This is a genomic window from Verrucomicrobiota bacterium (assembly GCA_037139415.1).
GTDB lineage: Bacteria > Verrucomicrobiota > Verrucomicrobiia > Limisphaerales > Fontisphaeraceae > JBAXGN01.
Window position 1 is genome coordinate 1 of record JBAXGN010000029.1, and the last position, 50,289, is coordinate 50,289.

General features: G+C 55.5%; 41 protein-coding genes. 22 read left to right on the forward strand and 19 right to left on the reverse strand.

Annotation, left to right across the window (positions count from 1 at the left end; translation table 11 throughout):
* Positions 1-119 precede the first annotated feature (119 nt).
* The 5 genes from WCO56_07095 to WCO56_07115 all read left to right on the forward strand — a co-directional run bounded on the left by WCO56_07095 (position 120) and on the right by WCO56_07115 (position 3,856).
* Positions 120-389, forward strand: a complete 270-nt coding sequence (locus WCO56_07095; GenBank protein ID MEI7729320.1) for a YgdI/YgdR family lipoprotein — start codon at positions 120-122, stop codon at positions 387-389.
* 155 nt (positions 390-544) lie between these two features.
* Entirely contained in the window at positions 545-742 is a 198-nt protein-coding gene (gene rpsU / locus WCO56_07100; GenBank protein ID MEI7729321.1) for a 30S ribosomal protein S21, read from the forward strand.
* A 102-nt stretch (positions 743-844) separates the two neighbouring features.
* Positions 845-1,759, forward strand: coding sequence for a sugar phosphate isomerase/epimerase (locus tag WCO56_07105; protein ID MEI7729322.1), 915 nt, complete (start codon positions 845-847; stop codon positions 1,757-1,759).
* Entirely contained in the window at positions 1,756-2,853 is a 1,098-nt protein-coding gene (locus WCO56_07110) for a lysylphosphatidylglycerol synthase transmembrane domain-containing protein (GenBank protein ID MEI7729323.1), read from the forward strand. The genes WCO56_07105 and WCO56_07110 overlap by 4 nt, the downstream gene beginning before the upstream one ends.
* A 208-nt stretch (positions 2,854-3,061) precedes the next feature.
* On the forward strand, positions 3,062-3,856 hold the full coding sequence (locus WCO56_07115) for a tetratricopeptide repeat protein (protein ID MEI7729324.1): 795 nt from the start codon (positions 3,062-3,064) through the stop codon (positions 3,854-3,856).
* A gap of 92 nt (positions 3,857-3,948) precedes the next feature.
* Here the strand turns inward: WCO56_07115 and WCO56_07120 are convergent, their stop codons facing one another.
* Positions 3,949-5,538, reverse strand: coding sequence for an NAD(P)/FAD-dependent oxidoreductase (locus WCO56_07120; GenBank protein MEI7729325.1), 1,590 nt, complete (start codon positions 5,536-5,538; stop codon positions 3,949-3,951).
* 170 nt (positions 5,539-5,708) lie between these two features.
* On the opposite strand from WCO56_07120, the gene WCO56_07125 reads away from it, so the two are divergent.
* A complete protein-coding gene (locus WCO56_07125; GenBank protein MEI7729326.1) occupies positions 5,709-6,260 on the forward strand; it encodes a MarR family transcriptional regulator in 552 nt (183 codons plus the stop codon).
* 604 nt (positions 6,261-6,864) lie between these two features.
* Here the strand turns inward: WCO56_07125 and WCO56_07130 are convergent.
* The 3 genes from WCO56_07130 to WCO56_07140 all read right to left on the reverse strand — a co-directional run bounded on the left by WCO56_07130 (position 6,865) and on the right by WCO56_07140 (position 12,301).
* Positions 6,865-9,573 (reverse strand): glycosyl hydrolase, encoded by a 2,709-nt coding sequence (locus WCO56_07130; GenBank protein MEI7729327.1) that lies wholly within the window; start codon positions 9,571-9,573, stop codon positions 6,865-6,867.
* Between the two features lie 209 nt (positions 9,574-9,782).
* Entirely contained in the window at positions 9,783-11,390 is a 1,608-nt protein-coding gene (gene selD, locus WCO56_07135; protein MEI7729328.1) for a selenide, water dikinase SelD, read from the reverse strand.
* A 347-nt stretch (positions 11,391-11,737) separates the two neighbouring features.
* Positions 11,738-12,301, reverse strand: a complete 564-nt coding sequence (locus tag WCO56_07140) for a hypothetical protein (protein ID MEI7729329.1) — start codon at positions 12,299-12,301, stop codon at positions 11,738-11,740.
* A gap of 405 nt (positions 12,302-12,706) precedes the next feature.
* Here WCO56_07140 and WCO56_07145 point away from each other — a divergent pair, with 405 nt between their 5' ends.
* Genes WCO56_07145 through WCO56_07155 form a run of 3 tightly spaced genes read left to right on the forward strand, consistent with a single transcriptional unit; the run spans position 12,707 to position 15,113 of the window.
* The gene (locus WCO56_07145) at positions 12,707-13,471 is read left to right on the forward strand and encodes an ABC transporter ATP-binding protein (GenBank protein ID MEI7729330.1); all 765 of its coding nucleotides are present in this window, start codon (positions 12,707-12,709) and stop codon (positions 13,469-13,471) included.
* Positions 13,472-13,475: 4 nt separating this feature from the next.
* On the forward strand, positions 13,476-14,252 hold the full coding sequence (locus WCO56_07150; GenBank protein MEI7729331.1) for an ABC transporter permease: 777 nt from the start codon (positions 13,476-13,478) through the stop codon (positions 14,250-14,252).
* Between the two features lie 3 nt (positions 14,253-14,255).
* The gene (locus tag WCO56_07155; GenBank protein MEI7729332.1) at positions 14,256-15,113 is read left to right on the forward strand and encodes a hypothetical protein; all 858 of its coding nucleotides are present in this window, start codon (positions 14,256-14,258) and stop codon (positions 15,111-15,113) included.
* A 225-nt stretch (positions 15,114-15,338) separates the two neighbouring features.
* On the opposite strand, the gene groL is transcribed toward WCO56_07155, so the two are convergent.
* The 4 genes from groL to WCO56_07175 form a co-directional block, all read right to left on the reverse strand.
* Positions 15,339-16,976 (reverse strand): chaperonin GroEL, encoded by a 1,638-nt coding sequence (gene groL, locus WCO56_07160; GenBank protein ID MEI7729333.1) that lies wholly within the window; start codon positions 16,974-16,976, stop codon positions 15,339-15,341.
* Positions 16,977-17,015: 39 nt separating this feature from the next.
* Complete coding sequence (gene groES / locus WCO56_07165) at positions 17,016-17,309, reverse strand: co-chaperone GroES (protein ID MEI7729334.1); 294 nt, start codon at positions 17,307-17,309, stop codon at positions 17,016-17,018.
* Positions 17,310-17,387: 78 nt separating this feature from the next.
* Positions 17,388-19,331, reverse strand: coding sequence for a molecular chaperone DnaK (dnaK, locus tag WCO56_07170; protein MEI7729335.1), 1,944 nt, complete (start codon positions 19,329-19,331; stop codon positions 17,388-17,390).
* A gap of 241 nt (positions 19,332-19,572) precedes the next feature.
* Positions 19,573-20,460, reverse strand: a complete 888-nt coding sequence (locus WCO56_07175; GenBank protein ID MEI7729336.1) for a prepilin-type N-terminal cleavage/methylation domain-containing protein — start codon at positions 20,458-20,460, stop codon at positions 19,573-19,575.
* 180 nt (positions 20,461-20,640) lie between these two features.
* On the opposite strand from WCO56_07175, the gene lpxI reads away from it, so the two are divergent.
* Complete coding sequence (gene lpxI / locus WCO56_07180) at positions 20,641-21,480, forward strand: UDP-2,3-diacylglucosamine diphosphatase LpxI (protein MEI7729337.1); 840 nt, start codon at positions 20,641-20,643, stop codon at positions 21,478-21,480.
* Between the two features lie 107 nt (positions 21,481-21,587).
* On the opposite strand, the gene rmuC is transcribed toward lpxI, so the two are convergent.
* Positions 21,588-23,066 (reverse strand): DNA recombination protein RmuC, encoded by a 1,479-nt coding sequence (gene rmuC, locus WCO56_07185; protein ID MEI7729338.1) that lies wholly within the window; start codon positions 23,064-23,066, stop codon positions 21,588-21,590.
* A 203-nt stretch (positions 23,067-23,269) separates the two neighbouring features.
* On the opposite strand from rmuC, the gene WCO56_07190 reads away from it, so the two are divergent.
* The 5 genes from WCO56_07190 (at position 23,270) to WCO56_07210 (ending at position 29,369) form a co-directional block, all read left to right on the forward strand.
* Positions 23,270-24,373 carry a DegT/DnrJ/EryC1/StrS family aminotransferase gene (locus tag WCO56_07190; protein ID MEI7729339.1) on the forward strand — a complete coding sequence of 368 codons (1,104 nt, stop codon included), beginning with the start codon at positions 23,270-23,272 and terminating at the stop codon, positions 24,371-24,373.
* Between the two features lie 194 nt (positions 24,374-24,567).
* Positions 24,568-25,449, forward strand: coding sequence for an SUMF1/EgtB/PvdO family nonheme iron enzyme (locus tag WCO56_07195; GenBank protein MEI7729340.1), 882 nt, complete (start codon positions 24,568-24,570; stop codon positions 25,447-25,449).
* A 1,836-nt stretch (positions 25,450-27,285) separates the two neighbouring features.
* Entirely contained in the window at positions 27,286-28,113 is an 828-nt protein-coding gene (locus WCO56_07200) for a hypothetical protein (GenBank protein ID MEI7729341.1), read from the forward strand.
* Positions 28,114-28,460: 347 nt separating this feature from the next.
* On the forward strand, positions 28,461-28,688 hold the full coding sequence (locus tag WCO56_07205; protein MEI7729342.1) for a hypothetical protein: 228 nt from the start codon (positions 28,461-28,463) through the stop codon (positions 28,686-28,688).
* 333 nt (positions 28,689-29,021) lie between these two features.
* Positions 29,022-29,369: a hypothetical protein gene (locus tag WCO56_07210; protein ID MEI7729343.1), complete on the forward strand. Its 348-nt coding sequence runs from the start codon at positions 29,022-29,024 to the stop codon at positions 29,367-29,369.
* A gap of 419 nt (positions 29,370-29,788) precedes the next feature.
* Here the strand turns inward: WCO56_07210 and glmS are convergent, their stop codons facing one another.
* Together glmS and WCO56_07220 are read right to left on the reverse strand one after the other, a co-directional pair.
* Positions 29,789-31,645: a glutamine--fructose-6-phosphate transaminase (isomerizing) gene (gene glmS, locus WCO56_07215; protein MEI7729344.1), complete on the reverse strand. Its 1,857-nt coding sequence runs from the start codon at positions 31,643-31,645 to the stop codon at positions 29,789-29,791.
* A gap of 181 nt (positions 31,646-31,826) precedes the next feature.
* Positions 31,827-32,813, reverse strand: a complete 987-nt coding sequence (locus WCO56_07220; protein ID MEI7729345.1) for a PmoA family protein — start codon at positions 32,811-32,813, stop codon at positions 31,827-31,829.
* Positions 32,814-32,937: 124 nt separating this feature from the next.
* Here WCO56_07220 and WCO56_07225 point away from each other — a divergent pair, with 124 nt between their 5' ends.
* From WCO56_07225 to WCO56_07240, 4 genes are all read left to right on the forward strand, one after another.
* Positions 32,938-34,104 (forward strand): prenyltransferase/squalene oxidase repeat-containing protein, encoded by a 1,167-nt coding sequence (locus WCO56_07225; protein ID MEI7729346.1) that lies wholly within the window; start codon positions 32,938-32,940, stop codon positions 34,102-34,104.
* Positions 34,105-34,161: 57 nt separating this feature from the next.
* Entirely contained in the window at positions 34,162-35,088 is a 927-nt protein-coding gene (locus WCO56_07230; protein MEI7729347.1) for a putative 2-dehydropantoate 2-reductase, read from the forward strand.
* Positions 35,089-35,129: 41 nt separating this feature from the next.
* Positions 35,130-36,473: an acetylxylan esterase gene (locus WCO56_07235; GenBank protein MEI7729348.1), complete on the forward strand. Its 1,344-nt coding sequence runs from the start codon at positions 35,130-35,132 to the stop codon at positions 36,471-36,473.
* 113 nt (positions 36,474-36,586) lie between these two features.
* On the forward strand, positions 36,587-37,390 hold the full coding sequence (locus tag WCO56_07240) for a hypothetical protein (GenBank protein MEI7729349.1): 804 nt from the start codon (positions 36,587-36,589) through the stop codon (positions 37,388-37,390).
* A gap of 17 nt (positions 37,391-37,407) precedes the next feature.
* Here WCO56_07240 and WCO56_07245 read toward each other — a convergent pair whose 3' ends face one another.
* Positions 37,408-38,337: an MBL fold metallo-hydrolase gene (locus WCO56_07245; GenBank protein MEI7729350.1), complete on the reverse strand. Its 930-nt coding sequence runs from the start codon at positions 38,335-38,337 to the stop codon at positions 37,408-37,410.
* Between the two features lie 101 nt (positions 38,338-38,438).
* Here WCO56_07245 and WCO56_07250 point away from each other — a divergent pair, with 101 nt between their 5' ends.
* The gene (locus WCO56_07250) at positions 38,439-41,186 is read left to right on the forward strand and encodes a PAS domain-containing protein (GenBank protein MEI7729351.1); all 2,748 of its coding nucleotides are present in this window, start codon (positions 38,439-38,441) and stop codon (positions 41,184-41,186) included.
* 695 nt (positions 41,187-41,881) lie between these two features.
* On the opposite strand, the gene WCO56_07255 is transcribed toward WCO56_07250, so the two are convergent.
* The 5 genes from WCO56_07255 to WCO56_07275 form a co-directional block, all read right to left on the reverse strand.
* Positions 41,882-42,127: a hypothetical protein gene (locus WCO56_07255; GenBank protein MEI7729352.1), complete on the reverse strand. Its 246-nt coding sequence runs from the start codon at positions 42,125-42,127 to the stop codon at positions 41,882-41,884.
* 588 nt (positions 42,128-42,715) lie between these two features.
* Complete coding sequence (locus WCO56_07260; GenBank protein MEI7729353.1) at positions 42,716-45,172, reverse strand: AAA family ATPase; 2,457 nt, start codon at positions 45,170-45,172, stop codon at positions 42,716-42,718.
* 12 nt (positions 45,173-45,184) lie between these two features.
* Entirely contained in the window at positions 45,185-45,364 is a 180-nt protein-coding gene (locus tag WCO56_07265; protein MEI7729354.1) for a hypothetical protein, read from the reverse strand.
* Positions 45,365-45,433: 69 nt separating this feature from the next.
* Positions 45,434-45,943 (reverse strand): hypothetical protein, encoded by a 510-nt coding sequence (locus tag WCO56_07270; protein ID MEI7729355.1) that lies wholly within the window; start codon positions 45,941-45,943, stop codon positions 45,434-45,436.
* Positions 45,944-45,945: 2 nt separating this feature from the next.
* Positions 45,946-46,281 (reverse strand): hypothetical protein, encoded by a 336-nt coding sequence (locus WCO56_07275; GenBank protein MEI7729356.1) that lies wholly within the window; start codon positions 46,279-46,281, stop codon positions 45,946-45,948.
* Positions 46,282-46,477: 196 nt separating this feature from the next.
* Here WCO56_07275 and WCO56_07280 point away from each other — a divergent pair, with 196 nt between their 5' ends.
* Together WCO56_07280 and WCO56_07285 are read left to right on the forward strand one after the other, a co-directional pair.
* Complete coding sequence (locus WCO56_07280; protein MEI7729357.1) at positions 46,478-46,708, forward strand: hypothetical protein; 231 nt, start codon at positions 46,478-46,480, stop codon at positions 46,706-46,708.
* Positions 46,709-46,795: 87 nt separating this feature from the next.
* The gene (locus WCO56_07285; GenBank protein MEI7729358.1) at positions 46,796-48,637 is read left to right on the forward strand and encodes a recombinase family protein; all 1,842 of its coding nucleotides are present in this window, start codon (positions 46,796-46,798) and stop codon (positions 48,635-48,637) included.
* A 223-nt stretch (positions 48,638-48,860) separates the two neighbouring features.
* On the opposite strand, the gene WCO56_07290 is transcribed toward WCO56_07285, so the two are convergent.
* Both WCO56_07290 and WCO56_07295 read right to left on the reverse strand, forming a co-directional pair.
* Positions 48,861-49,325 carry a hypothetical protein gene (locus WCO56_07290; protein ID MEI7729359.1) on the reverse strand — a complete coding sequence of 155 codons (465 nt, stop codon included), beginning with the start codon at positions 49,323-49,325 and terminating at the stop codon, positions 48,861-48,863.
* Positions 49,325-50,289, reverse strand: a 965-nt coding sequence (locus WCO56_07295) for an RHS repeat-associated core domain-containing protein (GenBank protein MEI7729360.1), incomplete at its 5' end; no start/stop codon positions are given. The genes WCO56_07290 and WCO56_07295, both read right to left, overlap by 1 nt.

Genomic DNA, 50,289 nt, shown 5'->3' on the forward strand with positions numbered 1-50,289 from the left:
AGCCGGTTGCACCGACTGAGCTACCTCCTACCCAAATCCAGATGAGTCAGCCCTGGCAAGGGATCACGGTTTATTGAATGAGTGCTGGCTTGGTCAGGCGGTGGGTGATATGTTCAGGCATGATGAAATGCTATATGATTCTGTTTCTGGCGGGTTGTTTGCTGCTGGCTGGTTGCATGACGCGGTACAATGTGACCCTCAGCAATGGCACGGTCATCACCGCCAAAGGCAAACCGAAATTGGACGAACAATCGGGGCGTTATGTATTTACGGACGCCACGGGAAAGCAAGTGGCCGTGTCGGCCATGCGGGTGAAGGAAATTGCTCCGGTTGGCTGGGGCTCGGATTCCAGCGATGGCCCCCATTTCAAATCCAGGTCCTATCGCTGATCCTGGTGCGCCGATGTGGGGGTGAGCAGTTGCTGTTTTTCCCGGTTGACAGGGAGCCGGTGGCCCCCTATTTTTTCCGCTCCTTTTGGCTTGAGGCTGGTTCGGTCCGGGAAGGTCCGGCCGGCCCATGAATACCGGGAAGGATGTGAATTAGATTGACTGAAATTCGATTAAAAAAAGGCGAGCCGGTTGACAAAGCGTTACGGCGGCTGAAAAAGCGGATTGACCGTGAAGGCACTTTGAAAGAAGTGCGCAATCATCGTCATTACGAAAAGCCGAGTGAACGACGGCGGCGCAAAGAAAAGGTCGCGCGGTTTAGCGCGATGTTGAGTGCTCGTTACGCGGATATGTAATCTGCGGCTGATTTCAGCGCCGGGCAGGACTGATTGTTTCCTGCCCGGCTTTTTTGTTTTTACTCTTTGAACCGGTTGAGATAAACTTGGTCTCATATACGTATGTATTCGTTATCCACTTGTTGGAATTCGCACCGCCACACGGATGGCCGTGCCATGTTGCGGGAAATCCGGGAGCTGGGTTTTGAGTATGCCGAGTTAAGTCATGGCATACGCATCAGCCTGTTGCCGGGTATTTTCGAGGCGGTGGAGGCGGGGGAAATCAAAATATCCACCCTGCACAATTTTTGCCCGTTGCCGTTGGGGGTGGAGCGGGCGGCGCCCAATATTTTTAAATTCACCTCGTTGGATCAACGCGAACGCGAGAACGCCCAGCGCCACACGTTCAAGACCATCGAAATGGCGGCGCGGCTCCAGGCGAAGGTGGTGGTGCTGCACTTAGGGGCCATTGAAATGAAGGAATACACCGAACGGTTGCTGGACATGGTGGGCGAGCATGAGCGGGAAACGCCCAAATACGAGAAACTTTGCGCCGAATTGATGGCGCTGCGCGAGGAGAAAAAAGATAAGCATCTCGAAGTGGCGTATGAATTGTTGCATCGGTTGGCGGCCGAGGCCGAAAAGCACGGCGTGCGCTTGGGGATTGAGAACCGGGAAGCGCTGGAAGAGGTGCCGCTGGAGAGTGATTATCCGTTTTTTTTCCGTGAATTTCCCAATCCCACGGTCGCCTATTGGCATGACACCGGGCACGCCCAAATCAAAGAGAATTTGGGTTTCATCTATCACACCATGCATCTCGAGGGTTTGGCTGACCGCCTGGCTGGTTTCCATATTCATGATGTAAAATTTCCTGGCCGCGACCATCAGGCGCCTGGCTCCGGCATGATTGATTTTGCCGCCCTCAAGCCCATGGTGAAGCCGGAACACATCAAGGTGTTTGAGTACAGTCCGCGCATGACTGCGGAAGACGCCTTGGCGGGCGTCAAGCATATCAAGGCGATCTGGGGCGAAGAGTGAGTGCGCCGCGCAAAATCTGGAACGTCTCGTGGCGGTTGGTGGTCTGCGGACTGCTGATGCTCTGGATTTTTCACGCGATCTTCACCAATGAGGCCAAAACCTGGGTGCAAGCCCAGGGAAAAGTCTGGGAGCAGATGCCCGCCCGGGACCAGTGGCACCTTGCTTGGGGTCATGGTCCCGCCGAACTTTGGAAAACCATCCATCAGATCAGCTTGGCTAACTTTGCCCTGGCCACGCTCGTCATGGGGACCACCATCGTGTTTGGTTTCTTGCGCTGGCGGATGGTGCTGCAAGTGCAGGGCTTGAACCTTTCCGTGGGGCGGGCCGCTGAAATTTCCCTGGTGGCGCATTTTTTTAACTCGTTTTTACTTGGGTCCACCGGTGGTGATCTGATCAAGGCCTATTACGCCGCACGGGAAACCCATCACCGAAAGACCGAAGCGGTGGTTACGGTTTTTGCCGACCGCCTGATCGGCTTGTGGGCCATGCTGCTCTTTGCCGGCATGATGATGATCCCCAACTGGTCCCTGCTGCGGGAACATGAAAAACTGCTGGCCACCGTTGGGCTGGTGATGGCTATGCTATGCGCCTGTACTGTGCTGGTCACCCTCTCCTTCTGGGGCGGAGTTACCAAACGCTGGCCGGGAGCGCGGGAACGGCTTCGCCGTCTGCCCAAGGGCGAATGGCTGGAGCGTTCGATTGATTCGTGCCGTGAATTTGGCAAAGCGCCTGGCTTTCTCCTGCGCACACTCGCTGTTTCCATGCTATTGAATGTTGCCTGTGTGATCCAATTCATTATTCTGGCAAACGGCCTTGGCTTGACCATTTCCTGGATGGCCTTGTGCCTGATCGTTCCCTCTATCATTTGCATCTCCGCCTTGCCCATCACTCCCAGCGGCCTTGGGGTGCGCGAAAATTTATTTGTCTTGATGCTGGCGGTGCCGGAGTTGCGGGTGCCGGCAACCGCCGCCTTGTCGCTCTCGCTGCTGGCCTACGCCGGCAGTCTGTTCTGGAGCCTTGTCGGCGGCGTGGTGTATGTCAGTCTCCGGGAACGTCACCATCTCAAAGAAGTAACGGAAGCGCCGGTGGAGTGAGCATCGCAGGGCCATCGCGTTGCGCGGCTAAAGTGGCCGGCACCGGCCAGTGCCCGTCCGCCCGGTGAAGTGTGCCCGTCAAGGTGTTGGGCCGCACTTTGCGCATCAAATCGCGCACGTGGCAGGGGGCGTTGGAAAATGCTTGAAAAGGGTCCAGGAGGCCCTAGTCTGGCCATGCTATGAATGGCGGTGGACCAAAATCCTGATTATGATGAAACTCAATGGATGGCTGCTCGGTTATGGCATGATCCTGGTGATGCTCGGGCTAACGTCGTGCTCCAATCAAGAGTCGGCAGACCGCCAGTTGTTGGCGGAAATCCGGGCCAAGGCGGAAAAGGGCGATGCCCATGCGCAAAATCAACTGGGCGAAGTGTTTTATAGTGGCAAAGGCGGCGTGGCGAAGGATTACCAGCAGGCCGTAAACTGGTACCGCAAAGCCGCCGGGCAGAATGATGCCCCGGCACAATTTAATCTTGGTGTCTGCTACGAACATGGTCAGGGCGTCGCCAAGGATGAGGGCGAGGCGGCCAAGTGGTTTCGCAAAGCCGCCGAACAAAATCACGCCAAGGCACAAATTAATCTGGGTTTCTACTATTTCAAAGGCCGTGGGATGGCTAAGGATGAGGCGGAGGGGATCAAATGGTGGCGTAAGGCCGCCGAGCAAAACAGCGCTGACGCGCAAAACAATCTGGGCGTCCTTTACTTCCTCGGCCAAGGGGTGGCGAAGGATGAAGCGGAGGCAGCGAAGTGGTTTCGCAAGGCGGCGGAGCAGAATCTAGCCGGGGCGCAGTCCAAACTGGGCAACTGCTACGCGAATGGTCAGGGGGTGGCAAAGGATGAAGTGGAGGCCTACAAGTGGTGGCTGCTGGCGGCGACACAGGGTGATGAACTGGCCAGAAACAACCTGGCGATCTTGGAAAGCGCGCTGACCCAGGTTCAAATTGCGGAGGGAAAAAAACGGGAGCGGGAGTTCAAGCCGAAGAAGTTGACCCCGGTGCCGTGAATTGCTGTCAGCTATGATTCGCCCGAACCACCTCTGGGTGTGCGCTCGGGGCAATTCCATGCGGCGTCAATAAATGCAGGACGTCGTTTGCTTTACACTTCCGTGGTGGTGAAGGGGCGGCCGTGGCTGGCGCAGATCATCTGGGCAGCGTAACGGGCGGAGAGCGCGGCGTAGGGCAGGCCACCGCCTGGTTCGACCCAGTGGCCCGCCATGTAAAACTCTTTTAGTCCAGGCAGCGTGCGGGGGGGCAGCCAGCCCACGACGCGCGGCGTCGGCATCCAACCCTGGCAACTGCCCAACCAGTTGCCGGTGTGGCGCACAAAGGTGGCGGGGGTGGCGACATCGGAAACTTCCACCTGCTGGGCCAGGCCGGGGAAACGAATATCGAGTGCGGCGACGATCTGTTGTAGCAGCGATTGCTTTTCCCGCTGATAGGCGGCGAAGTTGTCTTTTCGCAGGGCGGTCCAGAATTCGCACCGGCAGCGCAGGCCAATGGTTATCACCGTGCAGCCTTCCGGGCACAGTCCGGCGTCGGCAGTGAACACGGAAATTGGGAGCCGGGCATGGTGCGTTTGATCGTCCACTCGCAGCGGTTGGAACAGGGGAAGGCTGAGCGTATGGGGCGCGTCTGGAAAGGTTTGCTGAATCCCCAGGGAGACCTGAATATGGCCCGGAAACACATCCCCCGCTGCGTAGGCATCACTGGTCTTGCGATCCACAAACCGGCCCTCAAGCATCTGGTAAATCGTCGTGCGCCCGTCCGCGCAGGAAATCACCGTGGCGGCGGGAATGACCGTTCCATCCGCGCAACGTACGCCCGTGGCCCGGCCATGCTCGACCGTCACTGAAACCACGCGGGTGTTGCACCGGATGTGCCCGCCGAGTCGGACATAGCGGTCGGCAATTGCCTGGATGAAAGCCCGCGACCCGCCGGTGACATAGCCGGCGTTTTTCCTGGAACGCCACGCCAACAACATCACCAGCACCATGGCCGAGGTGCGTCCGTCGCCGGCAATGGCCATCAGGGCTTGGCGCAGGAACTCGTTTTGATACGTTGCCAGGTAGGCGTCCACCGTCCGGTTCTTCCAGGCCAGGACCACTGGTACTGTCGGCAGGTAGCGGAGTCCCAGCTTGATTTTTTCAAACGGGGTCATTAACTCCAACGGTTTTTCCATGGGCGGTTCGAGGCTCGCACATCGTCGCGCCGCCCTTAGGAGCGTATCAATGCGCTTGGTGTCTTCGGGGGCGATGCGTTTGAACTCGCGTGCCAGTTCGTCCAGGCTGGCAGGCACGGAAACGGCTTTGCCGTTCTGCCCCTCGATGCGCATGAAGCTGTCGTGATTGATCACGGTGCGTCCGGCAATGGCGCCCAATTCCCGCCAAATCCGGTGAAAGGCTGAATCGGGATCAGTGCCGACCAACCAGCGCAGGCAACCATCAAACGTGTACGCACCGCGATCCCAGGCGGCGCACAGGCCGCCCGGCACAAGGTCAGCCTCGATAATCTCGCTCTGGAACCCGTTCATTTGCAGGTAACAGCCGCAGGCCAGCCCCGCTAGTCCTCCGCCAATGATGAGTTTACGGTCGGAGCCCTGGCCCGTGACCTCCGGTTTCCCGGCGGCGTTCAGACCCTGGTCGCTGTGGTTGCTTCCGCGACCCTCTGCAAAATTATTGTTGGACACAGTCAATGGCCGGTGAATTTGCGTTCTTTCTGGTGTGATGTCAACTGGCGGGCGCTTGAATTCGCACTTTTGCGCTTAGGCACCAGGTTTTTGAATCTCGCCGGACCAATAAATACTTGCCGGACGCTCAGTTATACGGCAATTTCTGTACTGACAGAAATTACAGAACTATGCAGACATTAAATTCGGTGCAACAAAAGTTCATCCTTCACTGGGGGGAAATGGGCACCCGGTGGGGCATCAACCGCACGGTGGCCCAGATTCACGCCCTGCTCTTTATCTCGCCCCAGCCGCTGCCGGCGGAAGTGATCGCCGATACCCTGGCCGTGGCCCGCTCCAATGTCAGCACCAGCCTCAAGGAATTGCAGGCTTGGGGCGTTATCCGCCTGGTGCATGTCATGGGTGACAAACGCGATCACTTTGAATCCATGAAGGATGTCTGGGAGATGTTTCGCGCGGTGTTGGACGAGCGTAAAAAGCGCGAATTGGACCCGACCCTCACGTTGTTGCGTGATTGCCTGATTGACGCCGAACAAAACAAGGTCGCCGACCCATATACCGAGGAACGGCTGCGGGAGTTGACCGAGTTTTTTGAAACCACCAATGCTTGGTATGCCCAAGTGCGGCTCTGGCCGCGCGGTTCGCTTGGCAAATTGGTGAAACTGGGGGATAAGGCGCTGAGGATCTTGGGGATTGGCGGAAAAGAACGGACCATGAAGTGAAAATAACGTTGTCCCGCATGATGAGTTGCTGAAATCCGAAGTGCGAACGCCGAAAACCAGAATGCCATACCCGGCCAGCTTTGAAGCTCCCATCTTGAATTATTGAACCATGAATTCTCAGATTCCACCTGCGTGCCAATCACCAAACCATGCTCCCCCCTGCGCTTCCCCGCCGACCCAGACTGCCACCGGGCTATGGCAGAAATTGAAATCCGCTTTCGCTGGCGAACCGCCGGTTGCCCGTTCGTTCTCCCCGACCGCCGTTCGGCATAAACATCACCGGTGCATTCCGTTTTTTGATATTCCGTAACGCTCAGCAACTTAAACGGTGAAGGTTACAAGCCGTTTGCCGGAGCTGCCGGATGGCAGCACGCGAGCGGCACTGAATGATTTGTTGATACGCATCAGTCTGGCTCAGGGTGGCGGTGCTTGGTATAAATAACTAGATTAATTCGCCAAACCAACTTGCTCCCGGTTTCTATTGGTTGGTCATTTTTTGCCCGAAAATATTTCCGGTGCAGCCTTCGATCTTTGACCGGCCAGCGTGTGGAAGTCCCGCCTCGGTAATTGATGGTGGAACCGAGTAGTAACCCACCGTACGGAGTTATGGGGTGGCGATGGGTTTTGGTCCGGCTGGGGTGAGGGTTACGGGGCCTAGCAACCCGGAGTCGGTCAATGGCCAGTTGGAGGCGTCAAAGGGTTTATAATCGAGGTTGACGAAATTGATGTCATGAAAGTTCTGCCATTTGACCTTGCGCCGATCCAGATCGCGAATGCGATTGGCGGAGACGTTGACCACTTCAATTTCCAATTGGTTGCCCGTCGGTTTCAATGGTCCGACTGAGACTTGGAACGGCGGGATGAACAAGGTGCCCAGGTCGCGTCCATTCAGGTACACGCGCGCGCTCTGGCAAACCCGGCCAAGATCCAGAATCCACTGTGAGCTGCTGGACGGCGGGGCATCGAAAGAGAGCGTGTACCGCGCAGTGCCCGCGAACCGTTGCGCGTTGGTACCGCCCAGTTCCGTCCAGGATGCCAGGTGATCGGTCTGGAAGGGCGCGGGTAATTCCGGCCCCCCTTGCAAGAAGGTGACCTGCCAGGAACCCGTCAGCGTGGTTTGGGGCGCGAGCGTTTTTTGATAGGGCCAAGGTTCGCCCGTCACCCCGGTATTGAAGGTGCGCAGCACCATGGAGGCGCCTGGCGTCAGGTCGAGGTAAACTGCAATTCCGCCACGCGCCTGCTTGTGCAATGCCCCCAGCCCGGTCTGGCCGTTCATGGGGTCCATCAGCACAACTGAGACGGCGGAGTCGTTCAACGGTACCCAACCCGTTACCGGTTGTTCCGAACGATTCGCGATGAAGTAGTGGCGTCCGCCTTCATGCGTGCGCCGGATGAAATACAGGCCCGCATGATCTACCAGAGATTCGCGCCCAACTTGGGCAGCAGCCAACGCGGCTTCCAAGTCGCCGCACACCACCCGGCCCTTGCCCACGATGGTTTGCGACACGCCGTCGCCGGACTTGCCCGGTTGCAGCCGGGCCAGCGTTTTATGCAGCGCCGCGCGCCGCGTCTCCAAGTTTCCCCAGCCAGGCACATCGGTCGGCAGTTGGCCTTCAAAGATAACCGTCGCCCCCGCTTCCGCCAGGGCCACCAATTGTTCAAACGTTGGCAGGTGCATGACCTGGCAGCGCGGCACCACCACCACGCGATACGCGGCACCGGCGGTCTTGAGGCGGCCCTCGGCCACCGTGGTTCCGGCCAACTGGCGGTCCGAGATATAATCAAAGGCGTACCCGCGATTCCAGAGATGCTCGGCCGCTTTGCCGAGGGGTTGCGCCTCGAACCAGTCACGCGCATGAACCGTCATGTTGAGCACCCGCCCGCCGGGAGTCTGCCAGTAGTCATAAATGGGCCAGTAGAGTAAAACATCATTGTCCGGGCGTCCGGCCTGCAAGATGGATTGGCAGCGGGCGGCATACGCATTCAACGCGGAAACATGTTGCCAGACGGAATTGCGCGGATTCATCTCGAACGCGGCATAGAATACCCAGCCGGGCCACTCCGCCTCATCCGGCGAGTAGCAGGTGCCGTGATAAAAAATATGGTTAATGCCGCTGACGAACAGATCGTCCAACAGATATTTCATATCCCCGAGCGTCTCGGTGAAATGTTCCTGGAGCCAGGTGCCGGTTTCATTGGCTACCAACGCTCGCCCCGCCACATGGGCGGAGGAGGAGGCAAACTTGGAAATCAGCTTATTGCGATCCTTAAAAAACATCTCGGATTCCGGGATGTCCGCCAGGGCGTACAGATCGAGCAGGTTGCCTGGGGAACCATGCGCCTCGTTGCGCGTGAGGAAACCGTTCTTTTTCGCCCACGCCGTCCAAAGCGGCATGGTTTCCTCCGCCATGAGATCGGAAATGGTCTCGCGATAATCACATTTTATCCGGGCGGTGTGCTCGTTCGTGGCCTTGCCAAACAGCGCGGGCAACTCTTGCTCCAGCCGGTACCCGCGACGCTGCGCGAACTTGGTAAACAAATCCGGCGCCCAATCGGACCGGTATTCATACGAATCATGGTACACGGCGCGCGGTTTGGGGCCTTGGTAACCGGCAAATGCCTCATCAAACCAGCGCAGATAGTTTTTCATTCCGTCGGCGTAAAACAGATTCAGCATGTGGCCTTCGCCGCCGGGCGCGGCCCGTTTGACCTTCTGGCCGGAAGGCTTTTGAGACACCGCATAAACCGTCCATGGCCCGCCCTCCGCCACCCAGGCGACCATGCCATCGACACCGATTTTCCCGGTGAGTTCAAGCGCCTTGCCATCCGGGGAAAACGCCATTAAAGCCTGAATGGACTTCCGGTCAAATTTTTCAAGCAGCCGCGCCCCCGGCTTGACCTCGGTGACATTCACAACGACGGCGGCGTTGGCTTCCTGAGCCGTGACTCGTGGCCCGCCAAAGCACCAGCCGGTGCCCGTGGTCATATCCACATTCAAGTCCAGCCGCTGCCCCTCGGTTACGGTATGGCGCAGCATGGCCATCCATTGGGGGCTGAGATAGGGAATGTACTTCTCTTCCCAACCTTTGGCACCATAGATGGGGATAATATGGACCGCGCCCATGCCGGCGTCGTGATACCGTTGCATCTCGCGGCTGAGGTTATTGGTATCCACGGCACTGGCCATCCACCACCAGTAACCGCCTGGGCGGCATTCACGGGTGATTGGTGGCCAGGCGAAGGAATCGGCGCTGGCCGCAAATGTTCCCAGCCAGGCCATGGCCATTCCGAGATGACACAAACGCAATTTCATGCGGTGATTGTTCCCCAAATTCCCCATTTGTCACTTAAAAAGAGGCTATTGTAGCGATTTGGCACACCTTGGTGCTGGTTTGGGACGCTACGGGGCAAAATGGAACTTCCGCTGATGATGGATCGCTTGCCAATCCGGCAGAAGGATGCACCGTCGAGCCTCCGCCTGACACCGCATCATCGCCTACCGTCACATGCCCCGCTACACCATCAGGCTTTTGTTTTGGCCAGCGATTCTTGGTAGAACATGCGCACCGGAGCGCCCCCCAAGGCAATGGCGCACCAGGCGGCTTCATCCAATTGGGCCTGGGTAAGCCCCAACTTGAGGGCTTTCTCATAATGCGCGTCAAAGCAGGGATGGCACCGGCTGTAAATCACCAGGCTGAAGAGGATGAGTTCCTTGGTCTTTTCATCCAGCACGCCGGGGCCTTGCACGGAGCGGATGAGCGCGGCAAACGCCTTTTGGGATTCCCCCACGGAACTAGGCGCGTGGGGAGCGTTGAACACGTCCGCACAACAGCCGGGCGGGTGGGCGTCGGGAGCAGGTGATGGTGTATTCATGGTGTCGAGGGTGGTTTGAGAATTAACGGGTAATGCTGACAAATCAGGTGGCAGGTCGGCGGTCACCTCAATCCGCCCGTCCGACGGGCCGGTGATTTGGCCAATAACGCAGCCATCGCAGCCACGCTCCGCCAGGGAACGTTGCAACGCTGCCAGGCGATCCGGCGGAATGGCAATCAGCAGGCCGCCGGAAGTTTGTGCGTCAAAGCCGAGGTGTACACGCGCCTCCACCACGTCGGCGGCAATCTGCAACGCCTCACCGACAAATTCCCGGTTCCGTTCCACCGCGCCCGGGATGATGCCTTGCTGGAAGGCGTCCAACACGCCATCAAACGACGGCAGGGCATTGGCGGCAATCCGGGCAGTGAGTTTGCCCTGGCGCAGCATCCGAAAGAGATGGCCGAACAGACCAAAGCCGGTGATATCGGTGCAGGCGGAAGCGCCGGATTGCCGCATCGCTTCGGCAGCGGCTCGGTTGAGGGTTGCCATGGATTTTTCCGCCGCCGCCAGGCCTGCAGGAAATTCCCTTCCAATCTGCCGCGCGAAAATCAAGACCCCGGTGCCCAGCGGCTTGGTGAGGACCAGCAAGTCGCCGACCTTGGGAGTTTCCAAAGCGCGGGCCACGGCTGGGTCAATGGTTCCGGTGATGGCGAATCCAAGCTTGATCTCTGGATCCTTGAGGCTGTGTCCTCCGATCAGCGCCACGCCTGCCTGGCCGAGCACCTCCATGGCACCCGCGAGCATTTGATACATGACTTCGCCCGGCAAGGTTTCCGATGGAAACGCGAGAATGTTCAGCGCTGTGCGGGGTTCTCCCCCCATGGCGTAAATATCGGAAAGGCAGTTGGCCGCGCAAATACGGCCAAAGAGATGGGGATCGTCCACGCAAGGGGTGAACACATCCACGGTTTGCACCAGGCAAAGGGTATCGGAGATGCGATAAATGGCGGCGTCATCCGCCGCCGCCAAACCTGAGATGACCGCTGGATCGTTCACGGCCGGCAATCGTGCGAGGGCGGCCTCCAGATCGGCGGGGGCGATCTTGGAAGCGCAGCCGGCGTTATGCACCAGTTGCGTGAGTTTGACTTGGGAAAGCTCCACCTGCTCGGGCCGTTCTCCCGCGCACGGGCAAATTCCCTGGTCGCGGAACACGTCGCAAGGGCAGGGGCGTCGGGGATCACAGATACAGTGGCCCAGCCGTTGCGACAACTCCATCACCCGTCTGCGTTTGGCAAAATCAATTTTCATCGGGATCATGCCAACGCAAAATACCCGCAAGGCGGGCGGGTCACCTGCTTCTCTGAATCATGTTGGTACAGCACTGGCATCGGCGGCTTTTATAACCGAGGTTTACTCGGGAAAGCAACCCAGCAGTGCGGTGGCGAAATAAAATTCGCCTGCCCTCCTTTGACGTTGAGAAGCGATGCGCTTGGCCATGACGCCAATTTGCCGAAGACAACGTCGACGTTGCGTGGCTGAACCAGTTGGCAACCTATTTTGTTGCCTTGAACGGATAGATTGAAAAAGAGGGCACGATAACAGGGGCAACCTGTTGTGAATCATTAGCAGCCCATGGTTACGGGTGCCCCCTTCGTGTGGTTCAATCAGTTGGTACTGGGTTTTGTGGTTGCGGCGGTGGTTACCCGGGCCAGAGTTTGGAAGGCCTTCAACCACTGGTTGTGGGCTGCCGTACGGAAACTGATCGCTTTATCGGTCAAAACAACCCTTCTGCCTGTGCTGCCGCATTTGGCCGCCAAGCGACTGTACTTCTGGGATAGTTTGGCTTTCGAAGCGGCCAGTCGCGCCATGACCAGGGTGCGTCCGGCGAGGCGTTTGAGGCCTGATATGACAACGCACATGCTGTCCGGTGTGCCGTGGTGTCCGCTGAGACTTCCAACTTGGAGGCCTTCGGTAGTACGCACGATGCAGGGGCCGCAGAGCACGTCGGTCTCCGCGATGGACGGGTTCTTTTGGAAGAGCACCAGGGCCATTTCGGCATTGTTTCTGGTTCCGACGCTTGCTGGGGCAACGCGGGTGGTTCCCTCCATTTTAGCGGGGGAGAACTGCTCTTGAAGGTGAATTTCGGTTTCGCCCTGATGGACGCCGCTGCCGATGGTAACCGGTTTGAGCGTGAACGGGAATTCCTGCAATGTTTTTATGTTATTCATGGTTTTTTATCGGTAAATGAAGCGAGGCCATCCTAAACCGATTGCACCAAGGTCCAAAAACCGCACTTATAGTACTCTGCAATTATGAGAAAGCGAACTATATCGCTTTTATTATTTTGGTCCGTTTACACCAGGTTATTTTGGCAGGATGCCGGCGTTAAAATACGCTTATGCCCGTGGCTGGTCGTGTTCCCCGATGCATTACTTCTGCCAGACGCCAAGCCATCGGGATGCTGAGATTCGACCAATGGACGCTTCATCCAGCCATAACGCCCATCCGTTGGATGGTTCAATCAAGCTCGTGAGGCGGCTCCGGTTGGTAAAAGTAAAAAATTCGATTGCGGTTGTTGCTTGATTTCCGTGAACGTCCGGGCCAAAATCCGGTCGTATATTTAGGTGTGATTTATGGCGATAGCAACGATACTTCAAATCGAAAACCTCAAGGTTGAGTATCGCGACCGTGAGGGTGGTGGCGTCAAGTTGGCAGTCAACAACTTGAGCCTGCGGGTGCTTGCCGGTGAGGTGTTTGGGTTTCTCGGGCCAAATGGCGCCGGGAAAACTTCCACCATGAAGGTGCTGCTCGGTTTTCTCAAACCCGCGAGCGGGTCCGCCAGCATCTTCGGGGTGGATGCCAGCCAGCCGATTGCCCGTCAACGCATTGGGTATCTTCCGGAATTGACCTATTATTACAAGTTCCTGACCGCTGAGGAGTTGCTGCGGTTTTACGCCAAGTTGTTTCAATTGCCTTCCGTAGAGGCCAACCGCCGCATTGATGCGGTTCTGAAACTGGTGGAATTGGAGGCGGTGCGGCAGCGGCAGATCAAAACGTATTCCAAAGGCATGATGCAGCGAGTCGGGTTGGCCCAGGCGCTGATTAATAACCCGGATCTCTTAATTTTGGATGAGCCCACCAGTGGTCTTGATCCGGTGGGGCGCATGCAGGTCAGGGATATTATCCAGCGGTTGAAAAGTGAAGGGAAAACGGTATTTTTTTCATCGCATGAATTGGGCGAGGTGGAGACGGTTTGTGATCGGGTGGGTATCTTGTGCCGGGGAGAGTTGAAAGTGGAAGGCCGGGTGGCTGATCTCACGCGGCAATATCAGGGTAATCTCGAACAAATTTTTCTGAAAGCCATCGGGTACGTGAACGCCCCGGCGGCGACTGCTTAAGCGTATGCAAAACATCCTAGCCATCGCTGGAGTGGTGCTCCGAGAGATGATCCGGCGCAAGGATTTTTATGTCTTGTTCGTGCTCACGGCCTTGATTGTCCTGATTATGGGCTCGGTGAATTTTTTTGGCGATGACAAGATTGTCCGATATCTGAAGGAAATTTGCCTACTGCTGATCTGGGTCTCTTCGCTGGTGATGGCGATTACCACAGCGGCGCGCCAACTTCCCTCCGAGCGGGAGAATCGCACCATTTTTCCTCTGCTGGCCAAACCGGTCACGCGTGATCAAGTGGTGCTGGGTAAATTTTTTGGCTGCTGGTTCGCCATGGGAATGGCGCTGCTATTGTTCTACCTGTTTTTCGCGGTAATCAGCGGTTCTCGCGAACATTATCTGCCGGTGGGAAGCTACCTTCAGGCACTTGGGGCGCATTGGCTGGCCTTGGGGGTCATTGTCGCCATGGCGTTGCTGGGTTCCCTGGTATTCGCGGCTCCTTCCAGTAATGGTACGATCTGTTTGGTGGTGGTGATTGGCATTCTGACCGTGGGACGGCATTTGAACAAGGTGGCCTTGGGGATGCCCGAACCGCAGCAGACCTTGGTGTACACCCTATATTATCTTTTGCCGCATCTCGAGCTGTTTGACCTCCGGGACCTGGTGATTCATAACTGGCCGGTGGCCCCTTGGTGCCCCTGGCTGATGCTGCACTTATACGCGGCCGTATATGCCGCCCTGTTTCTGTTAGCCGCCTGCCTGAAGTTTCGGCGCACAACCTTGGACTGACCCATGGCTGGACCTGTGTACCTGTTTGCCTTGTTGTTAACGCTGGCCTTTTCCATGGCGGCGGGATTGGTACCGTGGCATCAGCAGTGGTCGGGTGCGCGCGGGCGCAATGACAGTCTGCTCGCCACGGTTTTTGGCGACAGTCGGCGCTTATTTTCCAATCATTTCTTTGTCAAGGCGGATGTGTATTACCACATGGGCTTTTATCCGGGCATTTTTGATCTGCAATCGAATGAACGCGGGCAGATCCACATGGCCGAGGATGCCGGGTTGCAGGCGGAACACGACGAAGGCGCGTTCTTTCGCGGCACCAAGCCATTGGATTGGCTGGATTCCTTTGAGCGGAATTTTCACCCCTCCACGCATGTTCATGCCGACGATAAAACTCAGGGGAGCGAACGGGAAATTTTGCCTTGGCTGAAAGTGGCCGCCGAATTGGACCCGCAGCGGATTGAAACGTACACGGTGGCGGCTTTCTGGTTGCGCAAGAGCATGAAACGTCCGGAAGTTGCCGAACAGTTTTTGCGCGAGGGACTACGCAATAATCCCGGCAATGCGCAAATTCTATTCGAGCTTGGACGGATTTTTTTGGATGAACATCATGACCTGATGCGCTCTCGCAATGTCCAGGAATTGGCGTTGCGCAAGTGGCGGGAAAACGAGGCAGCCAAACCGGAGTCGGACCCGTTCCTGCTGGAACAAATTTTAGGACAGTTGGTCTTTTTAGAACGTCAGGTTTCCAACTGGTCGCGAGTGCTTGATTATTTGCGTGAGTTGCGATCCCTTACACCCAATCCAGACGCCATTGACAAGCAAATCCAGGAAGTTCGTGAACTCATGGCTAAACCCGGCGGCAAATAGCCGTAATGGACTTTTTACCGACGCCGGGGCCTTATGCGGCGTTTCTCGTCGGCGGTGATTGGAACTGGCTCAAGAACCCCGCTCCCCAATGGCAGGCGTGCTTCCGGTGGGAATTCCCATCAAGTGAGTCTGGACAGCGGATTCGTAGAAAAAAAGCGGGACTGGTGATGCCAGTCCCGCTTGAATGTGCATTATCCGGTTTCCCGGTTGCGCAGAGCAAATGGATTAATAGTCCATTCCGCCGCCCATGCCTTCATGGCCGGCCGGAGCGGGTTTCTTTTCCTTCTCCGGAATCTCGGTGACGAGGCATTCGGTGGTGAGGAGCAGTCCGGCGATGGACGCCGCGTTCTGCAGGGCGGTGCGGGTGACCTTTTTCGGATCCACCACGCCGGCCTTCACGAGGTCTTCATAGACGCCCGTGGCGACGTTGTAACCATCGTTGCCCTTGCGGCGCTTGACTTCCTCGACAATGACGGAGCCTTCGACACCGGCATTGCGGGAGAGTGCCTTCAAAGGATACTCGACCGCGCGCTTGACGATGTCCACGCCAATGCGTTCATCTTCATTGGCGCCTTTGACGGCGTCAATGGCGGGCAGACAGCGGATGAGGGCCACGCCGCCACCGGCGACAATGCCTTCTTCGACTGCGGCGCGGGTGGCGTGCAGGGCGTCTTCCACGCGGGCCTTCTTCTCCTTCATTTCGGATTCCGTCGCGGCGCCAACGCGGATGACCGCGACGCCACCGGCCAGCTTGGCCAGACGTTCCTGGAGTTTTTCGCGATCGTAATCCGAGGTGGTTTCCTCGATCTGACGGCGGATCTGGTTGACGCGGCCCTGGATTTCAGAGCTTTTGCCATTGCCTTCGACGAGGGTGGTGTTTTCCTTGTCCACCACCACGCTCTTGGCGCGGCCGAGGTCAGAGAGTTCCACGGTCTCGAGCTTGACGCCGAGGTCTTCAGTGATGAACTTGCCACCGGTGAGGATGGCGATGTCTTCGCACATGGCCTTGCGGCGGTCACCAAAGCCGGGGGCTTTGACGGCGACGCACTTCAGGATGCCGCGAATGTTGTTCACCACGAGGGTGGCCAAGGCTTCGCCTTCTACTTCTTCGGAAAGAATTACCAGCGGTTTGCCCGCTTTGGCAACCTTCTCGAGCAGCGGGAGCAGGTCCTTGAGGCTGCTGATTTTCTTTTCGAACAGCAGGATGTAGGGGTCTTCGAATTTGCATTCCATCGTCTCCGCGTTGGTGACGAAGTAGGGAGAGAGATAGCCCTTGTCGAACTGCATGCCTTCGACCACTTCGAGGGTGGTTTCGATGGACTTGGCTTCTTCAACCGTAATGGTGCCGTCTTTGCCCACTTTGTCCATGGCATCGGCGATAATTTTGCCGATGTCACTGTCCCAGTTGGCGGAAACGGTGGCGACCTGCTTGATTTCTTCCTTGTCCTTGACCTTCTTGGTGATCTTGTCGAGCTGGCTCACGGCGGCGTCAACGGCCTTTTGGATGCCGCGTTGGAGCCCGATCGGGTTCGCGCCGGCGGTGACAAACTTCAGGCCTTCGCGATAAATCGCTTCGGCCAGCACGGTGGCGGTGGTGGTGCCGTCGCCCGCGGCGTCGCTGGTGCGGCTGGCCACTTCACGAACCATCTGCGCGCCCATGTTTTCATAGGGGCATTCGAGTTCGATTTCCTTGGCCACGGTCACGCCGTCTTTGGTGACGGTCGGCGAGCCGAATTTTTTGTCGAGCACCACGTTGCGGCCTTTGGGCCCCAGGGTGGCCGTGACGGCGCGGCTGAGTTTGCTGACACCGCGCAGGATGGCCTGCCGGGCGGCTTCGTCAAAAATCAATTGTTTTGCTGCCATAGTATTTAGTTAGGTTTAAATTAGGGTTGTGGTTGCAAGTTATTCGAGTACGGCCAGAATATCTTCAGAATTCAGGATCTTGTATTCCTTGCCGTCAATTTTGATCTCGGTGCCGCCATATTTGCTGGTCAGCACGCGGTCGCCCACCTTGACTTCAAAAGCAATCTTCTTGCCATTGTCGTCGAGTTTGCCCGTCCCGAGCGCCACGACGGACGATTCGATGGGTTTTTCTTTCGCGGTATCAGGAATGATAATGCCGCCTTTTTTTGCTTCTTTCTCTTCGACTGCTTCCACGAGGACGCGGTCGCCGAGCGGTTTCACTTTAAGTGCCATATTCGGTTTGTTGTTGTTTTGTTGTTGTTGTTGGTTGGTACAGTTAATCCCGCCGCACTCGCGGCGGGAAATTATCCGTTAATTCTTGCCTTTTTTCTCGTCCACTACCTCAGCGTCAATGATCGGGCCCTGATCTTTCTTACCCGCCTCCTTGGCGTCGCTGGAGGCGCCTTCCGTAACGGGCGCGGCCTTGCCAGCTTTGGCTTTTTCCGCCGCTTCGCGGTATAACTCCGCTGATGCCGCCTGCCAGGCTTCGTTGAGCTTGTCGGCAGCGCTGCGCAACGCGGCGGCGTCACTTCCCTTGAGCGCTTCCTTTACCACCTTCACCGCCTCCTCAATTTTGCTCCGGTCAGTGGCCGGGATTTTATCCTGGTTCTCCTTGAGCATTTTTTCGGAGCGATACACGGCATTATCAGCCTCGTTTCGGACTTCCACTTCTTCGCGCTGGCGCTTGTCATCTTCCGCATGGGATTCGGCTTCCTTGCGCAAGCGTTCTACATCGTCCTTGGCGAGACCGCTGCCGGCGGTGATGGTGATTTTCTGTTCCTTGCCGGTGCCGAGATCTTTGGCGCTGACGTGCAGGATGCCGTTGGCATCAATATCAAAGGTCACTTCGATCTGCGGTACGCCGCGCGGGGCAGGGGGAATATCCACCAAGTCAAACTGGCCCAGCACCTTGTTGTCGGGGAACATTGCGCGCTCGCCTTGGGCGATGCGGATGGTCACCGCTGGCTGGCTGTCCGAGGCGGTCGAGAAAATTTCCGATTTCCGGGTCGGGATCGTAGTGTTGCGCTCAATCAATTTGGTGAACACCCGGCCCAACGTTTCGATGCCGAGCGATAGCGGGGTCACGTCAAGCAGCAGCACGTCTTTCACTTCACCCTTCAGCACACCGCCTTGGATGGCTGCGCCCACGGCGACCACTTCATCCGGGTTCACGCCTTGATGCGGCTGTTTGTTGACCAGTGTGCGGGCTACTTCTACTACGCGGGGCATGCGTGTCATGCCGCCCACCAGAACCAACTCATCAATTTTGACGGCTTCCACCTTGGCATCCCGCAAACAGTTCTTCACGGGAGCAATGGTGCGCTCAAAAAGAGAATCGCAAAGCTGTTCCATTTTGGAACGGGTCAGCTTGGTGCTAATGTGTTTCGGCCCAGAGGCGTCTGCCGTGATGAACGGCAGGTTGATGTCGTATTGCTGGGCGCTGGAGAGTGCAATCTTGGCTTTTTCGGCCTCTTCTTTGATGCGCTGTAGTGAATCCGGCTGTTTGCGCAAATCAATGCCGTGTTCGCGCTTGAATTCATCAATAATCCAGTCCATGAGCTGGTTGTCCCAGTCATCGCCGCCTAAGTGGGTATCCCCGTTGGTGGCGCAAACCTCAAACACGCCATCGCCGATTTCGAGCACGGAAATATCGAAGGTGCCGCCGCCCAAGTCATAGACCGCTATCTTTTCATCCTTCTTTTTGTCGAGCCCGTACGCCAGTGAGGCAGCGGTCGGTTCGTTGATGATGCGCAGCACTTCAAGACCGGCAATGCGTCCGGCGTCCTTGGTGGCTTGGCGTTGGGAATCATTGAAGTAGGCGGGCACGGTAATTACCGCTTGGGTGATCTTTTCGCCCAGTCGCATTTCCGCATCCGTTTTCAGCTTGGCCAAAATCATCGCGGAGACTTCCGGCGGACTGAAGGCTTTGCGCTGACCGTCCACGTCCACTTCCACATGGGCGTCGCCGTTGGCGGCCCGCACCACCTTGTAAGGCACGCGTTTGACTTCTTCCTGCACTTCTTCAAACTTGCGTCCCATGAAGCGCTTGATGGAATAAACCGTATTACGGGAATTGGTCACGGCCTGACGCTTGGCGGCTTCCCCGACCAGACGTTCGCCGTTCTTCGTGAAGGCCACCACCGAGGGAGTGGTGCGTTTGCCTTCCGAATTCTCCAAAACCATTGGCTCCCCGCCTTCCATGATGGCCATGCAGGAGTTCGTGGTTCCCAAATCAATGCCTAAAATCTTTGCCATAAAATTCTTATGTTTTAGCTTCGAGTAACAAACCCGTTAGCAAGACCTACCTAGCAAGATGAGTGCCGATAAAATAACTGTTTACATAAGAATTTGTATAACAACTAGTTATGAAATAAACATCAATCTTCTTTAGGACGACTATAGGGCGCTGGATAACTTGAGTTGTGCCAACTTGGCATAACACAGAACAAGAATGGCACACTTCTTCGATTTCTTGGGGGGGAGAGTTAGCGACGTGCTAGTCGGCTTTCATCACGGCTTGCAGACGCCGTAAATCCTTGAGATCCTGCGAATTGGCAAATCGCTGCGGAACGGATTCCACAATCTTTGGGAAAGCCCAACGCCAATGTTCCACATGACCATCGGCAAAGGAAATATTGGCACCCATATTATGGCGATCAGAAGGTTGATCAAACCAGTAGTCGCCACAACGCGAGTTGGCGGGATACAATCCAAACTGGGCGTCCCAGCAGACATTTTCGTTTTCGTCAATCAACACAAACAGACGCTCTGGAGAGGGGTTCAAGATGTCAGTGAAGCGTTTAAAGAAGGGGATTCCGTTCGGCGGCATGCCAAGGAGTGCGGGATCACTGTTGGCCGAGGCGCTCATATTATAGCTACGGGTGCGGGGTTTTGGCATCAGGTTCCCGTTCGCGTCTTCCACCGAGGAACGATCCGAAGGACACCGGTAAATAAGTGCAGAACGATTGTAGGGGTATAATTTGCCATTTTCAATATTCGCCGTGGTCAAATCCACCCGTGGGTTCCCCGGACACCAGGAAACATTATTAGGACTCGAAGCGGAAGAGGTTCTGACATTAAGACCGGGGTTGAAGTTGAAGTAGTTCGGCGGCAACTCCTCTTCGTTATCGTCCGCATACATATTCCAGCATAACTGAAGCTGCTTCAGGTTGTTCAGGCAATGGATGCTGCGACCTTGCTCCATGGAACGATTTAACGCCGGCAGCATGATTGCAGCCAGCACTGCGATGATGGCGATGACGATGAGTAGCTCTACCACCGTGAACCCCGCCCGTTCAAACCTCTGTGCCGAGGCACACTGATGGCGTCCTCTTATTCGCCCGCAAAGGCAAATGCTGCTAACCTGTTTGTATTCTGTACGCATCAGGCATCTAGGCTGAGAGTCACTATAGCACGCTTGTCAGTTAAGTGCCAAGTTGTTTTTTCAAAAAAATCACGGTCGTAACTCCAATACATGCATGTCCTCAGTTCAATCGGTCTGGGCAAAAGGAATCTTAATTTTGCAGGCTTGCGACCTGTCAAAGCTTTGCTCATACTGCCGTCCGTGAAGCATTCAGCACAGCATGAAGCATCCGCCTTGGGCATTCTGGCCGGCAACCGGTCATTGCCGTTGTTATTGGCTCGCGAGGCGCGTCAACAAGGGGTCAAGCGTCTCGTCGCCGTTGCCTTCGAGAACGAAACCCAGCCGGAGTTGGCCTCGCTGGTGGATGAAATCGTCTGGTTGCGCGTCGGGCAACTGGGGAAACTCATTGAAGCCTTCACTTCGCGTGGTATCCAGCGTTGTGTTATGGTGGGGCAGATCGCCCCCAAAAACTTGTTCGATTTGCGGCCCGACCTGCGCGCCATGTCTCTTCTGCTGCGCTTGAAGGAAAAGAACGCCCACACGATTTTCGGTGCAATTGCCGACGAACTGCATAAGGAGGGGGTGGAATTAGTGGAAGCCACTCCCTGGCTGCGCCCTTGGATGCCGGGTGCCGGATTCCAACTTGGACCCAAACCCGCGAAGAACCAAATCGAGGATATCCCGTTCGGATTTCGCATCGCCAAGGAAGTTTCCCGGCTCGATATCGGCCAGATGGTGGTGGTGAAAAACGGGACGGTGTTGGCGGTGGAAGGGTTTGAAGGCACGGACAAATGCCTGGCACGCGGTGGTGAACTGGCCGGCAAGGAGGGCGGCGCGGTGGCGGTCAAAGTCGCCAAAGAAAAGCACGACATGCGGTTTGATATTCCCTGCGTGGGGCCGAAGACCATCGAGGTTTGCGGTACGACGGGCGTCGCCGTGCTCGCGGTGGAAGCGGAGCGGACGTTGTTGCTGGAAATGGAAGAGCTAAAACAGATGATCGAGAAATACCGGGTGACGTTGATCAGTCACCACCCTGGGTAGGCGAAACTCCCGAATCTGGACACCCCGCGCCGCATTCCCGACGGGTTCTCCTGCGGAGCGCATGGCCACGTAGGTTTGATCCGTGCAAAGAAACTTTATGAGCCACTTCACTGGCCAACCGGCGGCAGGCGCAAGGTGGCGTCCAAGGGCGGCAACTCCGCCAGGTTTTTCCCCGGAACACCCGCGCCCAGTTTGATGACGCGTTCGCCACTGGGGCGCACGGAGCGTTCATAACTGCCCACGGCGTCGTTGAAGGCCTCATTGGCGCGGGCCAGGCCACTCCGGATTTTCTCCAAGTGATCCGTGAACTTGGCCACGCGCGCGAACAGCTCCTGCGCCGCCTCGGCGATCTGCCGGGCATTGTCCGTTTGCGCCGATTGCTGCCAACTCATACTAACCGAGCGCAAGAGGGCAATCAGGGAGGCGGGCGTGGCCAGCATGATGCGGTTTTCGGCCGCCCACACAATCAGGTCGCGGTCCCCCTCCAGCGCGGCGCTAAACAGGGATTCCGCCGGCAAAAAGAGCACCACGTAATCCAGCGCATTGGGGAACTGACCGGGATAATCCTTTTTGTCCAGGGCGCGGATGGTGTCTTTGAGCCGGGCGGCGTGCGCGGCCAGCTTCTCGTTGCGCTTGGCGGGATCGGCCTCATCCAATGCGACCAGGAAATCGAGGTCCGGCACCTTGGCATCAATGATGATGACCCGGTTTCCGGGCAGATGCACAATCATGTCGGGCTTCTTGTCATCGGACTGCGCCTGCTCGACGAAATCGCAGTGATGACTCATGCCGGCAGCCTCCACGACGCGCCGCAGGGTTTCCTCACCCCAACGGCCGCGGGCAGGCGCGGATTTGAGCACCATGCGGAACTGCTGCGTTTCCGTGGCCAGGGTTTCGCTCTGCTTGGTCAGCGTCTCAAGCTGTTTGCGGACCTCGCCCAGAGTGGTGGACTGGGCGGTCTCGCTCTGTTGCAGACGCTGTTGATAGGTTTTGAGCTGTTCTTCGAGCGGCTTGAGCAGCGTGGCAATGGATTCCTGCCGGGTGGCCAGGTCACCCTTGGCGACTTCCTGAAACTTGCCGAAGGTTTCGTTGGCGAGCCGCAAAAATTCGGGGGCCGACTGTTTGAGGGCGTCGGCGCTCAACGCCTTGAAGGTCTCCCGCAAATCCGCGAGCGCCTTCGCTTGGGCCTCGCGGGCCGTGTTCATCTGTTGCTCCTGGTTCAGGCGCTGGGCCTCGGCCAGCTTGTGGGCGGCGGCGAGGTTGGCCTGGGTGGCGGCCAGTTCGGCAACCCGCTTGGCGAGCTGTTCGCGCAACTCCCCGGCGGTGGTATTGGCGGTTTGCAATTGATCCTGCGCCTGCTCCAGTTGGGCCAGGGCGTTATCGCGCGCGGTTCTCGCGGCGGCCTCCAGGGCACCGATGTCCGCCGCCGCTTTCCGCGAAGCCGCCAGTTCCTGCTCGCGGTTGGCGAGGAGCGCGCGCAATTCCGCTTCCACGGGGCTGTTCGTCTGGGTGGTTCGGCGGGAACCGATCAGCCAGCCGATGACCACGCCCAGCACCACACCGATGATTAAAAATAGAATTTCCATGACGTTCTTAATATTGGCACAGCGACCGCACTATGACGGCAATGCGGCACCCACAGGAAGCATACGGGATGGCGGCGGATCATGTCGAGGAACGAAAGGACCGTGAAAGGGCGTTTTCGACTGCGGCCCTCAATTGCGGGCTTGACCCGTGGCCGGGCTTCCACTCCAATGGATGAAAGCATGAACTTGAAAATGACAACCCTATGAAGGGCGTACCGTTTCTTGATCTTCAGCAGCCGTATCGTGAACTCCAAGCGGAAATGGATGCCGCGTGCGCGCGCGTGCTGGCGGGTGGAAGGTATCTGCTGGGCGCTGAAATCCAGGAGTTCGAGCGCGAATATGCGGCCTACACCGGGGCCCGGCATTGCGTGGGGGGCGCCAACGGGTTGGATGCGCTGCACCTGATTCTGCGCGCCTTGGGCGTTGGGCCGGGCGATGAGGTGATTGTTCCCTCCAACACGTATATCGCCACCTGGCTGGCGGTCACCCACACCGGTGCCACCCTGGTGCCGGTGGAACCGGATTGGCGGACGTTTAATCTGGATCCTGCGCGCATCGAGGCAGTGATTACGCCGCGCACCAAAGTCATTCTGCCGGTGCATCTCTACGGGCAGGCCGCCGACCTGGATGCCATCGTGCGGATTGCGGAAAAGCACGGGCTGTTGGTCGTGGATGATGCCGCCCAGGCCCACGGTGCCACCTGTCGCAAGCGTCGCGTGGGCGGTCTGGGCACCGCCACGGGCTGGAGCTTTTACCCCACCAAAAACCTGGGCGCGCTGGGGGATGGCGGCGCGGTGACGACCAATGATGAGGCCTTGGCCGATAAAGTGCGCTGTCTGCGCAATTACGGTTCCACAGTTAAATACCATAATCGTTGTCAGGGTTTTAACAGCCGGCTGGATGAAATTCAGGCCGCGATGTTGCGTGTCAAACTCCCTTGCCTTGACATCTGGAATGAACGGCGTGCCCGGATTGCCGGGCTGTACCGGTCGGCCTTGGCGGGGCTGCCCGGCTTGACGCTGCCGGAGGTGCCGGACTGGTCCGGGCCGGTGTGGCATCTGTTTGTGGTGCGCCATCCGGAGCGGGACCGCCTGCAACAGCATCTCCTTTCCGCCGGGGTGGAAACCTTGATTCATTATCCCATCCCGCCGCATTTGCAGGAGGCGTATCGCCGGCTGCCGTTCGGCCCCGGCAGTTTTCCGATCAGCGAAACCATGCATCGCGAAGTGCTCAGCCTGCCCATGGGGCCGCACCTGAGCCTGGAGCAGGCCCAGCAAGTGATCGCCGCCATCCAAAGCTTTCGCTAGCTGGCGGGGGACTTGATTGCGGATTGCGGATTGCGGAATTGCAGCCAATATGGCGGTTAATTTTCCGCTGCAAATTCAGTTCCTATTCCTTGCCGGATACTATTTTCGCCCGGCCCGCCCCCGCCTGCGTTTATCCTTAATCCTTGATACTTTATACTTCCCTCCGCCCGCCCGTTTCCGTTACTCTCCCGGCCATGCTAAACCGTACCAGTAACGCGCAATGGGTCCCCGGCCAACCAGTCGGCGCGGGGCGTTTTGTATTGGGGCAACTGCTGACGCTGCCTCTCCTGTTGATACTCATCAGCGGCTGCGTCGTTGGCAAGCAGGGGCCGAACCAGCTCGCCGGAAAGCAAACGGGGACCAATAAAGCCGTGCCGCAACTGGGCGAGCGCTGGACGAATAGTCTGGGGATGTCCTTTGCACCGGTGCCGGGGACGAAGGTGTTGTTTGGCATCTGGGACGTGCGGGTGAAGGATTATGCTGTTTATGCCGCCGCCGTTCCAGGAGTGAATGAGCGATGGAAGAGTCCCGGCTTTGCCCAGGATGGCACCCATCCAGTAACGATGGTGAGTTGGGAGGATGCCAAGGCGTTCTGCGCCTGGCTGACTAAGAAGGAACAAGGCGAGGGGAAATTGGGTGCCGGGCAAGAGTATCGGTTGCCGACGGATGCGGAATGGAGCTATGCGGTGGGGATTGGGAATAAGGAGGGGAATGGCACACCGAGCGCCAAGGACATGAAACTTGAAGATGTCTATCCCTGGGGCAATCAATGGCCGCCGCCGAAGGGGGCGGGAAACTACAGCGCATCGTTGAAGGTGGATGATTTTGAGTACACCTCTCCGGTGGGGAGCTTTAAAGCCAATCAATATGGGCTTTATGACATGGGCGGGAATGTGTGGCAGTGGTGCGAGGATTGGTACGATACCGACCAGAAACGCCGGGTGTTGCGCGGGGCGTCGTGGTACGATGGCAATCCCGACCTTCTGCTATCCTCGAGCCGTGACGACTACACGCCTGATCTTCGGCGCAGCTTTATCGGTTTTCGGGTAGTGGCGGTGGTGGGGTCTGAGCGTTAGGTGACGTTTTTTATCCTTTGTTCTTTGATTCTTTTACTCTTTGTTTTTATTTTTGTACCGCCCCGCTTGCGGGGCGGCCGAAAATTTTTAGATAATGAATTTCAGCCGGGCCACCCGTTGGGGTGGCAATGCTGAAGGCGGCTTGGCTGGCTGACCTCCGGGTGTTGCGCGGGGCCAATAAATTCGGATTGCGGAATTCGGATTGCGGAATTCGGATTGCGGAATGCGGATTGCGGAATGCGGAATGCGGAATGGTTTGGCGTCGCGGCAGTTTCATCCTGAAGCAGGGCAGGGGCGATCTGGCACCCCAGCCGGGGTGCGGCCCCATTTTCCCGCGTTTCCGGTGGTCGCGCCCCGTGCCCCTCGCGACCGACCGTACAAGCTGTCAATCCTTTCGGATTGAGGGAATCCCATCCAGCGGTGGGTTGGAGTCTGGTGACGCAATCCTGTTCAGGATTGGCGAGCTGACCAGGGTTTATCCCGTAGGGATAACGTCATGGGAGGCCAGGGTTGGTTGCGGGGGCAGGGGGCGCAACCTACCCTTAAACGCTCCGAATTTGCGCGCCAACCCGGAAAGGGTTGCGTCCGGCCTTGGATGCGTCGGCCCGCCAATTTCCCGCCGTCCCCAATTGCCGCAACCGCCTACGGGGTTGTTTGGTCACGGTGGACGGGGTTCCCATGGTAGGCGCAGCCCCGTTTGCCTTGCCGCGCCAACCATGGGCTCCGGTGACGCAATCCTTTCAGGATTCGCGGGTGCGTCGTCCATGCTGCGGTTTTCCGGTGGTCGCGCCCTGTGCCCCTCGCGCCCGACCGTACACGCTGTCAATCCTTTCGGATTGAGGGAATCCAATCCAGCGGTGGGTTGGGCGGCGGCACCTATATATATATAGGTAGCCGCTGGTCGCGCCGCTACGGATTCGGTAGCCGCAGACGTGAGTCCGCGCTGATCTGCTCGGGAAGCGACATTGCGAGGGAGACCGCCGGTTGAGCCAAAGGCTGAAATTTGCGCCGACGGACGTCGTTGGCTACGCGGTGTAAAATTTTCACGCATCTTGCGTGAAAATCACACGCCGTCAAATCCTCCACGATCCCGTTTCCACCTACGCTGGCTGCCGTCATGCGTAGTATCCAGCCGCCCGCGACCCGCTGGGAATTGGCACGGAGTTTGCTTCATTCTAATTTATATACACCCTGAAAACCATCATGGACAATTGCACCCATCGTGTCTGCAATGCTGAATAAGAAAACCAGATGAAAAGACTTGGTGACCATTAGAACAGGATAAAACGCCAGACTGGAATAGAACTAACAATCTATATCTTTATGAAACTAAACAACACACCTGCTGCCGTCTTTGCCGCCCCCCGGAAACCCCGGAACGCCGCTCTTCCGGGAAATCCGGCGCTCCGTGCGCCGGATCGCGCCGCCTCCGGGCCGGTTTTACGCGCCCCTCGGCCATTTGGGGGCAGCCCTGCGCCGTTTCCGCGCGCCCCTAAATGGTTTGGGGGCAGCCCTGCGCCATTTGGGGGAGCCCCTAAATGGTTTAGGGGGTCCCCCGCGCGGTTTTGCCCCGCCCCCAAATGGTTTGGGGAATCCCCCAAGCGGTTTGGGCGCGCCCCCAGATGGTTTAGGGGAGCCCCCAAACGTCTTGGGGGAGCCCCCACGCGGTTTTACCCCGCCCCCAAATGGTTTGGGGGAGCCCCCACGGGGTGGAGGGCGCGCCCAATTTGAACGAGCACCACTGCCAACCATGAAACCAACATTAACGATTACGGCAACGCGAGCCCCGGAAGGTTTCCCGGTGCGCGGCGCGTTGGGAACGGAGCCAAACCGGTTATGAGTAACGTCTGGATGCCACACTACGATGATGGGGTCATCCGCTACGGGGCGGGTTGGCGGTATCCGCGTGCCGGAGAGATGTCGGTTAAACAAACAAATAAACAGAAAGTGAATCGTATGCCCAAACAGTCCTATTATCCCAGCCGCAAGAATGATCAAGCGGTCTGGCTCGAAAACTTCATCCAAAAAGCGCCCGGTATCACGACCCCGCTGGGGTTGTTGCCGGCCAAGGTGGATGCCGCGGTGGCCTCCGCCAAATGGGTGCATTACGTCATCAACCAGTGGATTGTCGCCGTGCGCGTCTTCAGCCAGGCGGCCACCGGGGCGGAAAATGCCAGCACGGATGGCAAGGGCAGCAGCGTGGTTGTGCTGCCGACGTTCACCGCCCCCACGCCGCCCACTGGCACGGTGCCCGTGCTGCCCGGCGCGCTGCCGCGGATTTTTGATCTGGTCCGCGAGATCAAGGAGAGCGATGGCTACACGGAGGCCATCGGGCAGGATTTGCAGATCATTGCGCATGAGGATGCCACGGCGCACCCGGTCCCCGGCATCAAGCTGAAGCTGCTGGATGGCGAAAGTGGGTCCGGCCAGTATGTGAAACTGCACGTCGTCAAGTTCGGCCATGACGGTGTGGTGCTGGAATGCCGCCGGAATGGTGGCGCCTGGGAAAGCCTGGGGATTGTCATGCGCTCCCCGTTCTTGGATAAGCGCGCCCTGCTGGTCGCGGGCGAGGCGGAGATGCGGGAATACCGCGCGCGTTTTTACGACAAGGGCGCGGTGAACGGGGATTGGTCGCCGCTCATCAAAATCGCCGTCGGCGTGTAACGCACCATGAATGAAAACCAACCGGCTGCGGGTGGGCGTTCTGGAGGCCTCGGCCTTTCCGCCCGCCCGCTATTTCCCGGCGTTCTCGAATTTCCAACCGTTCGCAGGTTGAGAAACCTGCGACACAGCAGACTTGGAAGTCTGCGGTACGAAACGCGGGCGCCCGCCTCCCCCGTAGCGCAGGTTTCCAAACCTGCTGTGTCGCCGACTTCCGAGTCGGCGTACCGTAAACAATTCCCGTCACTGGCGTTATTCCAAGGTCTGCGGATTGGAAATCTGCGCTGCTACCGAAATCCTTGGCGCCGCTGCCGGGCTTACTTAGACTGAAACCTTAATCCTTAAACCTTATGTCCTTTGATCCAAATAAACCAGTGGACGGCTCGCTGCTCTCCGCTGAAGAACTCCGCCAACAATTTAACGGGCTGAAATCCGAGATTGACGCCGTCCCCGCCGGTCCGCCAGGGCCGCAAGGTGCCCCCGGCAATGATGGTCAGCCCGGCCCGCAAGGGCGCGGTGAACGGGGATTGGTCGCCGCTCATCAAAATCGCCGTCGGCGTGTAACGCACCATGAATGAAAACCAACCGGCTGCGGGTGGGCGTTCTGGAGGCCTCGGCCTTTCCGCCCGCCCGCTATTTCCCGGCGTTCTCGAATTTCCAACCGTTCGCAGGTTGAGAAACCTGCGACACAGCAGACTTGGAAGTCTGCGGTACGAAACGCGGGCGCCCGCCTCCCCCGTAGCGCAGGTTTCCAAACCTGCTGTGTCGCCGACTTCCGAGTCGGCGTACCGTAAACAATTCCCGTCACTGGCGTTATTCCAAGGTCTGCGGATTGGAAATCTGCGCTGCTACCGAAATCCTTGGCGCCGCTGCCGGGCTTACTTAGACTGAAACCTTAATCCTTAAACCTTATGTCCTTTGATCCAAATAAACCAGTGGACGGCTCGCTGCTCTCCGCTGAAGAACTCCGCCAACAATTTAACGGGCTGAAATCCGAGATTGACGCCGTCCCCGCCGGTCCGCCAGGGCCGCAAGGTCCCCCCGGCAATGATGGCCAGCCCGGCCAGCAAGGGCCGATGGGCGAGATCAGCGCGCAGAATTTGGCGGACGCCATCAACAACGTCCTCAACAACAGCAGCGCGAACAGCAACGGGGTGGCGACGCTGGATTTCGTGGTGAGCGATCCGCCGACGCAATGGGAGGTGGGCACGATCCAGAACACGCTGAACGCGCTGATCTTGGCGCTGCGCCGGCAGTAGGGGAAGGGGAATTGCGGAACCATCGAATTCGGATTGCGGATTGCGGAATACTCAAATTCGGAATGCGGAATGCGGAATGCGGAATGGTTTGGCGTCGCAGCAGTTTTATCCAGAAGCAGGGCAGGGACGCTCTGGCACCCCATTCGGGGTGCGGCCCCATTTTCCCGCGTTTCCGGTGGTCGCGCCCCGTGCCCCTCGCGACCGACCGGCTGCAGGCTTTCAATCCTTCAGATTGAGGGAAACCCATCCAGCGGTCGGCTACACTCTGTCAATCCTTTCGGATTGAGGGGTGCCCATTCACCGCTGGGTTGATCGCCGGTGACGCAATCCGGTTCAGGATTGCCAGGCTGACCAGGGTTGTATCCTGAAAGCCGGTCAACATCAGGCCCGCCTGCCGTTCCGATTCTCCCGGCGGTGGCCTATTCCACCGTCACACTCTTGGCAAGGTTGCGGGGTTTGTCCACGTCGCAACTGCGCGCGACGGCGATGTGGTAGGCCAAGAGCTGCAGGGGCACGGTGGCGAGCAGGGGGAAGATGCATTCCAAGGTGGGCGGCAGGTAGATGACCTCGTCGGCTTTCTCGCGGATGCCTTCGTTCCCGGCGGTGGTGACGGCGATGATCGGGCCTTTGCGCGCGCGGATTTCTTCCAGGTTGCTGAAGTTCTTTTCGTAAAGGGTATCCTGCGGAATCAAGACCACGGTGGGCGTGCGCTCGTCAATCATGGCGATGGGGCCGTGTTTCATTTCCGCCGCCGGGTAGCCCTCGGCGTGGATGTACGAGATTTCTTTGAGCTTCAGGGCGCCTTCGAGCGCAACGGCGAAGTTGTACTGCCGGCCCAGGAAGAAGAAGTCTTCCGATTGGGCGTATTTTAGCGCGATGCGTTTGATTTCCTCGGTCTGTTCCAGAATTTGCTGCAATTGGGCGGGGACATTTTCCAGCGCGCGGATGATCCGCATGCCGTCCGCGACGGAGAACATGCGCATGCGGCCCATGAGCAGCGCAAAGAGGGTGAGCGCGGTCACTTGCGAGGAGAACGCCTTGGTGGAGGCGACGCCGATTTCCGGCCCGGCGTGCAGGTAGATGCCGCCATCGGCCTCGCGGGCGATGGTGCTGCCGACGACGTTGCAAAGTGAGAGCACCTTGTGCCCGCGGCGGCGGGCCTCGCGCAGCGCGGCGAGGGTATCGGCGGTTTCGCCGGATTGGGTGATGACCAGCACCAGCGTATTCTTCTCAATCGGCGCGTTGCGGTAGCGGAATTCGCTGGCGTATTCCACCTCCACGGGGATATGCGCGAATTCTTCCAGCAAATGCTCACCGATCAGCGCGGCGTGCCAGCTTGTGCCGCAGGCGGCGATGACGATCTGGTCCACCGCCCGCAGTTCCGCGGGGGACATGTTCAGCCCGCCGAATTTGGCGGTGGCTTCCTCATTATCCACGCGCCCGCGCATGGCATTGGCCACGGTGCGGGGTTGCTCGTGGATTTCCTTGAGCATGAAATGGGGGAAGGTGCCGCGCTCCGCCGCCTCGGCGTCGAATTCAAGCTGGCTGATCTGCACCTTGGCGGTATCGCTGCCGAGGTTGAAGACGCGGAACTGCTCCGTCGTCAACGTCACCACATCGTAATCATTCAGATACACCACCTGCCGCGTGTGGACGGCGAGGGCGGAGGCGTCGCTGGCCAGGAAATTCTCTCCGACCCCGACCCCGACGATCAGCGGGGAACCGCGCCGCGCGCCGACGATCACCTCCGGATGCTCCGAGCACACCACCGCGATGCCATACGTGCCGATGACTTCCTTGAGGGCGCTGGCCACCGCTGCTGCGAGCGGATGCTCCTCGGTTGCCTGGCCGCGCAGCTTCGCATAATGCTCGCCGATTAAGTGCGCCAGCACCTCGGTATCCGTGGCGGATTGGAACTGGTGCCCGGCGTTGCGCATCCGGGTCTTGAGCGAGTCAAAATTCTCGATCACGCCGTTATGGACCACGGCGATCTTGCCGCTCTGATCCAGGTGCGGGTGGGAATTGACGTCCGAGGGCGCGCCGTGGGTGGCCCAGCGGGTGTGCCCGATGCCCACCGTGCCGCGCGGTGACTCAGTGGCGAGCAAGCGGGCCAGGCCCTCGTCAATTTTGCCCAGCTTCTTGCGGATTTGCAGCCGGCCCGCGTCGAGCACCGCCAGACCGGCGCTGTCGTATCCGCGATACTCCAACCGGCGCAAACCCTCGAGGAGGATGGGCGCCGCCGTTTTCCTGCCAATATAACCAATGATGCCGCACATAAAATGAATCGCTCGTAATTATTTTCCAAGCCGCCGTGGCTCTCAATCGCGGGCACGTTAGCAAATTCAACGGCGCGTGTCATGAGCAAAGTCACCGCTGGACCCAGGAAAATTATCCGGCGGCATTCTCCCCCATGTCTTTGGAAATCCGCCGCGTGAGCTCGGTGGCGGCTGGGGAAATTCAAGGTTTCACGCGCTGGGTCAGGTTGGGCGGAGTGGCATTCGTGAAGTTCGTGAAGCAGGCTTCGATTTGTTGCGGCGCGGGAATGCCAGCGTGGATGTAGAGACCGTAGCGCAGCCGAAGCGGTTTGCCGGGCGCGAGTTTGAATTTGCCGGGGAAGGTCAACGCCGCGCCCATCCAGCCGTCGTTGCGCACGTGGAAGACGCTGGGGTAATTCAGATTGATGGGATGATCAAGCAGGGTGATGCCCTCGGCGGCGGTGGCGGTGATCGGGCCGGAGTAATCCATCCAGCGGGCGGGTTTGCGGAAGATGGCGGTTTCGCCCTGCCCGCCTTCGGAGTTGCGGAGGGTGCCGCCGCCGTCCAGGACGCCGATGGTCTTGGCCATGCGCACGCCGAGCAGGCCAAAGGCGGTCTGTCCCAGGGTGACTTCGTCCCCATTGGCTTCGAGGTGAAGGTCCAGAAGCAAGAGCCATTCGTGATTCGGTAAATTGCGGGCGGTCATTTGGCGGCGCTCGTAAAGGAGCACGCGGTTTTCGGCCCGCCATGCGTTATAGACGACGAGTGCGCATTCCTCCGGGCCGTCTTCCAATCGCTCGACGCGTTGATGAACGATTTTCCCCGGACCACGATCTTCCCAGAAGCTCAGGCCGTTGACGGCGGCGTGGGAAATCCAGACGGAGTTATGGTGGCTGTGGGTTTCCGGATCGTGCGGGTGGCCCATGCGGGTGAGGGAACGGCCGCTGGGGCCGATGATCGGATAGAGGAAGGGCCGCGCCAGGTTGGTGGCGAAGTAGTAGCGGGCGATTTCCGTGCCGTCGCGCTGAAAGGAAACCTGATCCAAGGGCAGGGGGATCACCTGCATGAGCGGGACAGGCTTGGGGGCAAACGAGGCGTTCGTAATGGATTGGGCCCGCAGGAATAATGCGGTGGCCAGGAGCAGCAGCGTGGCGCAGCGCACGCGGAGGGCGTTCCGGTTCGTCTTCATGGTCACAAATTACCGCCGCACCCTTGCACATCCCGGCGCCCCGGGCCAGCTTTTTGTCGGTCTGCCAGTTGTGTCGGGCGGTTTCGGCATTGTCATCCCGGCGGATTCGGATTAGGTTGGGTTCATGATGAATCGTTTGCATGGTAAATTAGTCGGGGCGGTGCTCGCGGGGGCGGTGTTCGCCGCCCAAGGTGCCGCCACGTTGGTGGTGCCGGACGAGAATCTCTCCTTTAAGAACGAAATCCAGATCGGCATTCAGCGCGGGTTGAATTGGCTGCAGCAGAATCAGAACAGCAACGGCTGTTGGTCCATGCCGGAACTGCCGGCGATGACCGCGATGAGCCTGCTGTGCTTCAAGGGCGATCCCGCCGGACGCTTTGCGAAGGATGAACCGGCGTTTATCCGGCGGGGCTATGCGTTTCTATTGGCCAACGTCAAGCCAGACGGCGGGATCTACCACTCGAACTATGTCACCTATAATACCGCGATCAGCATGTTGGCTTTGCTGGCGGCAAATCGCGCGGAGTACGATCCGGTGATCCTCAAGGCGCGGCGGTTCCTGGTGGGGTTGCAAAGTGATTTCGGCGAGCCGGGGAAAATGGATACCCCCTTTGATGGCGGGATCGGCTACGGGAGCCGGTACAAGCACTCGGACATGGGGAACACGCTGGCGGCGCTCGAGGCGCTCTACTATAGCGAGCGGCTGGTGAAAGATGCGCCAGGCAAAGAGCCGGAACTGAATTATGAGGCCGCGATTCACTTCCTGCAAAACTGCCAAAATCTACCCACGCATAATAAACAGGACTGGGTTTCCGAGGATGCCAAGGATTTGGGCGGCTTTATCTATTATCCCGGCCACAGCATGGCCGGCGGGGTCACGAATGCGGCTACGGGGAAGGTTTCGCTGCGGTCGTATGGCAGCATCAGCTACGGTGGAATGCTCAGTTATCTTTATGCCCACCTGAAATCGGAGGATCCCCGCGTGAAGGCGGTCCTGAACTGGCTCAACGGCAATTATACAGTGGAGGAAAATCCCGGCATGGGCTTGGAGGGGCGGATGTTTTATTACCATACGATGGCCAAGGCGCTTTCGGTGGCCGGAGTGAGTGAGTTGACGCTGAAGGATGGCAAGAAGGTTGCCTGGCGCAGAGACCTGGCGATGAAACTGCTCAACCTTCAGCAGCGCGATGGCTCGTGGGTGAATGAAAGCAACCGTTGGATGGAGAAGGACCCTGTGCTGGCGAGCACGTACTGCCTCATGGCGCTGGAGATGGCCGCCAAGGGGCTGTAAATCGCCGGGTAATATTTTTACGAATGAGGTGAGATCAGAGACGCTGTCTTTTGGGTTATGAAGAAACTGAGTTATGCCATTGTGGGATCGGGCGCGTTGGGCGCACTGTACGGCGCGCGGTTGCACCATGCCGGGTTTGAGACGCATTTCCTGTTTCATGGCGATTATGATCACGTGCGGCAGCATGGGTTGCGGGTGGATTCCCCTTGGGGCGACTTGCATTTGCGCGGGATAAACGCCTATCAGCGCGTCGGGGACATGCCGGTGTGCGACGTGGTCTGTATTGGCCTCAAGACCACACAGAATCATTTGCTGCCCACCCTTTTGCCACCGCTGGTTCGCGCGGGTACGGCGGTCATCCTGATGCAAAACGGGCTGGGGGCTGAAGAGGAGGTCGCCGCGCTGTTGCCGCAGGCGATGGTGGGTGGGGGACTCTGTTATCTTTGCTCCAGCAAGATTGCGCCGGGCCACATTCACCATCAGGATTATGGCCGCGTGATGTTTGGGGCGCATAGTCCGGGGATGGAAGACGTGTTAAAACAGGTGGCCGCTGACTTCGCGCAAGGTGGAGTTCCGGTGCAACTCACGAAAAACCTGGCGGAAGGTCGCTGGCGCAAGTTGGGCTGGAATATTCCTTATAATGGCCTTTCCGTGGTGCTCAATGCCGAGACGAATGAGATCATGGACCATCTGGAGACGCGTGAATTGTCGCGCCAATTGATGATTGAGGTGCTGGCCGGAGCGCGTGCTTGCGGGCATCCCATTGAGGCGGAGTTTGTGGAGCAACTTTTGGGCTTCACCGTGAAAATGAAACCGTACAGCCCCAGCATGAAGCTGGATTTCCAGGCGCGGCGGCCGTTGGAGGTGGAATACCTCTACGAACGCCCCTTGCAGCAGGCGCGGCAGGCCGGTGTCGAACTGCCCCGCATCGCCGCGTTGACCGCCCAGTTGCGGTTTCTGGACACGCGGAATTGCTTGAAATGATGGGCGGAAAGCCTTATCTGGTCTTCTTTACAAAATATATTATGAATCCATTCGCTAACCATCGAATCACGGTGAAGCTGTCGGCCCTGAAAGCCGGAGTGTTCCTCAGTTACTTATTGGTCGCCTTGAGCAGCTCCAGCGCGTTCGCCGCGCCTGACCTTGTGATCAAGGCGGAGAAGGCTGGTGCGGTGTATCAAGCTGGCGAGACCATTACTTGGCGCGTCGAACTGCGCGGGGGCGGCGCGGATATCAAAGAGGCGTCCTATGTGATTAAAAAAGCCGGGGCATCCGTACATCATCAAGGCACGGTCACCCTGAGTGGCGGCGCCGGGACGGTGCAAACCAAATTGGACCAACCCGGCACGTTGTTGCTGGAAGTCGTGGCCAAGGTGCCGGGTGCCAAGGAAATCCGTGCGCTGGGCGGTGCGGCCATCGCCCCGGAGAAAATTCCCCCGTCGTCTCCCTGTCCCGAGGATTTCGATGCCTTCTGGAAAGGCAAACTGGACGAACTCGCCAAGGTTCCCGCTAACCCGGTATTGGAGCAGGGTAAGAGCGGGAAAGACGGCGTGGATTACTGGAAAATCACCATGGATAACATCCGGGGCACTCACATTCGCGGACAATTGGCGCGACCCGCCCAAGGGGCGAAGCTGCCCGCCATGTTGGTGGTGCAATGGGCTGGCGTGTACGGGCTCAACCAAGGATTTGCCACTGGCCCCGCCGCCGAGGGTTGGCTCACTTTGAACATCACAGCCCACGATCTGCCAATTGACGAGCCGGAGAGCTTTTATAAACAGCAGAATGACGGACCGTTGAAGAACTACACCGCCATTGGCAACGATGACCGCGAGAAAAGCTATTTCCTGCGCATGTTTCTCGCCTGCTATCGCGCGGTGGAATACCTGGCCCAGCGCCCCGATTGGGACGGCAAGACCCTGATTGTCACCGGCACCAGCCAAGGCGGTCTCCAGACCTTCGTGACGGCCGGGTTAAACCACAAAGTGACCGCCCTGCTCGCCTTGGTGCCCGCCGGCTGCGACAATACCGGTGGTTTGGCCGACCGGAAACCCGGCTGGCCCTACTGGATGGCCAATGTGGCGGGCAAGGATGAAAAGAAAGCCCTCAACACCTCCCGCTACTTCGATGGGGTGAACTTCGCGGCGCGCATTAAATGCCCCGCCTTGGTAGGGCTGGGGCTGATTGACACCACGTCGCCGCCCTCGGGCGTCTATGCCGCCTTTAATCTGATGCAGGGACCGAAGGAAACGGTGGTTCTGCCCGACTCCGACCACCGTGGAAAAAATAACACCCAAGCCCCATACTCGGCGCGCGCTAGCGTCTGGCGCAAGGCCCTGCTGGCCGGTTCCCCGCCGCCGGTTAAATGAGCCGGGCTTGAATTTTACCGGCAAAATCAGCGTATCACGCGTATTGACGTGTCCGTTGTGAGTCGGTACAGTCGCCTTGTTCTGTTTGAAGGAACAGCTTTAAAGATACCGCTATGAAAATGATACCAGTTCTCACGGTTGCAGCCGTGTTGCTGCCATCCTTGGTGTTGGCGCAACCCGGTAGTCCGGATGGTCTCACCTATAAAACCGGCTACTCCGCGATCACCAAAATTGGCGGGGACCTGCAAAAGGCGCTGAAAGACAAGTATAAGGCCATGATCCACTCCCAGCCGGTGTTTCTGGAGACGGACATGATGCCGTTTATCAAACTTACGGAATATCCCGATGAAAGCAAACCACTGCGGGCGGTCTTCATTTCCGTGGGGTTCGTGGATTTGATGAATCACGTGGCCCACGCCAAGGCCATTGACCGGATTGAGAAGGGTTACTTTGAAAAATATGTTGCCGCCTTGGCTCAGGAAAGCGGGGACAAAGAACTGCACGAGCCGCCCAAGCTGGATAATAAAAAGTATTGGACGGAGGACATGATCAATGAGCAGCTTAGCAGCTTCAACCAAATGGTGGGCATGGTGCTGGCCATCGAGTTGTCGCATCATTATCTGGGACACTTCAAAAAGTATGCCGCGCAACTGGACGACACCAAGGGCCGTCCGCCACCCATCAACAACCTGCTCACCCCCTCCGAATGGGATGAATCCATGAAGGCTGGCTGTGTCAATTCGCTGGAATCCGGCTTTGGCGTGGATGGGATCAAGGCGTTGTACGACGCCATTAACAAAATGCCGCAGCGCCCGGCGTGGGCGGCCTATTTCCTGCCCGTCAATCTCAAGGTGGATAAGGTCAAAAAAGACCTCGAAAAAATCGAAAAGAAGTTCTTTGCCGGTGACCGGCTTTAGTCTGGTGGCTGCCGGCGCTAAAACACCGCCGGCACGCCTTCTTCCAGAAAGCAAAGTTGCTGCGTGAGCTTCTGGTTTTTGGCCAGCTCGTTCAGCCAGCGGGGTGGCTCGTCCAGATCTTCAAAGGAGAGTTTGAACGAGCCATAATGCATCGGCACCATCCACTTGGCACGCAAGTCACGAAAGCCTTTTAGGGCATCATCCGGGCCCATGTGAACCGTCCGGAACGAATCCGGATAATACGCCCCAATTGGCAGGAGGGCGATTTCGGGATGGCACCGCCGGCCAATTTCCTTGAACCCCTCAAAATACGCGCTATCGCCCGCATGATACACGCTGCGCCCCTGGCATTCGATCACGAAACCGCCGTAGCCCCGGTTGACATCCTGCAAGTAACGCGCTCCCCAATGTTTGGCCGGGGTTAAGGTTACCTTCCAACCATCGCCGCCGAACGATTCCCACCAGCGCATCTCAATGACGCGGGTAAAATTGAGTCCCCGGGTCAGACGTCCCACCCCCCACGGTACGATGCCGGTTTTGGGCGGTGGCAATTGGCGCAACGTCCGCCGGTGAAAGTGGTCAAAATGCGCATGGGTGATCAGCACCAAGTCAATGGGCGGCAAATCCTTCAGTTTGAGTCCAGTCCGCTTTAAGCGTTTGAGCAGGAATAGCCAGTTGGCAAAATTAGGATCCACCAGGACGTTCAAGCCGCTGAATTGTATCAGGAAGGAGGCGTGCCCAATCCAAGTGATGGCCACTTGGCCGGGTTTGAGCTTGGGAAACTGTGGCGGGTGGTGTTTCCCGGTTCGTTTGGTCAGCCAACCTTTCCAGATCATCTCATGGAAGAAGGTCCGCGGGTTAAAATGCTTGCTCGGCGTCAGGTCCTTGAACGACCGCGGCAATTTGCGGCGCGGCTTGGCGGCGGTATCTGGAGCGCTCGAATTCATCAATGCTGGTAGTGTCCATCTGGAATTTAAAAACGTCAATTGCGACTTTACGCTTTATTTTTTCCCAATCCCGCTCTATAAACGCTCAGAAGCGAAGCGTGATGGATAACCGCAACCCAAATTTACCCAGTCCGGTCACGGCTGAATCTGCCGTCTGGCAGCGTCATCTCCGATTGATTTTACTGGCCCTGGTCGGTGTGCTGGTCAGCTTCTTGTTATTCCGCATGATCCGGGAATACGAGCAAAAGCGGCTGACGCTGGAGTTTGATAATGCCGCGGAAAACCGCACGGAGGCCTTGCGCCGGGAGGTGCGTGACGTCGAGGAAATTGCCAACGCCTTGAGTACTCTCTATGCCAGCAGCCAGAGTGTAGTACTGGAGGAGTTTAAAATATTTGCGTCCGATTACCTGGATGTTCATCCCGAACTTGAAGCGCTGCAATGGCTCCCCCGGGTGTACCTGCATCAACGGATTCCCTTCGAGCTTGCGCATCAGCAGGTCGGCCATCCCCAATATGAAATCACCGAAATGGACGCGCGGGGCCGCTTGCGCCGGGCGGATAATCGGTTGGAATATTTCCCGACCACCTATCTGGAGCCCAGTCAAGACAAGGCGAAGCTGATGGGGTTTGATCATTTTTCACAGGCTGAGTCGCGCGAGGCGATGGAACGCGCGCGCGATTCTGGGCAACGGATTGCCACGCCTTGGATGCGCCTGAATGGCACCCGGGCGGAGGAGGCGACTTACGGCTTTATGATTTTTTCTCCGGTGTACACGAATGGGGCGCCGCACGAAACGCGCGAGCAGCGGCAAAACAATCTCGCCGGCTTCCTGCTGACCGCCATCTCCCTGGAACGCATGATCGCGGAGGCCTTTCATGCCATCCCCAAAGAGGAAATTGAGTTGGTGCTCCAGGATCAGGCGCTGCCCGCGACGGCCCGCTTTGCGTTTTCCATTGATCCCCTCAAAGGCCGCATTCAGCGGCGGCCGGAAGCGGAGCTGAATCTGCGCGACGACCGGGACCGTAACGGGGTGGTGGATGCGATTGGCCGGACTTGGCACGTCTGGTGCCGTCCCATGCCCGGTTATCTTGCCGTTCGCCGCAGTTACGGCGCTTGGGGAGCCTTGGTGGCGAGCCTGACGATGACGCTGCTGGTGGTGAATCATTTGCGGCAATCCATGCAGCGCACCGCGCGGGTCGAGGAACTCGTCAACCAGCGCACCGCCGAACTCCACGCCGAAATCCAGCGGCGCAACCGGCTGGAAGCGGATTTGGAACGCGAACGCGATCTCCTGCACATGCTGCTGGATCATTTGCCGGATCGCATCTATTTCAAGGATCGCCAGAGCCGCTTTTTGCGGGTCAGCCGCGCCATGGCCAAATTGTTTGGCCGCACGGATCCCGCTGAAATCGTTGGCAAAACGGATTTTGATTTCTTTACGCGTGAACATGCGGAACCGGCCTATCAGGATGAGCTGGACATCATCCGCACCGGCCAACCGCTCATTGGGCGCATCGAGCTGGAAACCCTGCCGGATGGCAAAACCGGTTGGGCCCACACCACCAAAATGCCGCTGCGCGGCAAAGCGGGGGACATTGTCGGCACCTTTGGCATTTCGCGCGACATCACCGCGCTTAAACGCATGGAGGAGGTCTTGGCCGAGGAGCGCAACCTGCTGCGCAACCTCATCGAGAATCTGCCGGATTACATTTATGTGAAAGACCGGCAGGGGCGCTACCTGGTCTGCAACATCACCTATGTGCACGTCATCGGGCGGGATCAGGTGGAGGATGTGTTGGGCAAAATGCCGGCGGACCTTTTTTCCGTCGAGGAGAGCGGGCGGTTCCACGCCGCCGATCTGGAGGTCATGGCCTCGGGGCAGCCGCTGATCAATCAAGAGGAACCCCTGCGGGATTCCTTTGGGCATGAGCATTGGTTCCTGACCACCAAGGTGCCGCTGCGCGATGGCAGCCAGCGAACGGTCGGCATCGTGTGCATTGGCCGCGATATCACCCTGCGCCGCCAGGTGGAACAGCAACTCAAGCTCGCCAATGCCGAATTGCACAAATCCCATGAGGACTTGATCGCCGCCCAAATGCAGCTCATCCAGGCGGAGAAGATGCAATCCATCGGGTGCCTGGCGGCCGGCGTGGCGCATGAAGTCAAGAACCCGCTGGCCATCCTGGGCATGGGGGTGGACTACCTGAACTCTTCCGTAAACCCGGCGGACGCAGATGCCCGGCTGGTCATTGATGATATGCGGGCGGCCATCCGGCGCGCCGATAACATCATCCTGGGCCTGCTCGATTTCTCCGCCCCCAAACAACTCAAACTCCAAAAGGACAATCTGAACCGCGTCGCCGAACAGGCGCTGACGTTCACCCGACATCAACAGATGGATCGTCAGATTACGGTGAAACGCGATCTGCTGGCCACCCTGCCGCCCGTCGAACTGGACCCGGACAAGCTGACCCAGGTTCTCGTCAACCTGTACATGAACGCCATCCAGGCCATGCCCGTGGGCGGCTGCCTCTCCATCCGCAGCTACACCCGCATCTTGGCCGAGACCGAGGCCTCCCGCACGCTGGATGGACACCAGAACCTGTGTTTCCGGGTTGGGGACGTGGTTGTAGTGCTCGAAACGGACGACACCGGCCCGGGCATCCCGGAGGATAAACTCATACGGGTCTTCGATCCGTTCTTCACAACCAAACCGGCGGGGCAGGGGACCGGCTTGGGGTTGACCGTGACGCGTAAAATTGTGGAATTGCACCAGGGCTATCTGGAATTGCGCAACCGCCCCGAAGGCGGTCTGCGCGCCAGCATCTGGCTCAAGCCTGCCCCATAAGAACGGACCTCCTCTCCCCAAGGGAGAGTAGCACTGTTGGGTATTGCACAACGGCTGATTGTGAAGAAGTACGAACAGATGCCGAAGAGAAGTTCATATACTAAATAGTTGGAAGATAACGGGTTGTGAATTAACACTGACATATTCTGTGATATCCGAAACACCGGACTCATCTTTACCAACATTGGTTCACGGTAATTGTTCACTGGGTTTTGCACAAAGCGTTCTGACAACTACTTTCGTTGGGAGCCATTCATGGTTTGATCTAGTTACTTGTCCTATTCTATTAAGACAATGAAGTACTCATGTCTCGTAAAGCACGCCAAGTTGGTTTTTACGGAAGTCCGTAATGTTATGATTTACCCTTTATTTCCGGTTTTGTCTCCATCGTCAAACAACACCAATCACCGTACTTGAGGTCTTCGTAAAAATTAATACTAACAAAATCATGTCCACACACAGTGCGTATCTCGTCATAGTCATCGTCTGGACCAGTCGCTACGATACAAAAATCAGCGTCACCGTGCTTAGTCTGCAATTGTTGCAACTCGGTAATAATCTGGGATAATTTCATCATAAAAAATCAAAACGTGTAGTGATACCTAACCATTAATTTTTGAGCTGACAATAATCTGCCCGATTACGCTCAAGTGTGGTTTAGGTATTTTTTGTTAGGTGAGATGATACTCCTAATCCTATCCTGATTTCTTCATATTATCTAAGCCCGCAAGTTTGCGAAAACGCGCAATCATTTCATCAACCGAATTATGGCCAGTCAGCGTCCTTAACTCCTCAAGAAACTTAGAGTCCGAACCTGCCTGAGAAGCCTCGTGCGCAAAGGCCCTAAAAGCTTCCTCTACCTTGAGTTTTGATGATTTGGATTCGCATGCTTTCAGGAGACGGTTGATGTTCCGAGTTTTTTCGAGTTTAAGGTTGTCCATAGATTCGATTTTTTTGTTTTGTCATCCAATTCATTGCGTAATGCGCAGTCGTTACCTTACCATTAAATTATCTGGGGAGACTTTCCCAGTGAGCCGGTAAAATTTGGAGTTCCATTTGCAACATGACTTGAAGCTTATACAGGACACTGTATAAGTCAAGTACTTGATAATAGTGGGCAGATGACGATTACGATTCTCCGTTAGGTCCTAGTGCTGTTTTGACATTCCATTTAAAAACCGAGAATTCCTCCGAATATCATAATCTGCACACACTATCTGCGACGTTACGAACTTGCCGTTCTCGACAAGTTCCAACGTCTTTGGTTACGCATCCTCAGTGATTATTCTGTACACATGAAAAACACGAACAAAATAGCACGCCGATATTGTCCCTTCCGCAGGTTGATCAAACAATGGTTCCTGAGTTTGATTAAGCGCAACAATAGTGGTTGTTCCAATGAGTTCAACCGAATCATGAAAAAGCTCCAGGACGTAGAGGACATGATTGAGGTTATTGCACGTCAAGTCGCCAAATGGGCCAAAGTAGAATCGGATGAGTCATAAATTTTGACCAGCCCCGACACAATTCTACACCGTTTTCTTTTTGAGGTTTAAATTCGTCTTACCACATTCACATCGTAACACCTCAGCACTTTCCCGATCAGGTGAGACGCGAAGAAATTCGGAACAGGTCGGACAGGTAAATCCCGAAAGAAGGGCGTGAAATACATTCACTACTGGCAAAAAGTCGTTCTTTGTGAAATTGGCCCACGCATTGAAATGAACAGCAGGGTTGATTTGCCATTGTTCAACTTGTGATGCAACGACAAGTTTGCTGAATTCGTCAGCGCGATTGCCAATGTCAGAGACAATATCTTGTTGTTTCCATGAATTCGCAACATCTTTTGCAGTGGTATAGAGTTTCCGCAAACGCCCAACCGCAGGCGGAAGCATTTCGCCAAGTTGATATTGGGCATCACCACGAAACTCTACCGGGGCACGCAACCGATGACATAATTCTGCTGAGGTGTATTCAAGAAAATGACGAAGCAATGCAGCGGCAGCCCTGACATCATTTTTATTCAGGTAATCATGCATTTCCGTCCACACATCTCGATCATCCCATTGGGTTGGTCCTTGATCAACGTTCCACACTCTGAATTGAACCGCGCCTTGCCCGTTAATCAGCCCCTCGGTTTTCATATGCCTCATCCAAATCGGATCATGCGTTGTCATGATAAACTGAGTGTTGGGAAACTCCTTTTTCAATAGCGTGCATACTTCCCGCCTATGCCCCGTGTCAACCGACATGAGCACGTCATCAAGCACTGCAAATGTGAATTCCGATCCTTGGAGGTGACGCATTAATGCCAGGTACAAACAAAGTCCCATTCCATCTTGATGCCCTTCACTATGGTAGGCACCGGGCGGGAAAAAGCCTCGCCCATAAAAATCGACATCAAATCCGAGTTTTCCCATGGAGGGAATCAATCTTGCCGAAAAGTTCTTTTCGTCATCGTGATTGATGGCAGTGTAAAGAGCAGCAAAGTCCTTTTGGACTTCAGTGTAAAGTCCCGTAAGCACCTTGTCACTGGCTTCGACGTATTTATCAGATACCTGACGGGCGATTTGAGCCTGTGCCGTAGCGGACTTTTCCGCACGTTTGGCTTCGCGCCATACGTCGAGACGCTCCTGGGCGATGGCAAGAAACTCACGTGCCGCATCCTGTTTGGTCGGTTCTGGCAGAGCGGAAACGACTTTTTCAAAGTCACTAATGGCGCTGGTGACCGATGGTGGCACAGTAGCCATACGAGTGAGTATTGCCATCGTCTCAGTAAGCGGCAGCAAATTCGACAAAACCTTAATTGAGGTGCGACAAAAAGAACTGTAATCGTTGCATGCTTGAATTGCAATCGGAGGTTTCTGCAAATTCGCATACCTGACCAGGGTATCCATTGCGGCTTGCACCTTTCGCAAGGTCGCAATCAATGGTTCCATTTGTTTTTCAACATCTTTGCGTTTTTCGGACAAATCTTTTAGCTGATTAAGTTTTGCATGAGCACGCTTCCTTAATAGTTCCTGGTCCCATTCGGCATCACAAAACGGACAAGTGTCATCTCCAATCAATGACAATCCTGTAGTAAAAAAATTCTCTCTAGTTACACCTGTTATAAAAGCAGGGTTCGCAGCCAGGGTTTCCAATTCACTGATGAGCTTACCAATTTGTGGTTGGGTGGACTGGTTAGAAATTTCATTGAGAGCTTCCCGAGCCGCTTGAAAATCCACCATCGCCTGTGCCTTCGGAATCAGTTGGGGCTTTGCTGTAGCAGGTGTCGCCATTCCATCCTTGAGGGAGGTGGTGGCTGTAAGTTCAAGTAATTCAGGGAGACCAAGGATTGCCCGCTGGGCATTGGTAATAAAAAGAATATTCTCCTTGTTAAATTCAGCGATAGAAAGCGCACGCAAAAGATTGTCCTGGGCTGTTTTGACTGGTTGAGAAATCATTTTAGACTGCTTCTCAGCACCATTTGCAATTTTCTGGAATATTGCCCTAACCTCCTCAATCTTATCAAGATGTAGCAACGCTTGTACTTCCTCGTTACGCTTTCCTGGGGTAGCCAGTACGTAGCGAATTAGCTCTCGCCGGGAAAGGACAATTTCAGGATGTGTTTCGACACCCTGGAGTATTTTGAGAACATCAGGATCATTCGGTGTTACTTTGGCCGTCCCTGGTGTTTTGGCTGTTCGTTCGATAACAACAGTTTTCTTGAGACTTGGAATTGTTAGTTTAATGGTGACAATTGCTTTTGCCGGATCATTTCGTTTATCAACATGTGGAGCATGTTGTTTTAGGGTAATTTCCCCACGACCTTCACCAGCCAATCGGGAAATATTCCCGGTAAGCACAAATTCCAGAGCATCTACGACACCGCTCTTTCCGGTGCCATTCGGACCACATATGGCAAAATTCTTGCCCTTAAAGTCCAAGGTGAGATTACGGATGCCCCGGAACTCCTGAATTGTCATTGAATCAATGTAAATCATGGCATTGATTCCTCAATCAAAGATTGCTGCTTTCAAGGCAACCTCAGTAAGCACCTGCTTTTCTAACAGTGCTTTTCTGAGCCGTTCCACCAATTCAGCAGAAGCCTTGCCTTCCGTTAAGTTAGCGAGAAATGTTTTGTAAACCAGCTCTGGGACATCGACATTTGCTGGTGTCGCTTGTTGTGTTGACATGCATAAAGATTAGCTCACTGAATCATTTTTGTCGAGCAATAAACCCGTGTGCTTTTTGTTTGAATGGATTCAAATGGTCTTTTTTATCCTTAACGCCACCACCAGTGCCACAGCATCAAAAATGTCCATTTGGTAATGTTCACTCATCCATGGTTTTCGTTTCGGCGGCAGAAATGAACCGAGTTCATCTGGAAACCGTTTGGCAATGATTTCAGCCAAAGCATGTTTTGTCCCATGAGCGTTACCAAAATAAACGCGACGTAATTTTTCAGCGGACAATAATACAACTCTGATGTTTCGAGCCGTGGCCACCTTAACGATTTGCTGACTGAGTTTTTGTATTCGAGGATATCGACGAGAGTTCTTAGCCGAAGTATCTGGCAAAACCAATACCTCCGGTTGGTAATGAGCAATCAGCTTTTCCACTTTTGCAAGCGATTGGGCGTTTTTGTCCCCTTTGACAGTTTTGACGCCCCAATCAACCAGCGTTTCCTGTCCTTCTAAAACAGCAAAGCCGACGCCCCTGGCGGTGGGTGCGATGCCCAATATTCGGAAGTGTTTCGGGTGGATATGATTCATGTTTAATTTTTAGATTTATTGGCGATAGTAGTAAGGAGTTGACGACGGATAACTGTTCGACGATTGGATTTATTTCGATCCATTTTGTGCGAGAGGACTTTGGCTCGTGCAGCAACTTTCTGTTGAACTTGTTGATGGAGACCCACAAAGAGATCGCTGGTTGGTTTCTGAAAGACCACTTCATACGCCAAGGCTGTCGCTAGATTTGGTACACGAACAAACCGTTCATAGCGACATACCTTGTCTCCATTTCGTGTTCCCAAAAGGAAAGCCACGTCCTTTTGTGAGAGCGCCAGGCGTTTACGGTTTGATCGTAAATAATTGGATAGTTGTGCCATGGGAGTGAATACGAACTCATTGTGAATTCAAAGTTAGAGTATCGGATTGTTAAAATTACCAAAGGAGGTAATTCTTGCCGTTTCCGGCAAGTTTTATAAAAAAACACCGAGTTTGATGCTCGGTGGTCAGGAGTATATTATAATATAAAACCGTGTTTTTGTCAATTCGTCCACCGCAAACATAAATATGCCGTAATTGGCAAAACTCCCCTCCTTTCAGCATCACCCTTGCACCAGTAAAGTGGCTGGCATGACAACACCACAACAATTGAGCCGCGAGGCTATCGAGGAATTCAGAAAAATTTACCAGGAGGAATTCGGAGAGCGTCTTTCCGATGATGAAGTCCAGGAAATCGCCATGCGCTTGCTGCGATTCTTTGGAATTTTGAATGACTCCCTTCATACGGAAAACTCCCGGAAACAATGATCCGTTTGACGGGAAATTTTTGTCGGGTTAGCATGACCTTGTAACAGCTCAAGGTCATTTATCATTCTCAATTCATCATTCATCACCATGCCAGGATATTTTATCTACTGCCGCAAATCATCCGAAGCCGAAGATCGGCAGGTTCTTTCGATTGAATCTCAAATCCGAGAACTGGAGCAGTTGGCTGCGAAACTAAATTTGCAAGTGACTGAAGTGTTGACCGAATCCAAATCTGCCAAAGATCCAGGTCGTCCGGTATTTAATAACATGATGCAGCGCCTTTACCGTGGTGAAGCCGCCGGCATCATTTGTTGGAAGCTTGATCGTCTTGCGCGTAACCCTGTAGATGGTGGTTCCATTATTTGGGCGATAAAGCAGCATGGCATTAAGGTCATGACCCAGGCCCAAAGCTTTGCCAGAGAGGATGATAATATCATTCTCATGTATATCGAATTCGGCATGGCACAAAAGTATGTCGATGATTTGAGCAAGAACGTAAAACGTGGGCTCAAAACCAAAATTGAAAACGGGTGGCATCCATGCCTGGCACCAATTGGATATTTAAACCACACGAACAAGATCACTGGAGAAAACACTCTGATTAATGATCCTGAAAGATTCCCGTTGGTTCGGCGAATGTGGGACTTAATGTTGACCGGGCTATATACCCCACCAAAGATTCTTGAAATCGCTAATCAAAAGTGGGGGTTCCGAACAAGGCAAACACGCACGAAAGGCAACAAACCAATCAGTCGAAGCACAATCTACCAGATTTTCACCAAACCTTTCTATTATGGTTGGTTTGAATACCCCGCTGGCAGTAGCCAGTGGTATCAAGGAAAACACGAACCAATAATCACCGAAGCCGAATATGACCGGGTGCAAACCTTGCTTGGACGCCATGGTAATCCGCGCCCTCAATCGCATCATGATTTTGCCTTCACTGGGCAAATTCGCTGTGGGGAATGCAATCAGATGGTAACTGCCGAAGAAAAGCATCAGCTCATATGCAGTCACTGTCGATTCAAGTTCGCATATCGTTCGCGCAATACCTGCCCGCGTTGCGCAACTCCAATTGAAAAGATGAAGAATCCGTTGTTTCTCCGATACGTGTATTATCATTGTTCCAAAAGTAAACGACCACTGTGTGCGCAGAAATGTATCAGTGGTCAGGAGCTTGAAAAGCAGATTGGGACGTATCTTGCACGGATCAGTATTTCGGTAAAATTCAAGGATTGGGCGATTGGTTTTGTACGTGAATATTACGCAAATGAAAGTACAGCGCGCAACGAAATCATTCAGGCCAACGAGAAAGCATATCAGGATTGTATGCGACGTATTGATAACCTGGTTAAACTACAAACGTCTCCAGACAATGCAAACGGTGCCTTATTATCCAACCAGGAATACGGTCAGCAGCGATTTGCACTGTTAAAGGAAAAGGCCGCCTTGGAGGAATTGATGCGAGATGCCGGGCACCGAGTTGAGCAGGCATTGAAACTCACGGAAAAATTCTTTGAGTTCGCATGTATCGCCCAAACTTGTTTTGCGAAAGGCGATACCATGACCAAAAAGGTGATTCTTGATGCCATTGGATCGAACCTGGTTTTAAAGGATAAAAAACTCATTATTGAAGCCAAAAAACCGTTCTTCATTCTAGAAAAATCCAATTTCGGTGAAGCATTGGAAATTGAATCAATCGAACCTAAAAATACCCGCCTGCCATATATACAAAAAGAGGCTTTCGCCTCTCCTCGTCCCATTATGCTCCCTAAACTACACGACGTTAGAACATTACGACATAGAAATGAATATATCGTCAACTCAATACACCACTTCTTTAGAAGTGTCTGTAATTCCCCTTCATTTAAATCGTCTGACTGGGTGTTTCTAATACATGAGGATAATATAGATGATTCAAAGAACTAACGAAGACGCACAGATTTGTCAGAAGCGACAAACCTGTAAAGACTGCTTGTATTCGACATAATCCCATGCTGGGAAATGAAAGCATGAGCTTGTTGACGAATCCACGGCTGAGAAGTGCGACATAGATATTTACACAACCCTTGTTGCGCCACGTAAATAGTTGGAATTTCGCCTGCTATTGGTTGGCGTCTGGTCAAGTGGAATGCATTTGCTTCTATTAATTTTATAGCTTATGTAGTTTGACGATTTTAATAATATCATCATAAAGGCCGTTATCATCTTTTTTGTTCGGGCCGTAAGATTGAATCATTATACTATTGCCATTACTAACAAAAACGAATCGTATTACATTTCCCCATTCATCAATAATATCCCGATTATCGTTCGTCTCGTATCGTCCTGGTACATAATATTGCCTGTTATTTGGATTGTTCGTTTTTTCTGTGCCTGTTATTTTCAATGACAGTTTGTTGAGATCAAGCCCGTTTGTGTTTGTTTTTTCAGATAAATATTTTTCTATAGCTATTCCTAGTGAATCTACTTGGAATCGAGTCGCTATCCCTCTGTGAAAATGCATTGTATAATATTCAAGTGTAAACACTACACTTATCGCCACTAAGCAGCCATAAAAAATGTGCCTTGTGTTTACCAAGCGCCCCATCGTTGATTTGTTTTTACAAATTTTCATTACCGATCATCAAATTCGGATCCATTACCAGTTTCACTCACGGTTCCTTCGATAGTGACTGGATCATTCCACCATATATTTAAAAAGCTAACGTCAACGAAAAACCCAGTTACCCAGCCTTTTGAAGACACATTAAGGTTCCAGTAAGTTTTAGTAGGGTCGGATAAATAAGTTTTTTCAGGCAAGCCGCTAAACTTTCCGACAGTGCTACACCCGTAAAGTACCATATTCCGTATTTTGTATGGTGAATATCTGCCAGGGCGTACAGTGTCATTATTGTTCTGTTTACCTCCTGGTGCTAGCACTTGAGGATATCCATCAAGACCATGTCCGCCATACATATATATATAAATTCCATCTGTACGTAAATGGTCCTTGATTTGAAGCGATGTTACATTATCATACAGTGCTACATAATAGCCTTCGTCTTCCAATGACGCTGCCGCCAAGCGCAAAGAATCCTGCAAGCGCACAAGAAGAGACGAGAATTCCATGCTGTAAGGAACAAACTTGTTTCTTCCAAGATCGACAAATACTAAATTGGGAACTGTATAAGTCGTGTTAGGAGTTAATGATGTAATAGATTTCCCATTAATATCGCGGAGCCACCCCTTCACGCCAAGTGCATCTGTCGCATCTAATTGAAGTGTTTCAGCTAGGCTTGATATGGTATCGCCCGTTTCGGAACACACCTTGGCACGTGGTTGGTTGGATTTGCGTTCAACCTTAGTCCAAAGACCTAAATAATCATTTTGCGATATAGGGTTGTTTTTAACAAACCCATATAAATTCATGCCGCCCTTGATTCCAATCGGATCCCTACTCATCCATTTCTCCATTTCCGGCTCATAAAACCGATACCCGTAATAATACCGTTTGGTTTCCCAATCGTAATACTTGGTCGAAAACAGGAAATTAAACTCCCTGGCCATCGGCCCCGTCGCCCGAATGACCACCCCAAACG

Bases quoted from the DNA above. Each gene is read 5' to 3' on its own strand.
- WCO56_07250 (MEI7729351.1), top strand. From the start codon at position 38,439: ATGGATAACCGCAACCCAAATTTACCCAGTCCGGTCACGGCTGAATCT.
- WCO56_07220 (MEI7729345.1), bottom strand. From the start codon at position 32,813: ATGAAGACGAACCGGAACGCCCTCCGCGTGCGCTGCGCCACGCTGCTG.
- WCO56_07265 (MEI7729354.1), bottom strand. From the start codon at position 45,364: ATGTCAACACAACAAGCGACACCAGCAAATGTCGATGTCCCAGAGCTG.
- WCO56_07205 (MEI7729342.1), top strand. From the start codon at position 28,461: ATGTCCTTTGATCCAAATAAACCAGTGGACGGCTCGCTGCTCTCCGCT.
- WCO56_07290 (MEI7729359.1), bottom strand. From the start codon at position 49,325: ATGAAAATTTGTAAAAACAAATCAACGATGGGGCGCTTGGTAAACACA.
- WCO56_07285 (MEI7729358.1), top strand. From the start codon at position 46,796: ATGCCAGGATATTTTATCTACTGCCGCAAATCATCCGAAGCCGAAGAT.
- WCO56_07105 (MEI7729322.1), top strand. From the start codon at position 845: ATGTATTCGTTATCCACTTGTTGGAATTCGCACCGCCACACGGATGGC.
- WCO56_07095 (MEI7729320.1), top strand. From the start codon at position 120: ATGATGAAATGCTATATGATTCTGTTTCTGGCGGGTTGTTTGCTGCTG.
- WCO56_07240 (MEI7729349.1), top strand. From the start codon at position 36,587: ATGAAAATGATACCAGTTCTCACGGTTGCAGCCGTGTTGCTGCCATCC.
- WCO56_07195 (MEI7729340.1), top strand. From the start codon at position 24,568: ATGCTAAACCGTACCAGTAACGCGCAATGGGTCCCCGGCCAACCAGTC.
- WCO56_07255 (MEI7729352.1), bottom strand. From the start codon at position 42,127: ATGGACAACCTTAAACTCGAAAAAACTCGGAACATCAACCGTCTCCTG.
- groL (MEI7729333.1), bottom strand. From the start codon at position 16,976: ATGGCAGCAAAACAATTGATTTTTGACGAAGCCGCCCGGCAGGCCATC.
- WCO56_07140 (MEI7729329.1), bottom strand. From the start codon at position 12,301: ATGAATAACATAAAAACATTGCAGGAATTCCCGTTCACGCTCAAACCG.
- rmuC (MEI7729338.1), bottom strand. From the start codon at position 23,066: ATGGAAATTCTATTTTTAATCATCGGTGTGGTGCTGGGCGTGGTCATC.
- WCO56_07125 (MEI7729326.1), top strand. From the start codon at position 5,709: ATGCAGACATTAAATTCGGTGCAACAAAAGTTCATCCTTCACTGGGGG.
- dnaK (MEI7729335.1), bottom strand. From the start codon at position 19,331: ATGGCAAAGATTTTAGGCATTGATTTGGGAACCACGAACTCCTGCATG.
- WCO56_07270 (MEI7729355.1), bottom strand. From the start codon at position 45,943: ATGAATCATATCCACCCGAAACACTTCCGAATATTGGGCATCGCACCC.
- WCO56_07260 (MEI7729353.1), bottom strand. From the start codon at position 45,172: ATGATTTACATTGATTCAATGACAATTCAGGAGTTCCGGGGCATCCGT.
- WCO56_07175 (MEI7729336.1), bottom strand. From the start codon at position 20,460: ATGCGTACAGAATACAAACAGGTTAGCAGCATTTGCCTTTGCGGGCGA.
- WCO56_07200 (MEI7729341.1), top strand. From the start codon at position 27,286: ATGAGTAACGTCTGGATGCCACACTACGATGATGGGGTCATCCGCTAC.
- WCO56_07155 (MEI7729332.1), top strand. From the start codon at position 14,256: ATGGCTGGACCTGTGTACCTGTTTGCCTTGTTGTTAACGCTGGCCTTT.
- WCO56_07230 (MEI7729347.1), top strand. From the start codon at position 34,162: ATGAAGAAACTGAGTTATGCCATTGTGGGATCGGGCGCGTTGGGCGCA.
- WCO56_07190 (MEI7729339.1), top strand. From the start codon at position 23,270: ATGAAGGGCGTACCGTTTCTTGATCTTCAGCAGCCGTATCGTGAACTC.
- WCO56_07225 (MEI7729346.1), top strand. From the start codon at position 32,938: ATGATGAATCGTTTGCATGGTAAATTAGTCGGGGCGGTGCTCGCGGGG.
- groES (MEI7729334.1), bottom strand. From the start codon at position 17,309: ATGGCACTTAAAGTGAAACCGCTCGGCGACCGCGTCCTCGTGGAAGCA.
- WCO56_07235 (MEI7729348.1), top strand. From the start codon at position 35,130: ATGAATCCATTCGCTAACCATCGAATCACGGTGAAGCTGTCGGCCCTG.
- WCO56_07115 (MEI7729324.1), top strand. From the start codon at position 3,062: ATGATGAAACTCAATGGATGGCTGCTCGGTTATGGCATGATCCTGGTG.
- WCO56_07210 (MEI7729343.1), top strand. From the start codon at position 29,022: ATGTCCTTTGATCCAAATAAACCAGTGGACGGCTCGCTGCTCTCCGCT.
- WCO56_07130 (MEI7729327.1), bottom strand. From the start codon at position 9,573: ATGAAATTGCGTTTGTGTCATCTCGGAATGGCCATGGCCTGGCTGGGA.
- WCO56_07150 (MEI7729331.1), top strand. From the start codon at position 13,476: ATGCAAAACATCCTAGCCATCGCTGGAGTGGTGCTCCGAGAGATGATC.
- WCO56_07245 (MEI7729350.1), bottom strand. From the start codon at position 38,337: ATGAATTCGAGCGCTCCAGATACCGCCGCCAAGCCGCGCCGCAAATTG.
- WCO56_07145 (MEI7729330.1), top strand. From the start codon at position 12,707: ATGGCGATAGCAACGATACTTCAAATCGAAAACCTCAAGGTTGAGTAT.
- glmS (MEI7729344.1), bottom strand. From the start codon at position 31,645: ATGTGCGGCATCATTGGTTATATTGGCAGGAAAACGGCGGCGCCCATC.
- WCO56_07275 (MEI7729356.1), bottom strand. From the start codon at position 46,281: ATGGCACAACTATCCAATTATTTACGATCAAACCGTAAACGCCTGGCG.
- selD (MEI7729328.1), bottom strand. From the start codon at position 11,390: ATGATCCCGATGAAAATTGATTTTGCCAAACGCAGACGGGTGATGGAG.